The sequence below is a fragment of the Cupriavidus sp. 05N38 genome, from assembly GCF_056397345.1.
In genome coordinates this window covers 57,672-115,342 of the sequence record NZ_JBFTNF010000038.1, presented here as the reverse complement: position 1 = coordinate 115,342, position 57,671 = coordinate 57,672, and the positions used below count along the sequence as shown (strand labels likewise).

General features: G+C 67.3%; 46 protein-coding genes, 1 pseudogene and 2 riboswitches (2 of these 49 cut by a window edge). Of the genes and pseudogenes, 11 read left to right on the top strand and 36 right to left on the bottom strand.

From position 1 onward, the window contains the following. Both AC1DK4_RS25430 and AC1DK4_RS25425 read right to left on the bottom strand, forming a co-directional pair. On the bottom strand, window positions 1–721 hold the 5' portion of the coding sequence (locus AC1DK4_RS25430) for an ATP-binding protein (protein ID WP_441612912.1). The gene continues 458 nt to the left of window position 1, outside the view; only the first 721 of its 1,179 coding nucleotides appear in the window; it begins with the start codon at window positions 719–721; its stop codon lies beyond the left edge, outside the window. Further along, window positions 693–1,433: a response regulator gene (locus AC1DK4_RS25425; RefSeq protein WP_441612911.1), complete on the bottom strand. Its 741-nt coding sequence runs from the start codon at window positions 1,431–1,433 to the stop codon at window positions 693–695. The genes AC1DK4_RS25430 and AC1DK4_RS25425 overlap by 29 nt, the downstream gene beginning before the upstream one ends. 390 nt (window positions 1,434–1,823) lie before the next feature. On the opposite strand from AC1DK4_RS25425, the gene AC1DK4_RS25420 reads away from it, so the two are divergent. Both AC1DK4_RS25420 and AC1DK4_RS25415 read left to right on the top strand, forming a co-directional pair. Continuing rightward, complete coding sequence (locus AC1DK4_RS25420; protein WP_441612910.1) at window positions 1,824–2,477, top strand: hypothetical protein; 654 nt, start codon at window positions 1,824–1,826, stop codon at window positions 2,475–2,477. Between the two features lie 7 nt (window positions 2,478–2,484). Continuing rightward, window positions 2,485–3,243 (top strand): peptidase associated/transthyretin-like domain-containing protein, encoded by a 759-nt coding sequence (locus AC1DK4_RS25415; protein WP_477131851.1) that lies wholly within the window; start codon window positions 2,485–2,487, stop codon window positions 3,241–3,243. A 242-nt stretch (window positions 3,244–3,485) separates the two neighbouring features. Here the strand turns inward: AC1DK4_RS25415 and AC1DK4_RS25410 are convergent, their stop codons facing one another. Beyond that, on the bottom strand, window positions 3,486–5,582 hold the full coding sequence (locus AC1DK4_RS25410; RefSeq protein ID WP_441612908.1) for a UvrD-helicase domain-containing protein: 2,097 nt from the start codon (window positions 5,580–5,582) through the stop codon (window positions 3,486–3,488). A gap of 209 nt (window positions 5,583–5,791) precedes the next feature. Continuing rightward, window positions 5,792–5,879: riboswitch (glycine riboswitch) on the top strand. A 21-nt stretch (window positions 5,880–5,900) separates the two neighbouring features. Next, window positions 5,901–6,033, top strand: a riboswitch (glycine riboswitch). 101 nt (window positions 6,034–6,134) lie between these two features. On the opposite strand from AC1DK4_RS25410, the gene gcvT reads away from it, so the two are divergent. From gcvT to AC1DK4_RS25375, 7 genes are all read left to right on the top strand, one after another. Next, the gene (gene gcvT / locus AC1DK4_RS25405) at window positions 6,135–7,262 is read left to right on the top strand and encodes a glycine cleavage system aminomethyltransferase GcvT (RefSeq protein ID WP_441612907.1); all 1,128 of its coding nucleotides are present in this window, start codon (window positions 6,135–6,137) and stop codon (window positions 7,260–7,262) included. 89 nt (window positions 7,263–7,351) lie between these two features. After that, a complete protein-coding gene (gcvH, locus tag AC1DK4_RS25400) occupies window positions 7,352–7,732 on the top strand; it encodes a glycine cleavage system protein GcvH (RefSeq protein ID WP_441612906.1) in 381 nt (126 codons plus the stop codon). Window positions 7,733–7,846: 114 nt separating this feature from the next. Further along, window positions 7,847–10,768: an aminomethyl-transferring glycine dehydrogenase gene (gene gcvP / locus AC1DK4_RS25395; RefSeq protein WP_441612905.1), complete on the top strand. Its 2,922-nt coding sequence runs from the start codon at window positions 7,847–7,849 to the stop codon at window positions 10,766–10,768. Between the two features lie 115 nt (window positions 10,769–10,883). Beyond that, window positions 10,884–11,426, top strand: coding sequence for a DUF421 domain-containing protein (locus AC1DK4_RS25390; RefSeq protein WP_441612904.1), 543 nt, complete (start codon window positions 10,884–10,886; stop codon window positions 11,424–11,426). Between the two features lie 43 nt (window positions 11,427–11,469). Further along, complete coding sequence (locus tag AC1DK4_RS25385) at window positions 11,470–12,846, top strand: L-serine ammonia-lyase (RefSeq protein ID WP_441612903.1); 1,377 nt, start codon at window positions 11,470–11,472, stop codon at window positions 12,844–12,846. 115 nt (window positions 12,847–12,961) lie between these two features. Beyond that, window positions 12,962–13,285: an EthD family reductase gene (locus tag AC1DK4_RS25380; RefSeq protein WP_441612902.1), complete on the top strand. Its 324-nt coding sequence runs from the start codon at window positions 12,962–12,964 to the stop codon at window positions 13,283–13,285. A 78-nt stretch (window positions 13,286–13,363) separates the two neighbouring features. Further along, on the top strand, window positions 13,364–14,101 hold the full coding sequence (locus tag AC1DK4_RS25375) for an MBL fold metallo-hydrolase (RefSeq protein WP_441613051.1): 738 nt from the start codon (window positions 13,364–13,366) through the stop codon (window positions 14,099–14,101). 60 nt (window positions 14,102–14,161) lie between these two features. On the opposite strand, the gene AC1DK4_RS25370 is transcribed toward AC1DK4_RS25375, so the two are convergent. The 12 genes from AC1DK4_RS25370 to AC1DK4_RS25315 form a co-directional block, all read right to left on the bottom strand. Continuing rightward, entirely contained in the window at window positions 14,162–15,277 is a 1,116-nt protein-coding gene (locus AC1DK4_RS25370; protein WP_441612901.1) for a YbdK family carboxylate-amine ligase, read from the bottom strand. Then, window positions 15,277–16,491, bottom strand: a complete 1,215-nt coding sequence (locus AC1DK4_RS25365) for a cation:proton antiporter (protein ID WP_441612900.1) — start codon at window positions 16,489–16,491, stop codon at window positions 15,277–15,279. Before AC1DK4_RS25365 ends, AC1DK4_RS25370 begins: the two co-directional genes overlap by 1 nt. Window positions 16,492–16,640: 149 nt before the next feature. Then, window positions 16,641–18,554, bottom strand: a complete 1,914-nt coding sequence (locus AC1DK4_RS25360; RefSeq protein ID WP_441612899.1) for a hypothetical protein — start codon at window positions 18,552–18,554, stop codon at window positions 16,641–16,643. Window positions 18,555–18,734: 180 nt separating this feature from the next. Beyond that, window positions 18,735–20,603, bottom strand: a complete 1,869-nt coding sequence (locus AC1DK4_RS25355) for a hypothetical protein (protein WP_441612898.1) — start codon at window positions 20,601–20,603, stop codon at window positions 18,735–18,737. A 48-nt stretch (window positions 20,604–20,651) separates the two neighbouring features. Next, a complete protein-coding gene (locus AC1DK4_RS25350; protein WP_441612897.1) occupies window positions 20,652–22,406 on the bottom strand; it encodes an Hsp70 family protein in 1,755 nt (584 codons plus the stop codon). Window positions 22,407–22,591: 185 nt separating this feature from the next. Next, entirely contained in the window at window positions 22,592–23,743 is a 1,152-nt protein-coding gene (locus AC1DK4_RS25345) for a branched-chain amino acid ABC transporter substrate-binding protein (RefSeq protein ID WP_477131850.1), read from the bottom strand. A gap of 145 nt (window positions 23,744–23,888) precedes the next feature. After that, on the bottom strand, window positions 23,889–27,887 hold the full coding sequence (gene putA, locus AC1DK4_RS25340) for a trifunctional transcriptional regulator/proline dehydrogenase/L-glutamate gamma-semialdehyde dehydrogenase (RefSeq protein ID WP_477131849.1): 3,999 nt from the start codon (window positions 27,885–27,887) through the stop codon (window positions 23,889–23,891). Between the two features lie 174 nt (window positions 27,888–28,061). Beyond that, window positions 28,062–30,368: a primosomal protein N' gene (locus AC1DK4_RS25335; RefSeq protein ID WP_477131848.1), complete on the bottom strand. Its 2,307-nt coding sequence runs from the start codon at window positions 30,366–30,368 to the stop codon at window positions 28,062–28,064. A gap of 571 nt (window positions 30,369–30,939) precedes the next feature. Next, the gene (hemE, locus tag AC1DK4_RS25330; protein ID WP_441612893.1) at window positions 30,940–32,037 is read right to left on the bottom strand and encodes a uroporphyrinogen decarboxylase; all 1,098 of its coding nucleotides are present in this window, start codon (window positions 32,035–32,037) and stop codon (window positions 30,940–30,942) included. 76 nt (window positions 32,038–32,113) lie between these two features. Continuing rightward, window positions 32,114–33,070: an alpha/beta hydrolase gene (locus AC1DK4_RS25325; RefSeq protein WP_441612892.1), complete on the bottom strand. Its 957-nt coding sequence runs from the start codon at window positions 33,068–33,070 to the stop codon at window positions 32,114–32,116. 74 nt (window positions 33,071–33,144) lie between these two features. Next, entirely contained in the window at window positions 33,145–33,567 is a 423-nt protein-coding gene (locus tag AC1DK4_RS25320; RefSeq protein WP_441613050.1) for a CoA-binding protein, read from the bottom strand. Between the two features lie 5 nt (window positions 33,568–33,572). Further along, window positions 33,573–34,541 carry an RsiV family protein gene (locus AC1DK4_RS25315; RefSeq protein WP_477116283.1) on the bottom strand — a complete coding sequence of 323 codons (969 nt, stop codon included), beginning with the start codon at window positions 34,539–34,541 and terminating at the stop codon, window positions 33,573–33,575. 121 nt (window positions 34,542–34,662) lie between these two features. On the opposite strand from AC1DK4_RS25315, the gene AC1DK4_RS25310 reads away from it, so the two are divergent. Continuing rightward, window positions 34,663–34,941, top strand: coding sequence for a hypothetical protein (locus tag AC1DK4_RS25310; RefSeq protein ID WP_441612890.1), 279 nt, complete (start codon window positions 34,663–34,665; stop codon window positions 34,939–34,941). Window positions 34,942–35,326: 385 nt separating this feature from the next. Here the strand turns inward: AC1DK4_RS25310 and AC1DK4_RS25305 are convergent, their stop codons facing one another. The 15 genes and pseudogenes from AC1DK4_RS25305 to AC1DK4_RS25235 all read right to left on the bottom strand — a co-directional run. Further along, window positions 35,327–35,743 (bottom strand): F0F1 ATP synthase subunit epsilon, encoded by a 417-nt coding sequence (locus AC1DK4_RS25305; protein ID WP_441612889.1) that lies wholly within the window; start codon window positions 35,741–35,743, stop codon window positions 35,327–35,329. Between the two features lie 144 nt (window positions 35,744–35,887). Continuing rightward, entirely contained in the window at window positions 35,888–37,291 is a 1,404-nt protein-coding gene (gene atpD / locus AC1DK4_RS25300) for a F0F1 ATP synthase subunit beta (RefSeq protein WP_441612888.1), read from the bottom strand. A 33-nt stretch (window positions 37,292–37,324) separates the two neighbouring features. After that, complete coding sequence (atpG, locus tag AC1DK4_RS25295) at window positions 37,325–38,200, bottom strand: F0F1 ATP synthase subunit gamma (RefSeq protein WP_441612887.1); 876 nt, start codon at window positions 38,198–38,200, stop codon at window positions 37,325–37,327. 74 nt (window positions 38,201–38,274) lie between these two features. Further along, window positions 38,275–39,816, bottom strand: coding sequence for a F0F1 ATP synthase subunit alpha (gene atpA, locus AC1DK4_RS25290; RefSeq protein WP_441612886.1), 1,542 nt, complete (start codon window positions 39,814–39,816; stop codon window positions 38,275–38,277). Window positions 39,817–39,866: 50 nt separating this feature from the next. Further along, entirely contained in the window at window positions 39,867–40,406 is a 540-nt protein-coding gene (locus AC1DK4_RS25285) for a F0F1 ATP synthase subunit delta (RefSeq protein ID WP_441612885.1), read from the bottom strand. 2 nt (window positions 40,407–40,408) lie between these two features. Next, window positions 40,409–40,879, bottom strand: a complete 471-nt coding sequence (locus AC1DK4_RS25280; RefSeq protein WP_441612884.1) for a F0F1 ATP synthase subunit B — start codon at window positions 40,877–40,879, stop codon at window positions 40,409–40,411. A gap of 99 nt (window positions 40,880–40,978) precedes the next feature. Then, the gene (atpE, locus tag AC1DK4_RS25275) at window positions 40,979–41,245 is read right to left on the bottom strand and encodes a F0F1 ATP synthase subunit C (protein ID WP_477131847.1); all 267 of its coding nucleotides are present in this window, start codon (window positions 41,243–41,245) and stop codon (window positions 40,979–40,981) included. 70 nt (window positions 41,246–41,315) lie between these two features. Then, window positions 41,316–42,179 (bottom strand): F0F1 ATP synthase subunit A, encoded by an 864-nt coding sequence (atpB, locus tag AC1DK4_RS25270; protein ID WP_441612883.1) that lies wholly within the window; start codon window positions 42,177–42,179, stop codon window positions 41,316–41,318. A 253-nt stretch (window positions 42,180–42,432) separates the two neighbouring features. Further along, window positions 42,433–42,966: an ATP synthase subunit I gene (locus AC1DK4_RS25265; RefSeq protein ID WP_441613049.1), complete on the bottom strand. Its 534-nt coding sequence runs from the start codon at window positions 42,964–42,966 to the stop codon at window positions 42,433–42,435. A 332-nt stretch (window positions 42,967–43,298) separates the two neighbouring features. Next, window positions 43,299–44,201, bottom strand: a complete 903-nt coding sequence (locus AC1DK4_RS25260) for a ParB/RepB/Spo0J family partition protein (RefSeq protein ID WP_441612882.1) — start codon at window positions 44,199–44,201, stop codon at window positions 43,299–43,301. A gap of 38 nt (window positions 44,202–44,239) precedes the next feature. Beyond that, window positions 44,240–45,013, bottom strand: a complete 774-nt coding sequence (locus tag AC1DK4_RS25255) for a ParA family protein (RefSeq protein ID WP_477131846.1) — start codon at window positions 45,011–45,013, stop codon at window positions 44,240–44,242. Between the two features lie 68 nt (window positions 45,014–45,081). Further along, a complete protein-coding gene (gene rsmG, locus AC1DK4_RS25250; protein ID WP_441612880.1) occupies window positions 45,082–45,789 on the bottom strand; it encodes a 16S rRNA (guanine(527)-N(7))-methyltransferase RsmG in 708 nt (235 codons plus the stop codon). Then, window positions 45,790–47,730, bottom strand: coding sequence for a tRNA uridine-5-carboxymethylaminomethyl(34) synthesis enzyme MnmG (gene mnmG / locus AC1DK4_RS25245; protein WP_441612879.1), 1,941 nt, complete (start codon window positions 47,728–47,730; stop codon window positions 45,790–45,792). It abuts the gene before it with no gap. Window positions 47,731–47,924: 194 nt separating this feature from the next. Then, the gene (locus AC1DK4_RS25240) at window positions 47,925–48,815 is read right to left on the bottom strand and encodes an N-formylglutamate amidohydrolase (protein ID WP_441612878.1); all 891 of its coding nucleotides are present in this window, start codon (window positions 48,813–48,815) and stop codon (window positions 47,925–47,927) included. A 4-nt stretch (window positions 48,816–48,819) separates the two neighbouring features. Then, window positions 48,820–49,584, bottom strand: a pseudogene (locus AC1DK4_RS25235) (tripartite tricarboxylate transporter substrate-binding protein); the annotation flags it as partial. 1 nt (window position 49,585) lies between these two features. Between AC1DK4_RS25235 and AC1DK4_RS25230 the strand changes: the two are divergent. Beyond that, on the top strand, window positions 49,586–50,530 hold the full coding sequence (locus tag AC1DK4_RS25230) for a LysR substrate-binding domain-containing protein (RefSeq protein ID WP_441612876.1): 945 nt from the start codon (window positions 49,586–49,588) through the stop codon (window positions 50,528–50,530). 276 nt (window positions 50,531–50,806) lie between these two features. On the opposite strand, the gene AC1DK4_RS25225 is transcribed toward AC1DK4_RS25230, so the two are convergent. From AC1DK4_RS25225 to AC1DK4_RS25200, 6 genes are all read right to left on the bottom strand, one after another. Continuing rightward, complete coding sequence (locus tag AC1DK4_RS25225) at window positions 50,807–51,550, bottom strand: ABC transporter ATP-binding protein (RefSeq protein ID WP_441612875.1); 744 nt, start codon at window positions 51,548–51,550, stop codon at window positions 50,807–50,809. A gap of 9 nt (window positions 51,551–51,559) precedes the next feature. Beyond that, window positions 51,560–53,446, bottom strand: a complete 1,887-nt coding sequence (locus tag AC1DK4_RS25220; protein ID WP_441612874.1) for a branched-chain amino acid ABC transporter ATP-binding protein/permease — start codon at window positions 53,444–53,446, stop codon at window positions 51,560–51,562. A gap of 10 nt (window positions 53,447–53,456) precedes the next feature. Next, window positions 53,457–54,509, bottom strand: a complete 1,053-nt coding sequence (locus AC1DK4_RS25215) for a branched-chain amino acid ABC transporter permease (RefSeq protein WP_441612873.1) — start codon at window positions 54,507–54,509, stop codon at window positions 53,457–53,459. A 415-nt stretch (window positions 54,510–54,924) separates the two neighbouring features. Next, on the bottom strand, window positions 54,925–56,076 hold the full coding sequence (locus AC1DK4_RS25210) for an ABC transporter substrate-binding protein (RefSeq protein WP_441612872.1): 1,152 nt from the start codon (window positions 56,074–56,076) through the stop codon (window positions 54,925–54,927). Between the two features lie 380 nt (window positions 56,077–56,456). Further along, window positions 56,457–57,215 carry a sulfite exporter TauE/SafE family protein gene (locus tag AC1DK4_RS25205; RefSeq protein ID WP_441612871.1) on the bottom strand — a complete coding sequence of 253 codons (759 nt, stop codon included), beginning with the start codon at window positions 57,213–57,215 and terminating at the stop codon, window positions 56,457–56,459. Window positions 57,216–57,316: 101 nt separating this feature from the next. Further along, on the bottom strand, window positions 57,317–57,671 hold the 3' portion of the coding sequence (locus tag AC1DK4_RS25200) for a hypothetical protein (protein WP_441612870.1). It continues 200 nt past the right edge of the window; the window shows 355 of its 555 coding nt (coding positions 201–555); its start codon lies off the right edge, out of view — the gene reads right to left on this strand; its stop codon occupies window positions 57,317–57,319.

The window sequence follows — 57,671 nt, the reverse complement described above, 5'->3', positions numbered from 1 at the left end:
GCAGGTAATAGAGCGTGGCGTCGATCAGCCCGTTCATTTCCGCCAGGTCCTGGCGCAGGCGATAGCGCACCTGGTTATCGTCCACGCCTTCGATGCGCAGGCTCATGCGCGTAAGCGGCGTGCGCAGGTCGTGCGACACCGCCGCCAGGAACCGCGATTGTTGCGCGAGCTGGGTGCGGATGCGCCGCTGCATGTGATTGAAGGCCTTGGCCGCGGCGCGCGCCTCGGCCGGGCCGCTCTCCTCGTCCAGCGGCGGCGCGTGCACGTCCTGCGCCAGCCGGCCGGCGCTGCTGGCCAGGCGTTGCACGGGGCGCGCCAGCAAGCGCGCGCCGGCCCAGGATGCGGCGATGATGGCGGCAAGCTGGAACAGCAGCCCGAGGCGGGGCGGGCCAAAGCCGCGCGGCCCGCGCGGGTGGCGGTGCCGGGGCGGCGCGCTGTTGGCTTCGGGACCGGCGCCGAAATTCCCGCCCGGGCCGCCGGCGCGCGGTCCCGCGCCGGGTTGCCCCTCGTCGCCCGGCGGCGGAGGCGGCGGTTCGTCGCCCGGCACCAGCGTGAAGCCGCTCGCGCCGGGGCGCGGGAATACGCTTTCGATCACGGTGACGCCCAGCAGGTGAACGGCCAGCATGATGGCCGCCATCACCAGGAACAGGCGCACGAACATCGAGTCATGGCGGGCCAGCCAGCCCGCGCGCTCAGCCTTCGACGGTGCCGGTGAAGACATAGCCCTCGCCTCGAACGGTGCGGATCAGCGCCGGGTCGCGCGGATCGTCGCGCAGTTTCTGGCGCAGGCGCGAGACCAGCAGGTCGATGCTGCGGTCGAATACGTCCAGGTCGCGGCCGCGCGCCTGGTTGATCAGCAGCTCGCGGTCCAGCACCCGGTTGGGATGCTCGATAAATGCCAGCAGCAGGCGGAATTCCGCGTTGGAAAGCGGCACCACCGTTTCCTCGCCGTCCACCAGCTGGCGCAGCGTGGTGTTCAGCCGCCAGTTGCCGAAGCGCACTTCGTGGCCGCCCACCGCCGCCGGGCGCTTCGGGCCGGCGCCGCCGCCGCCGCGCGTGCGTCGCAGCACGGTGTGGATGCGCGCCACCAGTTCGCGCATCTCGAAGGGCTTGGTGACGTAGTCGTCCGCGCCCACCTCGAGGCCGACCACGCGGTCCGCCAGTTCGGTGCGCGCGGTCAGCATGATGACCGGCAGGTCGCCGCGCTCGCGGATCTCGCGGCACAGCGCCAGCCCGTTCTCGCCGGGCAGGGAAAGGTCGAGCACCACGAGGTCGTAGTCGCGCGCGGCCAGCGCGGCGCGCATGGCGGTGCCGCCCTCGGCGCCATCGGCTTCGATGCCGAAGGTGGCGAGATATTCGGCCAGCATGGCGCGGATCTGCGGGTCGTCGTCGACGACCAGCAGGTGCAGGGGCGAGGCGGGAGAAAGGTCCATCGGGATATCGGTATGGCAGGTGGCAGCCGTTGGCTGCGTGGTTTGCGGCGCGCCGGACGGCGGCCGACGCGGGATGCGCGCCGAGGCAGGCGGCGCATTGCCTGCGCCAGGCGAACACTCTACCAGCACGGCGGGGCGTCCTGATGGACACGGTGTGGCGGCTTTGTATCAGTTCCGATACGAAACGCCGGGCCCGGCGGCCAGCGTGTACGCCAATGCTTCGCCATGCTGACCAAGCGCTCAAGCAGATGCCGGCGCGTCTTTTTAAGATGACATGTCGGCAACCCGCCGCTTGTTTGGGCCTGCGCACGCTATGCTGGATGACAGCGGCATGAGGCCGGGGCCAGCGCGCCGGGTTGCTCCTTTCCCATGACGACTCTGGAAACTGCCATGAATCAGACACAAGGATCGCTGCCCCGCCCGCTGCCCCGCCCGCGCGCCTTTGTCGCGCTGGCCCTGCTTTGCGGCGCCTGCGCCACGGCGCTGCCTGCCTACGCACTGCCGGCCGGCGCACCCGAGCGGCCGGTGCCGCCTTCGCTGCGCGAAGACTTGGCGCTGACGCCGGCCCAGACTACCCTTTGGCATGCCGCGCGCGCCGCGCAACGCGAGGCCCGGGCGCACGCGCTGGAGCTGCGCGCCCGCTTTATCCGCGAAGGCGGCGAGATCGGCCCGATGGACCCCATGGACCTGATGGACCCGACCGACCCGACGGACCCGATGGACGAGCCAGGCACGGAGACGCCGCTGCGCGAGCGGGCGGCGCGCGAAGACCGCTTGCGCGATGCGCTGGAGCACGACCGGCGCATCGCGCGCGACCGGAGGATTGCGTTCGAAGACAGCCTGGACGCGGCCCAGCGCAGTCGCCTGCGTGCCCTGGCCGGCACGCCACGCTGGGCAGGGCCGCCGCCGGGAGCGCCAATGGGGGCCTTCCCAGGCCACGCGCATGGCCCGGCGCCCATGCCCTGCGCCATTGCCGGGCCCGGTCCGGCAGGCGTACCCGGTGCTGCGGCACCCTATCGACAGGAAGCCAAAGATGCACGATGAAGCACTCATGCCTGACGATGGCYGGCGCCGCTTTCTGGGCGGCGTACTAGGCACCGGCCTGCTTGGGCTGGCCGGCGAGACCGGCGCGGCCCCGGCCGCCCCGCCACTGCTTTGCCTGCTGACGCCCGAACTGATGGAAGGCCCCTTCTATATAGACCAGGCCCTGGTGCGCAGCGATATCCGCGACCACCGGCCCGGGATTCCGATGCGGCTGCGCCTGCTCGTGGTGGACAGCACGCGCAACTGCGCGCGGGTACCGGGCGCGGTGGCCAGCATCTGGCATTGCGATGCCGGCGGCGAGTACAGCGGATACGACCAGGCCAGCCTCCAGCCGCCCGGTGGGCCGCATGATGGCAATGGTCCTCCGCACGGTGGCGCCGCGGCGCCGGCGGAGCCGGGCGGCATGCATGTCGTGCCCGACAACAAGCTGCGTTTCCTGCGCGGCGTGCAGACCACCAGGGCCGACGGCAGCGCCCAGTTCCTCACCATCTACCCAGGCTGGTACGCGCCGCGCGCGGTGCATATCCACCTGAAGATCCATCTTGGCGAACAGCACGTCCTGACCACCCAGATGTTCTTCGACGACCGGGTCAGCCGGCTGGTGCACATGGGCCATCCGGCCTACCGCGCGCGCGGCGCCTCGCCGGTGTCGACGCGGCAGGACCCGATCGCCGGCGCGCATCCCGGCATCGTGCAGGTCCACCGGTCGGGCGATGCGACCCTGTTGCTGGAAGGCGAATTCGTGGTGGGGATCGCGCGGGCCTGATGCCGGCGGGGCAGAAAAGAACGCCCCCTGGCGCGCGAGCGCGGGGGCGTCGAAACAGGGAAGAAGTCGGGCATGCCGCCCGGCCACGCTCACTCCGAAGGGACGAAGCGGCGCGGCACCCGGACCAGTAAGGCAGTCCGGGCAATCGTGATGTTAGAAGGCCGGCCCGCTGCGATCTTGTCCCGCTTGTAGGCCAATGTATCGACTTTGTACAAAGCCGGCGCGCGTGCCGWGCGTGCGGCTCAGGACGCGGCGGTCTTGCCCGGCGTGCCGAGCAGTGCCTTGAGGCCGGCCAGGCGGTCCTTGGGGCTCATGGCGGGCGTGGCGTCCGCCGGCGCGGGCGCTTCCTCGAGCTTCATCTCGCCGATAAAGCGCGAAGGTTCGCAGGAGTAGGTGTCGCGCGCGCGCTTGCGCTTCTTGCACCAGCTGATGTGCAGGCTGCGCTGGGCGCGCGTGATGCCGACGTACATCAGGCGGCGCTCTTCCTCGATCTTCTCGTCGCCGAGGTCTTCGTCCTCGCGGCAATGCGGCAGGATGCCCTCTTCCACGCCGACCAGGAACACGTGCGGGTACTCCAGCCCCTTGGAGGCGTGCAGCGTGGACAGGCGCACCGCGTCGGGATCTTCCTCGCGGCCTTCGAGCATGCTCATCAGCGCCACGGTCTGGGTCAGCTCCAGCAGGTTCTTGCCTTCGTCGCCGAAGCCGTCGGCGGTGTCGAAGCCGGTGGCCTCGCCGCCCTCGGCGGCCTCGGGCTTGGTGCCCTTGCGCTTGAGCCAGTCGAGGAATTCGAGCGTGTTGGTCCAGCGCGACTGGGCCTGGCGCTCGTCGAACGTGTCGTACAGGTAGGCCTCGTAGTGGATGCCTTCCATCATGTCGTCGAGCACTTCGGTGGCGGGATCGCTGGCGGCGCGGCCGGCCAGGCGCACCATGGCTTCGCAGAACACGCGCAGCGGCTCGAGCTGGCGCGGCTGCAGCTTGCCTTCGATGCCGCCCATCATGGCCGCTTCGAACAGCGAGACCTTGGCCTGCCCGGCGAAGGTGCCCAGCACTTCCAGCGTGGCGTTGCCGACGCCGCGGCGCGGCGTGGTGATGGCGCGGATGAAGGCGGGATCATCGTCCGGATTGGCGATCAGGCGCAGGTAGGCGCAGATGTCCTTGATCTCGGCCTTGTCGAAGAAGCTCTGGCCGCCCGACAGCACATAGGGAATGCGCTCGCGCCGCAGGATCTGCTCGAACAGGCGCGCCTGGTGGTTGCCGCGGTAGAGGATGGCGTAGTCACGGAACTGCGCGCGCCGCTCGAACTTGTGCGCCGAGAGCCGGAACACCACCGACTCGGCTTCGTGCTCCTCGTCGTTCATCGGGTTGATGGCGATGGGGTCGCCCATGCCGTGCTCGCTCCACAGCTTCTTGTCGAACAGCTTCGGATTGTTGGAGATGACGGCGTTGGCGGCCTCCAGGATGCGCACGGTGGAGCGGTAGTTCTGCTCCAGCTTGACCACCTTGAGATCGGGGAAGTCGGTCTGCAGCAGGCGCAGGTTGTCCAGCGTGGCGCCGCGCCAGCCGTAGATGGCCTGGTCGTCGTCGCCCACCGCGGTGAAGGCCGGCGCGCGCAGGTGCGAGCCGCCGGCCAGCAGCTTGAGCAGCTGGTACTGGCAGGCGTTGGTGTCCTGGTATTCATCGACCAGGAAGTAGCGCAGGCGGTTCTGCCACTTCATGCGCACCGCTTCGTCGCGCGCGAACAGCTCGGCCGGCAGGCGGATCAGGTCGTCGAAATCCACCGCCTGGTAGGCGTTGAGCGTGGCCACGTAGTTGCGGTAGACCAGCGCGGCCTGGTGGTCGTCGGCGCTCTCGGCGGTGGCGATGGCGGTCTCTGGATCGACCATGCCGTTCTTCCACAGCGAGATGGTGCTCTGCACGCTGCGGATCAGCTTCTTGTCGGTGGTGGCGAGCTGCTCCTGCACCAGGCCGAAGCAGTCGTCCGAGTCCATGATGGAAAAGCGCGGCTTCAGCCCCACGTGCTCGGCCTCGGCGCGCAGGATCTGCACGCCGAGCGAGTGGAAGGTGCTGACCGTCATCTGCTTGAGCGGAATGCGGCGGCCCTCGCGCGTGGTCTTGCCTTCCATCAGCTTGGCGATACGCTCCTGCATCTCCTTGGCGGCCTTGTTGGTGAAGGTCACCGCGGCGATATGCTTGGGCTCGAACCCCTTGTCCTCGATCAGGTGCGCGATCTTCTGCGTGATCACCCGCGTCTTGCCCGAACCGGCGCCGGCCAGCACCAGGCAGGGGCCGTCGAGATAGCGGACGGCTTCGGATTGGGCGGGATTGAGTCCGTGGGTCATGCGTTTGGCGTGGTGGCGGAAGCGGATGGCGAAATGGCTGGCGAAGACGACGCGGCCAGGGCTGCCTGTGAAGACTGCGGCACCGGGGTGATGTCCCCGCAAGCGACAGCAGCCGCAGATGTTAACACGCCGGGTTGCCGGCCCCGGGGTGCCGGTGCCGTGCCGCGCGCCACGCGTTGACAAGCCACCGGGGCTGCCTGTAGAGTCGCGCCATCCGGCCGGGAGAGCGCGCAGATCTTGCGCCGCCGAAGGGGTATCACCCGAAAACTCTCAGGCACCATGGACTGGTCGGATCGGCTTGCAATATGCACACGATGCACGCCGTACTCTGGAGAGCGGCACCCGCCACGCGCGCAAGCGACGGCGAGCGTGCCCACCGAAGGGGCGCGCAGGGCACAGGTCCACCGGACCGCCTTGTAATCTCTCAGGTATCGAGGACAGAGGGGTCATCCGCCGCGGCGGATCTGGCAGCGCCATGGCGCGCCGGGTCTGGCGGCGGATGACCCTTTTTTCGTTTTCGAACCGAGATTTCCGCCTTCCCCCGAGGACTACATGACGCTCCAGGCCACGCCCCTCAATGCCATCCACCGCGCACTCGGCGCCCGCATGGTCGACTTCGGCGGCTGGGACATGCCGGTCAACTACGGCTCCCAGATCGAAGAACACAATGCCGTGCGCACCGACGCCGGCATGTTCGACGTCTCCCACATGTGCGTGGTCGACCTGGCCGGCGCCAATGTGCGCGCCTTCCTGCGCGGCCTGCTGGCCAACAATGTGGACAAGCTGCAGACGCCGGGCAAGGCACTTTATTCCTGCATGCTCGACGAGAGCGGCGGCGTCATCGACGACCTGATCGTCTACTTCTTCGCCGAGGACCGCTTCCGCCTGGTAGTCAATGCCAGCACCGCGACCGGCGATATCGAATGGATCACCGCGCGCAACGCCGCCACCGGCAGCGGCGTCACCATCACCCCGCGCCGCGGCGACAACGCCCCCGCGGGCGCCGCGCCGCTGGCCATCGTCGCCGTGCAGGGCCCGAACGCCCGCGCCAAGGTGTGGAGCGCCTTCCCCTCCACCCAGCCCAGCGAAGCCCTCAAGCCCTTCAACGCCATCGTGGTGCAGGATCCCGCCCTGGGCGAAGTCATGGTGGCGCGCACCGGCTACACCGGCGAGGATGGTTTCGAACTGGTGGTGCCGGCCGCGAACGTGGCCGGCCTGTGGGAGAAGCTGGTCGCTGCCGGCGTGCGCCCGGCCGGCCTCGGCGCGCGCGACACGCTGCGCCTGGAAGCCGGCATGAACCTGTACGGCCAGGACATGGATATCCACACCTCGCCGCTCAACGCCGGCCTGGCCTGGACCGTGGACCTGCAGAGCGAGCGCGACTTCACCGGCAAGGCGGCGCTCGTCGCCGGCGGCCAGACCCAGCAGTTTGTCGGCCTGATCCTGCGTGAAAAAGGCGGCGTGCTGCGGGCGCACCAGAAGGTGATCACCACTGCCGGCGACGGCGAGATCACCAGCGGCACCTTCAGCCCTTCGCTGTCCCTGTCCATCGCATTTGCCCGCCTGCCGCGCGACGTTGCCCTCGGCGCCGAGGTGCAGGTCGAGATCCGCGACCGCAAACTCGCCGCGACTGTGGTTAAACTGCCGTTTGTGCGCAATGGCAAGGCACTCGTGAGCTGAACGCTCGCACCGGTCACAGCGCGCCCGCCGGCGACGGATTGCCTCCGCCCGGCGGGCGCTGAAAAAACAAATTGAATCTGGAGAATCCCATGAATTTCCCCGCCGACCTGAAATACACCGAGTCCCATGAATGGGTGCGCGTCGAAGCCGACGGCACGCTGACCATCGGCATCACCGACCACGCGCAGGACGCGCTGGGCGACATCGTGTTCCTGGAGCTGCCGGAAGTGGGCAAGTCGGTCGGCGCAGGCGACGCGCTGGCGGTGGTGGAATCGGTCAAGGCCGCTTCCGACATCTACGCGCCGGTGGCCGGCGAAGTGATCGCCGTCAACGAAGCCGCCGTCGCCGCGCCGGAAAGCGTCAATGCCGACGCCTTCGATGCGTGGCTGTTCAAGCTCAAGCCGGCCAACAGCGACGACGTCAACGGCCTGATGTCGGTGGACGCCTACAAGGCCAACGTCGGCGCCTGACGCGACACCCTGCCGCTCCCGCGAGGCTTGCCTGCCACGGGAGCGGCGACTGAAGACTGATGCACGGCGGCGCGGCTGACCACCCGCCGCCCTGCGCCCAACGAGGTTCTTGCCATGAACGCCCCCCTGCCCATGAACGCAGCCAAAGGTGCCCGGCCCACGCTGGCCGAACTGGAGGCGCGCGACGCCTTTGCTTCCCGTCATATCGGCCCCGATGCCGCCGAGCAGCAACACATGCTCAAGGTACTCGGCTACGACAGCCGTGCCGCGCTGATCGACGCCGTCATTCCCGCCGCCATCCGCCGCCGCGACGGCATGCCGCTGGGCGAGTTCACCGAGCCGCTCACCGAGGAAGGCGCCCTGGCCAGGCTGCGCGGCCTGGCCAGCAAGAACCTGGTGCTCAAGAGCTTTATCGGCCAGGGCTACTACAACACGCTGACGCCCGGCGTCATCCTGCGCAATATCTTCGAGAACCCGGCCTGGTACACCGCCTACACGCCGTACCAGCCTGAAATCTCGCAAGGCCGCCTGGAAGCCATGCTGAACTTCCAGCAGATGGTCACCGACCTGACCGGCCTGGATATCGCCAACGCCTCGATGCTCGACGAAGGCACCGCCGCGGCCGAGGCCATGACGCTGCTGCAGCGGGTCAACAAGCACGCTTCCAACACCTTCTACGTGGCCGACGACGTGCTGCCGCAGACGCTGGAAGTGGTACGCACGCGCGCGCTGCCGCTGGGCATCGAAGTCAAGGTCGGCCCCGCGGCCGACGCTGCCGGCGCCCATGCCTTTGGCGTGCTGCTGCAGTACCCGGGCGTCAACGGTGACGTGGCCGACTACCGCGCCATCGCCGACGCCGTGCACGCCGCCGGCGGCCTGGTGGTGGCCGCCGCCGACCTGCTGGCGCTGACCCTGATCGCCGCGCCCGGCGAATGGGGCGCCGACGTGGCGGTGGGCAACTCGCAGCGTTTCGGCGTGCCGCTGGGCTTTGGCGGCCCGCACGCCGGCTACATGGCGGTCAAGGACGCGTTCAAGCGCTCCATGCCCGGCCGCCTGGTCGGCGTGACCATCGACGCGCAGGGCAACAAGGCTTATCGCCTGGCCCTGCAGACGCGCGAGCAGCATATCCGGCGCGAGAAGGCCACTTCCAATATCTGCACGGCGCAGGTGCTGCTGGCGGTGATGGCCTCGATGTACGCCGTGTACCACGGCCCGCAGGGCCTCAAGCGCATCGCCCAGCGCGTGCACCGCCTCGCCGCCACGCTGGCCGCAGGCCTGGAGGTGCTCGGCTACACCCGCACCAACGCGACCTTCTTCGACACGCTCACGCTGGTGACCGGCTTCAACACCGAGGCCATCCACGCGGCCGCCACCGCGCGCGGCATCAACCTGCGCCACGCCGGCGCCAACCGCATCGGCATCTCGCTGGACGAGACCACCTCGCGCGAAGACGTGATCGCGCTGTGGGAAATCTTCGCGCACGGCAAGCCGGTGCCCGGGTTCGACGCACTGGAAGCCGCCGCGCAGGACGCCTTCCCCGCGGCGCTTGCGCGCCAGAGCGCCTACCTGACCCACCCGGTCTTCAATACGCACCACGCCGAGCACGAGATGCTGCGCTACCTGCGCATGCTGGCCGACAAGGACCTGGCGCTGGACCGCACCATGATCCCGCTCGGTTCGTGCACGATGAAGCTCAACGCCACCAGCGAGATGATCCCGGTGACGTGGCCCGAGTTCAGCAAGATCCATCCGTTCGCGCCGCTGGACCAGACCGTGGGCTACCGCGAGATGATCGACCAGCTCGAAGCCATGCTGTGCGCGGCCACCGGCTACGCCGCGGTGAGCCTGCAGCCCAACGCCGGCTCGCAGGGCGAGTACGCGGGCCTGCTGATCATCCACGCGTATCACGCCAGCCGCGGCGAAAGCCATCGCGACATCTGCCTGATCCCCTCCTCCGCGCACGGCACCAACCCGGCCTCGGCGCAGATGGCCGGCATGAAGGTGGTGGTGGTGGCCTGCGACGAAGACGGCAACGTCGACCTCGCCGACCTGGCGAAGAAGGCCGAGCAGCACAGCCGCAACCTCGCCGCCATCATGATCACCTACCCGTCCACGCACGGCGTGTTCGAGCAGGGCGTGCAGCAGATCTGCGACATCGTGCACAAGCACGGCGGCCAGGTCTACGTGGACGGCGCCAACATGAACGCCATGGTCGGCACCGCCGCGCCCGGCCAGTTCGGCGGCGACGTCTCGCACCTGAACCTGCACAAGACCTTCTGCATCCCGCACGGCGGCGGCGGACCCGGCGTGGGCCCGGTGGCGGTCGGCGCGCACCTGGCGGACTTCCTGCCCAACCAGGACAGCGTGGGCTACCGCCGCGACGACAACGGCATCGGCGGCGTGTCCGCCGCGCCGTTCGGCTCGGCCAGCATCCTGCCGATCTCGTGGATGTACGTCGCCATGATGGGCTCGGCCGGCCTCACCGCCGCCACCGAGAACGCCATCCTCGCCGCCAACTACGTGGCGCGCCGCCTGTCGCCGCATTTCCCGGTGCTGTACACGGGCCAGCACGGCCTGGTCGCGCACGAGTGCATCCTGGACCTGCGCCCGCTGCAGAAGACCACCGGCATCTCCAACGAGGACGTGGCCAAGCGCCTGATGGACTACGGCTTCCACGCGCCGACCATGAGCTTCCCGGTGCCGGGCACGCTGATGATCGAGCCGACCGAGAGCGAGGCCCTGCACGAACTGGACCGCTTCATCGACGCCATGATCGCCATCCGCGCCGAGATCGCCCGCGTGGAGGACGGCAGCTTCGACCGCGAGGACAACCCGCTGAAGAACGCGCCGCACACTGCCGCCGTGATCACCGCCGACGCCTGGGAGCACAAGTACACGCGCCAGGAAGCCGCCTACCCGGTGGCCGCGCTGCGCACGCAGAAGTACTGGCCGCCGGTGGGCCGCGCCGACAACGTCTACGGCGACCGCAACCTGTTCTGCGCCTGCGTGCCGATGAGCGAGTACGCCGAAGAGTAAGCTGGCGGGAGCCGGGGCCTGTCCGCCGTTGCGGCAGCCCCCGGCGCTTGCGCCAACGCGCTATGCTCGGTGTGGTTGCCCGGCCACCCGGCCGCGCCCGGCAAACGGAGCACGCATGTGGAACCTCAGCGCCCCATGGTGGGAATTCGTCCTGCGCGGACTGATTGTCTACGGCAGCCTGCTGGTGCTGCTGCGGCTCTCCGGCAAGCGCCAGATCGGCCAGCTGACATCGCTCGACCTGGTGCTGCTGCTGGTGCTGTCCAACGCGGTGCAGAATTCGATGAATGCGGGCGACAACTCCGTCACCGCGGGCCTGATCCTTGCCGTGACGCTGGTCGGCGCCAATCTCGTGCTGGCCTGGCTGAGCTGGCGCAGCCGGCGTTTTGAGAATGTCGTGGAAGGCCGCCCGCAGGTCCTGATCCATGAAGGCCAGGTCTTTGCCGACGTGATGAAGCACGCCTACATCACCCGCGACGACCTGCACAAGGCATTGCGCCATGCCGGCTGCGAGCGCGTTGGCGATGTGCATTTCGCGATTCTCGAGAACGACGGCACCATCAGCGTGATGGTGAGGAAGGACGCCCCGCCCACTCCGCGCGACGCAGCCACCTCGCTGTGGCGCGCCCCCCTCAACAACGATAGCGACGCGCCGGTCTGACGCCGGTGGGTTGCAGATAGCCAAGATCCCCAGGAGCCTTGCCATGGCAGTCAGCGTCTTCGATCTGTTCAAGGTGGGCATCGGCCCTTCCAGTTCSCACACCGTCGGCCCGATGCGCGCCGCGCTGATGTTCGCCCAGGGCCTGGCACGTGATGGCCTGATGCCCCAGGTGGCCAGCGTGCGCGTCGAGCTGTACGGCTCGCTCGGCGCCACCGGCCGCGGCCACGGCACCGACAAGGGGGTCATCCTCGGCCTGCTGGGCGAAGCGCCCGACACCATCGACCCGGACACCATCGAGCTGCGCCTGGCCGCGCTGCGCGCCAGCCGCACGCTGTCGCTGCTGGGCGCGCACCCGGTGCCGTTCGTGGAGAAGGAGCACATCGTCTTCTACCGGCGCGAAGCCATGGCCGAGCATCCCAACGGCATGAAGTTCCATGCCTTCGATGCCGCCGGGCAGCCCTTGCGCGAGGGGCGCTACCTGTCGGTGGGCGGCGGCTTCGTCGTCACGGCGGGCGCGGCCAACACGCAGATCCTCGGTGCCGACCAGCAGTTGCCGCACCCGTTCCGCAGCGGACGCGCGATGCTGGAAATGGCGGCGGCCAGCAAGAAGAGCATCGCGCGCCTGATGATGGAAAACGAATGCGTGTGGCACAGCGAAGCCGATGTCAACGCCGGGCTGCTGCGCATCTGGGCCGTGATGCAGGCCTGCGTGGCGCGCGGCTGCCGCACCGACGGCGAGCTGCCGGGCCCGTTCAAGGTCAGGCGGCGTGCGCCCGAGCTGTTCCGCAACCTCACCGAGCATGCCGAGCGCGCGCTGGCCGATCCGCTCTCGGTGATGGACTGGGTCAACCTGTACGCCATCGCCGTGAACGAGGAGAACGCCGCCGGCGGCCGCGTGGTGACGGCGCCCACCAACGGCGCGGCCGGCATCATCCCGGCCGTGCTGCACTACTACGACCGCTTCGTGCCCGGGGCCAACCCGCAGGGCGTGATCGACTTCCTGCTGACGGCCGGCGCGATCGGCATGCTGTACAAGCTCAACGCCTCCATCTCCGGCGCCGAAGTGGGCTGCCAGGGCGAGGTCGGCGTGGCCTGCTCGATGGCCGCGGGCGCGCTTGCCGCCGTGATGGGCGGCACGCCGGAGCAGGTGGAGAACGCCGCCGAGATCGGCATGGAACATAACCTGGGCCTGACCTGCGACCCGGTCGGCGGGCTGGTGCAGATCCCGTGCATCGAGCGCAATGCAATGGCCTCGGTGAAGGCCGTCAACGCGGCGCGCATGGCGCTGCGCGGCGACGGCGCGCACTACGTGTCGCTCGATTCGGTGATCAAGACGATGCGCGAGACCGGCGCGGACATGAAGACGAAGTACAAGGAAACGGCGCGCGGCGGGCTGGCGGTGAATATCGTGGAGTGCTGAGCCGGCGCGCACCGGGGATCTGCCGCCGGGGCGGCAGGCGTGGCGGGCGGCGCGGTGCCGTCTCCAGTGCTTTCTGCTACGCTTGCCCGGCTTACAACCGAAACGGAGACCCGGCATGATCAAGATCAGCATCCTCTACCCGTACAGCAAGGACGGCAAGTTCGATTTCGACTATTACCGCACGCGCCACATGCCGCGCGCTGTCGAGCTGTACAGCGCGCAGCCGGGCTATCGTGGCGTGGCGGTGGAGCGCGGGCTGGGCGGCGGCGCTCCGGGATCCGATCCGGCCTATGCCGCGATGTGCCACTTCCTGTTCGACTCGCTGCCGGACTTCGTGGCCGCCTCCCGGGCCGCGGGAAAGGAACTGCAACAGGACATCCCCAACTACACTAATGCAGTGCCGGTAGTGCAGATCAGCGAAGTGGTGGACATCGCCTGAACCGGCGGACTGGTGCCGCGCGCGCCGCGGCGCTGTTTCTTGCATTCCCGATCCGACCGTGCCGTCGTGCAGACCGTCATGCAGACCTTCTACCAGCTGTTCGACGAGACCTCGTCAACCTTCACCTACCTGCTGATCGACGCCGCCACGCGCGAAGCCTTGCTGATCGACCCGGTCGACCGGCAGCTCGCGCGCGACATGGCTTGCCTGCAGGCCAGCGGCGCCCGGCTGGCGTGGGTGGTGGAAACACACGCGCACGCCGACCACATCACCTCCGCCGGCCATGTTGCGATGCAAACCGGCGCACACAGCGCGGCGCCGTCGGGCTGCGATATCCGTCCCGCGGAGAAACAGCTGATCGACGGCGACACGCTGCCGTTCGGCACGCAGGTGCTGCGCGCCATCCATACGCCCGGCCACACCGCCGGCAGCATGAGCTACCTGTGGGAAGAGGCCACGCCGGCCGGCCCGGTGCGACGCGTCTTCACCGGCGACGCGCTGCTGATCGACGGCTGCGGCCGCACCGATTTCCAGTCGGGCGACGCCGGCACCTTGTACGACAGCCTCACCCGCAAGCTCTTCACCCTGCCGGACGACACGCTGGTCTATCCCGCGCACGACTACAAGGGCCGCACGGCATCCACCATCGGTCACGAACGCCAGCACAACAGCCGCGTAGCCGGCCATACGCGCATCCAGTTCATCGAGATCATGAAGCAGCTCAACCTGCCCAGGCCGAAGCTGATCGACGTGGCAGTGCCGGCCAACCAGCGCCTGGGCCTGCGTGACGGTGACCACGTGCCGCACGGGGTCTAGGTCTAGCGGGCAATTGGGCAATTGGGCAAGCGGCCAACTGGCCGGAGGCAGCTGCGTGCCTCAGCTCGCCCAGCTGTCGCAGGTCTGCCGCACCGTCTCGCGCAGGCTGCGGGTGTCGGCATCGATCTGGCGCACGCGTTCGGCATCGCCGTTGCGGCTTTGCGCCAGCGCGCGGATATTGGCCAGCGCGTCGAGCGAGCCCAGCGCTTCTGCATGCGGCACCAGCGCGTCGCAGATCGTCACGATGTGATCGGCGATGGGCATGCGCGTCAGTTCGTTGGGATGCACGTACTCGCCTTCAAGGCCGAAGCGGCAGGCCTGGAAGCGATTGAAGGTATAGACCAGGTAATCGTCTTCCTGCGGCATGAACGGGCGCGACAGCAGCAGGTAGCGCGCCAGCGCCTGGATATAGGCGGCAATGTCGCACGCGCGCTGCACGGTCAGCGGCGTATCCATCACGCGGACTTCGATGGTGCCGAATTCCGGCTTGGGACGGATATCCCAGTAGAAATCCTTCATGCTCTCGATCACGCCCGTGGCGTGCATCTTCTCGAAGTAGGCGGTGAAGGCGTCCCAGGTGAGCAGGTGCGGTGCGCGCCCGCTCATGGGGAAGGCCGCCACGGAATTCAGCCGCGCCGAGGCGAAACCGGTATCCACGCCCTGCACGAACGGCGACGAAGCCGCCAGCGCGACGAAGTGCGGCACGTAGCGTCCGATCGCGTGCAGCAGGAACAGCGATTCGTCGGCGCTCGGGCAGCCGATATGCACGTGCTGGCCGAACACCGTGAACTGCTTGGCGAGGTAGCCGTACAGCTCGGAAATGTACTGGTAGCGAGGCGAATCCGAGATGGTGCGGTCGGCCCATTGCTGGAACGGGTGCGTGCCGCCGCCGCAGATGCCGAGGTTGAGCGAGCGCGAAGCGTCCACCATCAGGTCGCGCATGGTGCCGAGTTCATCCAGCGCCTGTGCATAACTGTGGCAGATGCCGGTACTGATCTCGATCATCGAGGGGCTGATCTCGGGCTTGATGTCGCCGGCATGCCGGGCGCCTTTCAGCGCACGCAGCAAGTCGGGCGCGAACGGCGCCAGGTCATAGTCATGACGGTTGACCAGCTGCAGCTCCAGCTCCACGCCAAAGGTCAGCGCTTCGGAGTGCTTGAACGGTTCGAGTGACATCAGCGGCCTCCTCCATTGCTTCTGACTTCGCCGGCGTAGCGAAGTGCCCAGGCGGCCAACGCCGGGCCGAGCAGTTGCTCGAGCGCCAGCGAGCACAGGATGATGGCGGCCAGCGGCTCGCCCGTGGACGGATAAAGGCGCGCCACGTCGCTCATCAGCAAGTAGGCCAGGCCCGACATGGGCGCCAGCGCCACCCCGAGCGCCACGCATTGCCTGAGGCTCAGGCCGGAGAACGAGCCCAGCGAGGCCACGCCGGCCAGCTTGGCCAGGTGGCGCAGCAGCACCAGCACCACCGCGGCGCCGCCGCCGATGGCCCAGTCATGTACGGTCAGCGGCAGGCCGAGCGACACCACCATCACGATGATCAGCAGGCTGCCGGCGCTGCCGAAATGGGCGGGCCATACGCGCGGCTGGCTGTCCTGGTGCTTGAACACCACACCGGCCAGCATCAGCGAGAGCGGCATCGACAGCTTGAGCACGCGCGTGAGGGCCAGCGTGAACAGCACCAGTCCCACCAGCACCAGGAAGCTGTAGTGATCGTCCGATGCCATGCGCGCATAGATGGCGTGGCCCAGCTTGCCCACGCCCCAGGCCAGCAGGCACGAGCCCAGCAGCAAATAGAGCGGGTGCAGCAGCGCGGCGCCCAGGTTGCCGTATTCGGAATGCAGCCACCCGGTGGCGAGCTGCACGATGGTCGCGGCGTAGATGCTGTTGAGCGCCGTCATGGCGAGTAGCCGCTCGGTCACCTGGCCCTCGGCACGCAGCTCGTTCTTGAGCTGGAGCACGATGGTGGGCGAGGTACTGACCGCGATGCCGCCGGCGAGGATGGCCACGGCGGGCGTCACGCCCATCCACTGCAGCGCGGCCGCCACCAGGCCCCATGTCAGCAGGCTCTCGAACGCGCTGGTAAACAGCAGCCAGCGGTTGGCCCGCAGCCAGCTCAGCGACAGCCGGTGCCCGAGCTCGAACAGCGCCAGCGCCAGCGCCATGTCGATCAGGATGCGCGTCTGCGCGATCATGTCCTCGTCCACGATGCCGCGGCCGAGCATGCCGGCGAGCAGGCCGGTGGCCGCATAGCCGACGATGCGCGGCAGCCGCAGGTACATGCGGCACACCTCGCCCGCCAGGCCCGCGCCCACCAGGGCAAGTCCGACCCAGAACAGCCCGCCCGGTGCCAGCGGCAGGCTTGGAAATAGTTGGCTCAATCCATTCATGGACTACATGGTAACGGAGCCACATGACATTCCGTGTCAGAGTTTGTCCGACAGCGCACCTAAGTTGCAGGGAACATGATGCGTACAGGCGTAAAAAAACGCCATCTGGTGCGATGGCGTTTTCTCGTGCCGGTCCGGCGGGTGGCTTGCTAGACGCCCCAGAACTTCCAGGCGGGCCGCGTGGCACGCAGGCCGGATTCCATGCGCGCGTACTGCGCGCGCATCCTGCCCTGGTCGGCGCCGGCGGCGCGGGCTTTCTCGAAATACGCCAGCGCGGTCTCGCGCTGCGCCAGCCCGAGCGCGGCCTCGACCGCGCCAAGATAAGCGTCGCCTTCCCAGCGGTCGCGCGCGGCAAAGGCCGCTTCGAAATCGGCCAGCGCCCCGGCGTACTGCTTTTCGCCGTTGCGGATCAGGCCGCGCTGCACGCGCGGCAGGGCCTGGTCCCACGCATCGCCTTCGGTCAGCGCGATGGCCTGCTCGAACAGCGGCAGCGCGCGCTCGGGCGCGCCCAGGTCACGCCAGATCAGGCCGAATTCGTTGCACAGCCAGGCGTCCTCGATCAGCAGCGCACGCCGTTGCAGCGCCTCGATCTCGGCCAGCGCATCGGTGCGGTCGTGCTGGTCCATGCCCGCGATGCCGTTGCGCAGCAGCCCGGCGAAATGCGCGCGCGCGTGCGCGAGTGCGTGGCCGGTCTGGCTGCGCTCCTCCACCGGCAAGGCATCGGCGCGGGCGTCCATGTGCGCAAGCGCATCGCGCGCCGCCGAGGTCACTTCGCTGCCGCCGATGCCCTTCCATGCATTCACCAGCCGGCTGAACACCCAGCCCACATTGGCCGGGTCGCGCTCGAGCGGGTAGCGGTTGAGCACGTCGCCGGCCACCTCGACCGCCTTCGCATGCTGGCCCGCGGCCACCAGGCAGTCGAGCAGGTCGATCCAGTGCTCGATGAATTCGCTGACCGCGATGCCTTTCTCGTGCAGCGCGATCCGTTCGGCGCGCAGGTCCGCGCCGTCCAGGCGCTGCGCCAGGTTGTGGCACAGCATCGAATAGAGATGCGGATCGGCATCGTCGTAGCCGCCCTCGCCGGTGGCGAAGTATTGCTCGAAGCGCGCCAGGCCGAGCCGGTATGCCGCGACCACGTGGGGCGCCAGCGCGGCCTCGGCTGCCGGCACGGCATCGATGAATTCGGCCAGCGCCACGCCGGCGTTGTAGTAGCCGGCCGCGTCGGTCGCGTTCTGCACGAAGGCAAAGCGCTGCCATGGCTGCTCTTCGCCGGCCTGGTGACGCCATTCCAGCTCGCGCACCTGGGCTTTCGGGTCCGGCACCTGGCGCTGATAAGTGGCGAAATCATCCCAGGCGCCCTCGAGGTCGCCGGCGCGGTAGCGCAGCGGCGCGCGGATGCGGCGGGCGTGGGGATGGTCGGGCTGCGCAGCCAGCACGATGCCCGCCTGCTCGGCGGCAAAGGCGTCGCCGGCGGCTTCGTCGAGTTCGAGCAGGTCGGGATTGTCCAGGCCGGCGCGCGCCAGGCAAAGGCGCAGCATCGGCTCGGCCTGCTCGCCGGCGGCGTTCACGTGGGCCAGCGCCTGGGCCAGGATCTCTTGCACGCCCAGGTCCGGCGCGCGGTACAGCAGGTCGTACCAATAGGCGCCGGCGCCGGCGAAATCACCCAGCCGGCAACGCACRAGTCCCGCGTGCAGCCGGGCGCTCCATTCGCCGGAAGACAGGCCGTTGCGCAGCGCCGCCTCGTCCAGCCAGGGCTGCGCCTCCTGGAAGCGCTCCATGCTCGTGAGCAACATGCCGTAGCGGTGCGCGATCACACCGCGCGATGACCAGCGGTGCGCGGGATGCAGGTTCAGTCCGGGCAGCTTGGCCAGCGCCGCATCGAGCACGGCGAAGGCTTGCTGGGCATCGCCGCGGTCGAAGTGCAGGCGCGCCCGCAGGCAATCGAAATCCACCACCTGCGGCTGCGCCTGCGAGAGCTGGTCGAGAATGACCAGCGCCTCGTCGTAGCGCTCGGCATTGGCTAGCTCGATGGCGTGGTCGTAACTGACTTCCTGCACGGACACGGACTGCTCCTTCTGGGGTGAAATGTGCGAGTGCGGGATTATGCGCCATGCGCAGGTTTCTTGGTCCGCAATGGAAGGGGCGCTTTTCCCGGCATTCGCCGGGCTCGCCCCGCAGCCCTACCCCGGGGCGGCGGACCGGGCAAGGCCCCAGGCGAGGCTCTTTGCCCATGCGCGCGCCAGTCAGGCGCGCCGTCCGGGCGGCCCGGCGCGGCGCCTGTCCTCGCGCAGGTCCGACCACTCGAACAGGCAGGCCAGCAGCAGATAGACGCAGGCCACTGCCTCGGCGCGGAACAGCGGCGTGGTTTCGGCATGCACCGGCATGGCGCCGGCCACGCTGCACAGGACCAGCAGCAAGGCCAGCCACCAGCCCTTGAGGCGGCCGTTAAGGATGGGATCGACGCCGAACACGGCGGCGTTCAGCCACAGCCAGCCGGCCACCGCCAGCCACGGCTCGCTCGCCAGATCCCACTGCATCTGCGCCAGCAGCAGCATGGCGCCGACCGCCAGCGCGGCGCACTGCCCTTGCAGCAGGCGGGCGCGGTGGCGCTGGCGCAGCCAGGCGCGCGCCGGCAGCACCAGCGACAGGTTGGCGCCGGCCAGCAGCAGGCCCAGCGCAAACGCCAGCGTATGCGCGAACGGCGCGAACAGCGGCACCGACAAGACCATGTACATGCCGCCGATGGTCAGCGCGCCGGCCACGCCGATGCGCTGCAGCGCGGGCAGGTAGAGCAGCGCGAAAGCGGCCAGCAGGGCATACAGCTCCACGCCGATGAACCATGCGTAGAGCGACGGCAGCGAGCCGGCGAACATGGCAAAGCCGCCGATCACCACGTAGAGGCCGAACCAGCCCCACTGCACGCCTGGCAGCGACCGCCAGCGCGCCAGCCGCACCGTGACGGATTGCTGCCAGACCCGCACGTACCAGGCCCAGGCCAGCATCGGCGCCACCAGGCTGGCGCCGCACACGGCGAGCGCCAGCCACGGCGCCACGGTATCGTGCCCGGCGCGTTCCTCCTGCCGCACCACGATCATCAGCACCACGCTGGCCAGGATGGCGCCGATCCACAGCGCATGGAACAACTGCCCCCACGACAACAGCGGCCGGGATACCGCCTGCTCCCAGGCCGCCAGCACCGCCTCGTCGAAATGGTAGTGGCGTGTCTGCGGCGTCTTCCAGCGCAGTTGTTCGAGCAGGGCCTGCATGTCCTTGACGAAGCCGCCGCGCATCAGCGCTTGCCGGCGGATGCGCGCGGGCGGCGGCGCCAGAAGCGCCTGCGCCGCCGCCGAGCCCTTGGCGTAGGTGCGGAAGTAGCTGAACTGCCGGTCCGCCAGCGCGCGTGCGACCGCCTGCTGGGTCAGGGCGCGGTCGCGCCGCGCCAGGTGATCGGAAGCATCTTCCCAGCCGAAGCCTTCGAACAGCGCGGTGCGCGCCGCGGGACTGGCATCGTCCCGGGCGCAGTAGCGCAGCGCCAGCCACTCGAAGCGGTCGCGCGCTTCGATGCTGACGAAGGCATCGTCCTGCAGGCAGCGCTGCAGCGCCTCGCCGACCGGCAGCGATTGCGCGGCCAGTTCACCGCGGTCGAGCCCGGGGTAGCGGCCGCCGGCCGGCGCGGGCGGAAAGCTGGCGCGCAGCCGCTCCCACATTGCAAGGGCCAGCTCGCCCGCATCGGGCAAGGCCCGGGCCGTCTGCGGGCGCTGCGGGTCCGCCTGCACGGCGGGCGGCAGCACCTGGCCGATTGCCGGCAGCCTGCCGCGCACGGGCGAGGCGGGCGAAGTCAGCGGCGAAGCGATCGCGGCGGGCCCCGGCTCTCCGGCGGGCGGGGCAGGCGGGGCAGGCGGGGCAGCGGCGCCCGGGTCGGGCACGGCGCCGGCATCTTCGTCCTGCGCATGGTGGCGCGCCCACTCGAGCGCGAATTCATAGGCGGCGCGCAGCGCCTGGAACGCCTGCGCGTCCTCGTCGGGGCGCGTGACCTTGAGGCGCGCGGCATAGGCCGAGCGGATGCGGCGCGTATCCGTGGTCGGCGCCAGTTGCAGGACTTGCCAGTGCATTGTTCGGATCGGGCCGGTAGCGAAGCGTGGAGAGGGGACGAGCCGGGATCAGTCCCAGAGTTGCGTGTCGAGTCCGTCGAGCAGGCGCCGGATGGGCGCGCGCAGCGTGCGGATGCGCTCGGTATCCTGCGCGTCCAGCGCGGCCTGGAATTGCGCCAGCGCGCCGCTGATCTGGTCGCGGTCGCGGCCCAGGCACTGCTGGTAGAGCCGGTCGGCGCGCGCCACCAGTTGCGCGTTCTCGGCCTGGTCGCGCGGATGGATCTTGATCTCGGCAAGCGCCGCCAGGCGCTCGCCCACTTCCTCGTCGCTCAGCACGCCGGGGTTTTCCTGGATCACGATGCGGTGCGTGGCGGCGGTGGCGAGCACGGTGGCCTGCACTTCGAGGATGCCGTTGACGTCATAGGTGAAGCGCACGTCCACGCCCGACTCGGCCGCGCTGATGCGCGGCAGCGGCACGGCGATCTCGCCGAGGAAGACGTTCTCCGCCACCATCCGCCCCTCGCCCTGGAAGACGCGCAGCGCCAGCATCTCCTGCTTGTCGGCCAGCGGATGGATGCGTTCCACGCGGCTGACCGGCACCACCGAGTTGCGGTCGATCACGGGCTGGTAGTGCCCGTGGGAAAACGCCTCCGGGCCGACCCGCTGGCTGGTTTCGATGCCCAGCGAATAGGGTGCGACATCGGTCATGACCACTTCGTCCAGCGCCGCGTCGCGCGCCTTCAGGCCGGCCTGGACGGCCGCGCCGAGCGCCACCACCTCGTCGGGATTCAGCTCGGTCACGGGAAAGCGGCCGAACATGCGGCTCACCAGCCTGCGCACCATCGGCATGCGGGTGGCGCCGCCGGCCAGCACCACGCTGTCCAGCTCGGCCGGCCGGATGCGTGCGTCGCGCATGGCCTGCTCGATGGGCTTGCGCAGCCGCTCCAGCAACGGCGTGCTCAGTTCGGCAAAGACTTCCTGGGTCAGCGACATGGTGAAGGTGCGGTCCTCCCAGGTCACGGCCATGTCCGCGCCGGCGGCGTCGCTGAGCGCGCGCTTGGCACCTTCGGCGGCGTGGCGTACCCGCTCGCGCAACTGCGCCGGCCAGCGCTCGGGCTGCGCCTCGCCTTCCTGCACGCCGCCGGCGCTCAGTCGCGCATCGAGCCCGCTGTCGCGGCTGAAGCGGCGCATCAGCGCCGCGACGAAGTCCTCGCCGCCGAGGAAGTTGTCCCCGGCCGAGGCGCGTACTTCCATCACGTTCTCGAACAGTTCCAGCACAGAGACGTCGAAGGTCCCTCCGCCCAGGTCGAACACCAGGAAGCGGCTTTCCCCGTTCTGCTGCAAGCCGTAGGCCAGCGCGGCGGCGGTCGGCTCGTTGAGCAGGCGCTCCACGCGCAGCCCCGCCAGCTCGCCCGCCACACGCGTGGCGCGGCGCTGGGCGTCGCTGAAATAAGCCGGCACGGTGATCACCGCTTCGCTGACCGGCGCGCCGAGCCAGGCTTCGGCATCGGCCTTCAACGCGCGCAGCAAGAAGGACGAGAGTTCTTCCGGGCGATAGCGCCGCTCGCCCAGCGGGGTCGCGCGGGCGGTGCCCATGTAGCGCTTGAACAGTGCCGCGCTGTGCGCGGGATGGGTCAGCAGGCGGTCGCGCGCGGCCTCCCCGACGACGACCGCGCCGTCGTCCAGCACGCTCACGCACGAGGGCGTCAGGCGCTTGCCGAGAGAGTTGGGAATGATCTGCGCCCGTCCATCGCGCCAGACCGCGACCAGGCTGTTGGTGGTGCCGAGATCGATGCCGATGATGGTGTGCTTGTCGTGGTCCATGTTTCGTTCTGGCTGGTGGCGACGCATCCTTTGCGCAGCAAGCGCAACATTAATCGGCAACGGGGAAAGAATGGGAACGGCGCCGCTTCCTTGTTGCGCCCGCGAGACATCGGCTGCCCCGCTGGCGTGCCGCCAAAAGAAAACGCCACCCGAAGGTGGCGTTTCCGCATGGCGCTGGCGAAGGCTTACTTGCCGCCGACCGTCTCCAGCACGGTCCACTTGCCGCCGACCACCTTGTAGACGGTGATGCCGCCGTCCTTCAGGTCGCCGCGCGCGTCGTAGGCCAGGGCCTTGGTGGTGACGCCCTGCATATTGGTGGCGGCCAGCACCGGCAGGTAGCGCGCCGGATCGGCCGAGCCGGCCTTGACCATGGCGCTCATCATCGCGGTGGCGCCGTCATAGGCGTACGGCGAGTACGTCTGCACCTTGCCGCCGAAGYGCTTCTCGTACTTCTTCTCGTAGGTGGCGCCACCGGGCATCTGCTCCAGCGGCAGGCCGGCCAGCGACACCACGGTGCCATCGGCAGCGGTGCCGGCCAGCTTCAGGAAGTTGTCGGTCTTGGACATTTCGCCCGACACCAGCGGCGACTTCATGCCGAGTTCCTTGACCTGCTTGGCCATCGGCGCGGATTGCGTCTCGGCGCCGCCGTAGAAGATCACGTCCGGGTTGCTGCGCTTGATGTTGGTCAGCACGGCCTTGAAGTCCACCGCCTTGTCGTTGGTGTATTCGCGGCGCACGATCTTGCCGCCGGCGGCGCGGGCGGCCTTCTCGAACTCGTCGGCCAGGCCCTGGCCGTAGGCCGTGCGGTCGTCGACGATGGCGATGTTCTTGGCGCCAAGCTTCTTCACCACGAAGGCGCCGATCACCGAACCCTGCTGGGTGTCGGAGGTCATCATGCGGAAGGTGGTCTTGAAGCCTTGCTTGGTGTATTCCGGCGCGGTCGCCATGGCGATCTGCGGAATGCCGGCGCGGTTGTAGACCATCGAAGCCGGGATGCTGGTGCCGGAGTTGAAGTGGCCGAGCATGCCCTGGATGCCGCCGTCCACCAGCTTCTGCGCCACCACCGAGCCAGTCTTGGGATCGGCCTGGTCATCTTCGGAAAGCAATACGAACTTGACGTCCTTGCCGCCGATCTTGGGCTTGGTGGCGTTCATTTCCTCGATGGCGAGGATCACGCCGTTCTGCATGTCCTTGCCGTATTGCGCCTGGCCGCCGGTCATGGGCGCGGCGAAGCCGAGCTTGATTTCCTGGGCCTGGGCAAAGGCGGCCGAGCTGGCGCACACGCCGGCGATCGACAGGGCAACGGTCAGTGCCGTCTTGTGGAAAGTCGAGTTCATCAGTTCTCCTTGGTGGCTTTTCGATAGCCTTCTTGCTGCGTTTTTGGACGCGTCCGGGTGCGGCGCGAAACGCTTCCCGATTTCACATACGCAAGGCGCGCGGGATCGCCGCTGCCTCGCGTCTCTTCGATCAACGCCCGGCCGGTCAGCCGATCGTCATCAAACTGGCATTGCCGCCCGCCGCCGCCGTATTGACGGAGAGCGAACGCTCGATCAACAAACGCTCGATGGCCACATTCGGTTCACCGTGCGCCAGGCCCTGGACCGAAATGATCGGGCCGGCGCGCGTGGCCAGTTGCTCGCTCACGGCGCGCAGCTGGTCGGAATCCCCGTGGTGCAGCACGGCATCGAATTCGGTGTCGCCCGCGGCCCAGTCGGGCACCAGGCGGACGCGCGATTGTACTGCCTTCGGCAGGCGCGCCGACAGCGTGCGCGCCATCGGGCTGTCCGGCCAGACCGCGCGGCTGCCGGCAGCCAGCACGGCCGCCAGCTGCATGGCCAGGTCGGCCTCCTGCTGGGCCAGGCACAGCACGGCCGCGCGCGGCAGCAGCGTGTACGTGTTGCGCTCGCCGGTGGGGCCGGGCAGCGTCACCGACAGGCCGGCCGGCGAGGCGGCGGCGAAGCGGTCGCACGCCGCGCCCAGCCCGGGCAGCGCGGCGCTCTCGCGCGCGGCCCATTCCTTGAGCATGCCCAGGGCATCGGTCATCGCCGCGCGCACCGGGCCGGGCTCGCCGGCGCCGTTCAGCACGTCCGAGGCGCGCACGGCGCGGGCCACGGCGTCCTGCGGGCAGACCGACAGCAGGCGGTGCAGGTAGAGCGGGCCGCCGGCCTTGGGGCCGGTGCCGGACAATCCTTCGCCGCCGAACGGCTGCACGCCGACCACCGCGCCGACCACATTGCGGTTGACGTAGAGGTTGCCCACTTCGGCGCGCTCGACGATATGCGCGATGGTCTCGTCGATGCGCGTATGGATGCCCATGGTGAGGCCGTAGCCGGTGCCGTTGATCTGGCCGAGCAGCGCGTCCAGGCCGGCGCGCTGGTAGCGCACCACGTGCAGCACCGGGCCGAATACCTCGCGCTGCAGCTCTTCGATGCTGTCGAGCTCGATCAGGGTGGGCGGCACGAAGGTGCCGTGGCGGGTGGCGGCATCCGCGGCTTCGCTGCGCTCGGCCTGGTGGATGCGGCGACCCTTGGCGCGCATGGCTTCGATATGGCGCAGGATGTTGTCGCGCGCTTCTTCGTCGATCACCGGGCCGACGTCGGTGGACAGGCGGTCGGGGTTGCCGATGGCGAGTTCGTTCATGGCGCCCTTGAGCATGGCCAGCACGCGGTCGGCCACTTCCTCCTGCAGGCACAGCACGCGCAGCGCCGAGCAGCGCTGGCCGGCCGAATCGAAGGCGGAGTTGACCACGTCGCCCACCACCTGCTCGGCCAGCGCCGAGGAGTCGACGATCATCGCGTTCTGCCCGCCGGTTTCCGCGATCAGCGGCACCGGGCGGCCGGCGGCGTCCAGGCGCCCGGCCACGCTGCGTTGCAGCAGGCGCGCCACTTCGGTGGAGCCGGTGAACATCACGCCCTTGACGCGTGCGTCGCCCACCAGCGCGGCGCCGACGGTCTCGCCGCGGCCCGGCAGCAGTTGCACGGCGCCGGCCGGCACGCCCGCTTCGCGCAGCAGGCGCACGGCCTGCGCGGCGATCAGCGGGGTCTGCTCGGCGGGCTTGGCCAGCACGGTATTGCCGGCGGCCAGCGCGGCCGCGACCTGGCCGGTGAAGATGGCCAGCGGGAAATTCCACGGGCTGATGCAGACCACGGGGCCGAGCGGGCGGTGCGTGTCGCTGGAGAAGGTCTCGCGCACCTGCGCCGCGTAGTAGCGCAGGAAGTCCACGGCCTCGCGCACTTCGGCGATGGCGTTGGAGAAGGTCTTGCCGGCCTCGCGCATGATGACGCCCATCAGGGACTGCATCTGCGCTTCCATCAGTTCGGCGGCCCGCTCCAGCGCCGCGGCGCGCACGTCGGCCGGCGTGGCCTGCCAGATCGGCGCAGCCTTGACCGCGGCCTGCAGCGCGGCTTCCACTTCGGCCATGCTGGCTTCGGTGACATGCCCGACGACGTCGCGCAGGTCGGCCGGGTTGCGCACCGGCACCGGCTGGTTCGCTTCCGAGCCGGGCGCGGCTTCGCCGCCGAGCAGCGGCGCCGCGGCAACCGCCTCGCTGGTCCCGGCCAGCAGCGCCGACGACAGCGAAGCCAGGCGATGCTCGTTGGACAAATCGATGCCGGCGGAATTGGCGCGCGACTGGCCATACAGCTCGCGCGGCTGCGGGATGCGCGGGTGCGGCAGGCCGAGGCCGCCCTCCTCGGCATGCATGCGCTCGACCACGGTGACCGGATCGGCCACCAGTTCATCCAGCGAAATGGTTTCGTCGGCGATGCGGTTGACGAAGGAGGTATTGGCGCCGTTCTCCAGCAGGCGGCGCACCAGGTAGGCCAGCAGCGTCTCGTGCGTGCCCACCGGGGCGTAGATGCGGCACGGGCGGTTGAACTTGCCGTCGGCCAGCGGCCCGACCACCTGGTCGTACAGCGGCTCGCCCATGCCGTGCAGGCACTGGAACTCGTACTGGCCGGGGTAGTAGTTGTGGCCGGCGATCTGGTAGATCGCCGCCAGCGTATGCGCATTGTGGGTGGCGAATTGGGGGTAGATCACGTCCGGCACCGACAGCAGCTTGCGCGCGCATGCCACGTAGGACACGTCGGTGTAGACCTTGCGCGTGTAGACCGGATAGCCCTCCAGGCCGTCCACCTGGGCGCGCTTGATCTCGCTATCCCAGTAGGCGCCCTTGACCAGGCGGATCATCAGGCGGTGGCGGCTGCGGCGGGCCAGGTCGATCAGGTAGTCGATGACGAACGGGCAGCGCTTCTGGTAGCCCTGCACGACGAAGCCGATGCCGTTCCAGCCGGCCAGCTCGGGCTCGAAGCACAGCCGCTCGAGCAGGTCCAGCGAGATCTCCAGGCGGTCGGCTTCCTCGGCGTCGATATTGATGCCGATGTCGTACTGGCGGGCCAGCAGCGTGAGCGACTTGAGGCGGCCGTACAACTCGCTGACCACGCGCTCGTGCTGGGCACGGCTGTAGCGCGGGTGCAGCGCGGAGAGCTTGATCGAGATGCCGGGGCCTTCGTAGATGCCGCGCCCGCGCGAGGCCTGGCCGATGGCATGGATGGCCTGTTCGTAGGACGCCAGGTAGCGCAGCGCGTCTTCCTCGGTCATGGCGGCTTCGCCGAGCATGTCGTAGGAGTAGCGGAAGCCTTYGKCYTCSWRCTTGCGSGCGTTSGCSAGCGCYTCGGMAATGGTYTCSCCGGTGACGAACTGCTCGCCCATSAGGCGCATCGCCATGTCCACGCCCTTGCGGATCAGCGGCTCGCCGCCCTTGCCGATGATGCGGGTCAGGGCCTTGGACAGGCCGGCTTCGGTGTGGGTGGCAACCAGGCGGCCGGTCAGCAGCAGGCCCCAGGTGGCCGCGTTGACGAACAGCGACGGGCTCTGGCCCAGGTGCGACTGCCAGTTGGCGCCGCTGATCTTGTCGCGGATCAGCGCGTCGCGCGTGGCCTTGTCCGGGATGCGCAGCAGCGCCTCGGCCAGGCACATCAGCGCCACGCCTTCCTGGGACGAGAGCGAGAATTCCTGGATCAGGCCCTGCACCAGTCCTTCGCGGCCGGTGCCGACCTTGCGCTCGCGCAGGCGGGTGGCCAGCGTGCGGGCCATCGCGAGCGCGGCCTCGGCCTGCTGCTGCGGCAGCCGGGCCTGCTCGAGCAGCACGGGCACGCACTCGGTCTCGGGGCGGCGGTAGCCGGCAGTGATCGCAGCGCGCAGCACCGACTGCGGCTGCACGCTCTGGGCGAACTCGAGGAATGGCTGGGGCGCGCCCTCGCCCGCCGCGTCGAAGCCATCCGCGCCGTCCGCCGCGCCATCCGCCGGCGTGCCGGACGCGCCGGCCTCGGCCGGCACATGGCCGCGCTCGACCTGCTCCAGGTACGTGAAGATAGCCTGCTTGATCAGCCAGTGGGGCGTGCGGTCGATCGACTGGGCAACGCGCTTGAGGCGCTCGCGGGATGCGTCGTCCAGCTTGACGCCGAGGGTGGTGGTGGCCATGCGCTTGATTCTCCGAAGGATGCGGATGCAAGGCGCCCGATCTCCCGGATACGCCTGCCGATGGGCGCGATCATACTCCGCGGGAAACCGAAGGTGCAACTAGGTACAACCACTCATTCTGAATCCGGATGCGGGTTGCACCCAACCCGTCGCCGCGCCGGCCGTCAACGGTGCTCAAATACGAAGCGGGTCGATCTCCAGTTGCCACCGCACGCCCTTCGCATCGGCCAGCGCGTCACCGAAAGTTTGCACCCACTCGTCCACAAACCGCTGCAATGCGGCCCTTGAGGTACTTTCCACCAGCATCTGCGCACGCTCGCGGTTGGCCACGCGCACCATCGACATCGGCACCGGGTCGTGGAGTTGCACCTCAGGCGCCAGGCGGCAGGAGTCGGCACGATTGCGGGCGCTCTGCAGGAAGGCCAGCGCGCGCTCCAGCTGGCCGTGCTCGGCCGTGACGAGCACCTGGTACGCGAACGGGGGCAACCCGGCCTGGCGCCGCTCGCGCAACTGCGCGGCAGCGAATCCATCATAGTCATGGCGAACCAGTGCCTGCAATGCCGATGCATCCGGATAGCGGGTCTGGATCAGCACCTCGCCGGCCAGCCCGGCGCGGYCGGCACGGCCGGCCACCTGCATCAGCGAGGCGAACAGGTGCTCGGCCGCGCGGAAGTCGTGGCTGAACATGGCGGCGTCCGGGTGCACGATGCCGACCAGCGTCACACGCTGGAAGTCGTGCCCCTTGGCGACCATCTGCGTACCCACCAGGATGTCCACCTCGCCGGCATGGACCTCGTCGAACATTGCCTGGGCGCTGCCTTTGCGGCGCGTGGAGTCCGCGTCGATGCGCGCGATGCGGGCCTGTGGAAAACGTGCCGCCAAGGCTTCCTCGATCCGCTGCGTGCCGCGCCCGAGCGGCGCAATATCCACATCACCGCAGTCCGGACAATGATGGGGCACGGGCGATTCCAGCCCGCAGTGGTGGCAGCGCAGCCGGCGCTCGGGCCGGTGCAGCACCAGGTAGGCGGAACAACGCGGGCAACCCGACAGCCAGCCGCAACTGCCGCAGGCGAGCACGGGCGCGTAGCCGCGCCGGTTGAGGAACAGCAGGCTCTGCTCGCCACGCGCCAGGCGGGCCTCGATGGCGCTCAGCAGCGGCACCGAGAGCCCTTCGAAGAGCGCGCGCTGGCGCTGGCGCTCCTGGTTCAGGTCGACCAGCCGCACTACCGGCAGCGCCGCGTCGGCCTGGGCGCGCTCGCGCAGCACCAGCTTGCGGTAGGCGCCCTGCTCTGCGCGCCACCAGGTTTCCATCGACGGCGTGGCCGAGCCCAGCACGACGGCGATGCCGAGCTGCTTGGCACGCCAGATGGCCAGGTCCCGCGCGGAGTAGCGCAGGCCCTCCTGCTGCTTGTAGGAGGTGTCGTGCTCCTCGTCCACCACGATCAGGGCGAGATGCGGCAGCGAGGCCATCACCGCCATGCGGGTGCCGAGCACGATGCGGGCCTCGCCCCGGTGCGCGGCCAGCCATTGCAGCGTGCGCTCCTGGTCAGCCAGGCCGCTGTGCAGCACCGCCAGCGGCAACTGCGGGAAGCGCGCGGCGATGCGGCCCTGCAATTGCGGCGTGAGGTTGATTTCGGGCACCAGCATCAGTACCTGCGCCTGCGGGTCGCGCGCCAGGGCTTCGGCCATGGCGTGCAGGTAGACCTCGGTCTTGCCGCTGCCGGTCACGCCGTGCAGCAGGAAGGGCGCGAAGCCCTGCGCCTGGCTGATCGCCTCCACGGCCGCGCGCTGCTCGTCGTGCAACGGTGGCGCGACCGAAGGTTCGCTGTCGGCTGCAATGTCCAGCAGCGGCTGGTCGGCGTGGCTGGCGCTGACCCAGCCGGCCGCCGTCCATTCGGCCAGGCGGGCCGGGGCGGCGCTGCACAAGGCACGCGCCTCGGCCGCGGAAAGTGCCGCACCCGCCCCGGCGGCGGCCACCAGGGCCTGCGCCAGGGCCAGCACGGTGCGGGCACGCGCCGGCACGGCTGCCAGCAGGGCCGGCTCGTGGCCCGGTATCAAGCGGTAATGCTCGCAGCGGGCCCGTAGCGCCAGCCGCGGCCAGCTCTCGGCCTCGCGCAGCCCCGGGGGCAGCGCCGGGAGCATGACCTCGCCGAGACAGCGGTGATAGTAGAGCGAGGAGAACCGGGCCAGCGCGATCCAGTGCGCGCCCAGCGGCGGCAGCCAGTCGAGGCGCTGGGCGACAGGCCGCAGCCGATCGGGCGGCACTTCGGAATGGGCCGAACGGGCCACTGCCACGCCGACCATCAGGCGGCGCCCGAAGGGCACGGTCACCAGGTCGCCAGGCTGGATCTCCGGCGGGGCGAGATAATCGAAGACATCGTCGGCCGGCGTATCGAGCGCCACCCGCACGATGGCAAGCGGCGCGTCATCGGCGGCAGATGACGCTTCCGGGCCGGAGGCGGGGAGTGTCGGGGCGTTCACGCCCTGGCTCCGGCGCGCAGCACTGGGTACGGCCCAGATTGGGGCAAGGCGGCGGGCAAGCTGGCCCAATGCGGGTGCAAGGCAGCGCTGGGCCGCTTTCCAGACAAATTAAGTGTGCGGCGCAGCATCAACTTAAAGTAACGCTTCAAATGTGCCCCTAAGTCGATGATAGATGGCCGCTTTTCCCGCTGGCGCGCAGTGCCTGTGGATAACTTTGTTGAAAACTCGTCCGGCGTTCCCGCCAAGCCCCGTAAATCAAGGCTCCCACTGGCATTCCGGCGTCAGCCTGATCAGATGCAATTCCTTTTAAATCAAGGACTTGCGAGCCTCCCTCAGATGAGTTAAGGACTAACCCGCTCTTGCACTGCGGAAAACCCATTGATGTGCATAAGTCAAGCCTTGACAAGCGCGAACCGGCACCGAAAGAGCGAAAAATTGCAAAATAGTTTACTTGACAGCGCTTCGTGCCAGCCTCCCGCGCCACCCGGCTTCGGGAACGCGCCGCAGGCGTCACGCTCGCTGCGCCGCACAGCCGCCGCCGCCCGGCCGGCGGCGGGGCGTGCACCACGTATCACCCCGCGCTGGCCCGCAGCTGGCGGCTGTAGCGATGCACCTCGTCCACCAGCACCGTGACATTCTCAGGCGGCGTGAACTGGGAGATGCCATGGCCGAGGTTGAACACATGGCCGTCGCTGCCGCCGCCGGCGGCGTAGCTGTCGAGCACGCCGCGCACCTGCGTGCGGATGGCGGATTCCGGCGCGAACAGCACATTGGGGTCGATATTCCCCTGCAGGGCGACCTGGCCGCCGGTACGGCGGCGCGCCTGCTGCAGGTTGACCGTCCAGTCGAGTCCGAGCGCGTCGGCCCCGATGCCGGCCAGTTCTTCCAGCCACAGGCCGCCGCCCTTGGTGAAGACGATCACCGGCACTTGCTGGCCGTCTTGCTCGCGCTTGAGCCCGGCCACCACCTGGCGCATATAGGCCAGCGAGAACGCCTGGTACATGCCGTCGGCCAGCGTGCCGCCCCAGGTATCGAACAGCATCACGGCCTGCGCGCCGGCCTCGATCTGTGCGTTCAGGTAGGCGGATACGGCGCGCGCGTTGATCTCCAGGATGCGGTGCATCAGGTCCGGGCGGCTGTACATCATGCTCTTGACGGTGCGGAAATCCGAAGAGCCGGCGCCTTCGACCATATAGCAGGCCAGCGTCCAGGGGCTGCCCGAAAAGCCGATCAGCGGCACGCGCTGGCGGCCGTCCTGCACGAGCGCACGCCGGATCTCGCTGACCGCGTCGAACACATAGCGCAGCGAGGCCATGTCGGGCACCGCCAGCTTCATCACGTCGGCTTCGGTGCGCAACGGACGGGCAAAGCGCGGCCCCTCGCCCTGCGCGAACGACAGGCCCAGGCCCATGGCGTCAGGCACGGTGAGGATGTCGGAGAAGAGGATGGCCGCGTCGAGCGGGTAGCGCTCGAGCGGCTGCAGCGTCACCTCGGTGGCATAGGCCGGGTCCTTGGCCAGCCCGAGAAAGCTGCCGGCGCGCGCGCGCGTGGCGTTGTACTCGGGCAGGTAGCGGCCGGCCTGTCGCATCAGCCACAGCGGGGTGTACTCGGTAGGCTGCCGGCGCAGTGCGCGCAGGAAGGTATCGTTCTGCAGTGCGGTCATGGTCATCCTCGTAAGACCGCCATTCTACGGGATGCCCGCGCCGCGTTCCTCCCCGCCGTGCGGCGGCGTCGGCGCATTTGCGTCAAATGTCGTCCGCCAGTTCCTTGAAGGCCTGCGCGGCGCGGCGCATCCATTCGCGCGCGCGCGGCACATCGGGCTGCAGGCGGGCGAAACCATGCGTCATGCCACTGGCTTCCAGCGTGATCACGGCTGCGCCGTAGCGCACCAGGTAGTCGGCGTAGGCCAGGCCGTCGTCGCGCAGCACGTCATTGGCCGCCACCACCACCACGCTGGCGGGCGGCAGGTGCCTTGGCGCCGCGCCCATGAGGTGGATGCGCGTGTCTTCGATGGCGGCGCCCGCGGCGAGTTGCTCCGCGCCGATGAACTGGGTCCAGAACCAGGCCATTTCGTCACGCGTGAGGCCAGGGCCGTCGGCAAAGGCGCGATAGCTCTCGGTGGCAAGGGCCGGCGCCGTCACCGGATAGATCAGCAGTTGGGCGTTGACCAGCCCGGGATGTCCGTGCGCGTTCGCCCAGCGCGCCGCCTGCGCCGCCAGGTGGCCACCGGCGCTGTCGCCGGCCACGGCCAGGAAGCGGGTATCGAGGCGCAGCCGCGCGCGTTGCTCGGCGAACCAGAGCAACGACTGCAGCGCGTCGTCGCACGGCGCGGGAAACGGATGCTCCGGGGCGAGCCGGTAGTCGATGCTGGCGACGGCGCAGCCGGTATCGGCAGCCAGCAGCGCCGCCACGGTGTGATGCGTCTCGTGCGAGCCGACCACCCACCCGCCGCCATGGAAGTAGACCATGAGGCGCGGCTCCGTCACGCCCTCCGGGCGGTACAGGCGTGCCGCCAGCGTACGGCCGGGCAGCGCGATCTCCAGATCCGTGACGACGAGGCCTTCGGGGTCCGGCACCAGCGAAGTCGCTGCGATTTCGGCGAAGCGGGCGCGACGGCCCGCGGCATCGGCCGGCGCGGGTTGGCCGGCATAGCGCTCGGCAAGCCGGCGGTAATAGTCGAGGAGCTGGGGATCGATGGCCATGGCTGGGTCGGACGGGTTGATGGGGTCGCGGCGCAAGGCGCCTGCAACCCCGCAGTGTAGCGGCGTTCGCGCCTTCAGGCGTCCGCGTGCATCAGCTCGATCTTGGCGCAACGGTCCTGCACCGCGAGCAGCCCGGCGGCTCGGGCGCGGGCGAAGGCCTCGTCGTTGACGATGCCGAGTTGCAGCCAGACGCCGCGCGCACCGATGGCGATGGCGTCGTCCACCACCGGCGGCACGTCGTCGGCGCGGCGGAAGATGTCCACCCAGTCGATGCGCTGCCCTTCGGCGGCCAGTGCCCGCGCCGCGTCGGCCAGGCTGGCATGGCAGGTCTGCCCCAGGATACGCGCGCCGGCATGGTTGGGATTGACCGGCACGATGCGATAGCCGCGTGCCTGCATGAAGGCGGCCACTTCGTGGCTGGCGCGGGCCGGGTTGTCGGACAGGCCCGCCACGGCGACGGTCTTCATCGCCAGCATGTCCCGGATGGCTGTCTGCATCTCGCTCACGTCTGCGTTTCCTTCGGTTCGGGTTGGGGGGATTCTTCGCGGCTTGTGCCGGGCGGGCGGGCGCAGCCGCCCAGCCGAGCAAACGGCACCGCCACCTGGTAGGCGCCCTGTGCGAACGGTCCCACCGCATAGGGTGCATAGTGCAGCACCAGCCCGCCGCGGTACAGCGTATAGGGAGTGCGGTCATCGCGCAGCGCCTGGTCGTCGAGTGCGCCGCGCTCCGGGTGGGCCGCGCCCTGCTGCGTCAGCGACGCTTGCAGCTCCGCGTTGAGCTTGCGCACGCAGCCTTTGCCTCCCAACAGGTCGGCGAGCCGGATTGGCGCATAGGCGGGCCGGCCGTCCCTGCCGGCATCGTTGCGCCACGTTGCGCCGGCGTAGTCCAGGCTGCCGTGCGCACCGCCGCTGTAGCGCCAGGTGGTACGCAACAGGCTGACCGCATCGGCATCAAGCCTGACGAGTTCCACCGCGCTACGGCATTCCAGCTCGCCCTCGCCGCAGCCGCTGGTACGCAGGGAGGCGATCAGCGCGTCGATGTCCTGCCGACCGGTTTCGGGATAGCGTTCTGCAAGGCGCGCCCCCGCCACCTCCGCCTTGTTCTCGCGATAGACTGCCTTGCGCGTCAGCACGAGCTGGCGCGCGCTGCCATCGGGACTTGTCCACAGCCCGTTGGCGGTGTGCCTGTCGGCAGAGAGCGTGCCCTCGAAACGGGCGCCATCGCTTGCTTCGGCGGAGTCGAGGGAGGGGGGGAAAGCCGCCTGCTCGCGCAGGCTCAGGGCGCCGCCCGATGTCAATTGGCCATCCAGCTGGCGAGGGATGGCCGAGAGCATTGAATCGTAACGAACGGTTCCGTCGACTATATCGGTCCCGGCGCGTGGAAATATCGTCAGCGATACCTGCTCGCCACCGCCGAGATCGCCCTGCCAGAAGGAACCGGCGAGCGTGTGCGGGCTGTCCGCGCGCGCCACGCCGCTTGCCGCCGGCGCGCCAGCGACAAGCCCCGCGAGGCCAAGCTGCACAAGGGCATTTCGTACCTGGGCGCGGGGGCGGCGGGAAACGGGAAAGACAGGAAAGGCGGAAAAGGACGGCATGGCAATCGGCGGCCAGACCGCGAGGCGGATGGCTGGGTCAGCGAAAGCAATGGGACTGGCGTGGTCCGGCGATGTTCCCGCTGCGATGCAGCAAAACGGCCGATATGAGATTAAAGAGGCTTATTTGGCTGACATTTCGGTTACGGCGTTTTCAACTTCTTGCAAACCGATACATTTTGTTACTGCCATCCCCAAAAGTTTCCCCCACAATGCTTTAACACAATCAGTTTTTTGTGAAGGCGTTCCCTCCCCCAAACAGAAAGGGAGGGCGTCGTGAAGAAAGCCTTTAGGAAGCATTCCCACCCAGATTGACCGGATCGCAGGCGACGCCTGCGGTCGGTGTACCAGGTTGAGATTGTTGGCGCGCTCCGTTTCCGGCTGGTTGGATCGTCTGATTGCGATCGGTACCGCCTGACCGGATGCCTGACCACCTTGCCGTATGGAAAGTGGCTGGCGCCTGTTGGATGACCTGGACCTTACCCGTTCCTTCGAATTGACCCCTCGAAGGGCTTTTCCCGTCCGCGCGGAGCCTCCCCGGCCCGCGCGCTTTTTTTTGGTCTGAGCCGACAGAATAGTCGCAGGCTCATGAAAAAGGCAGCCTTGCGGCTGCCTTTTTTCTCGCCACTGCCAAAAAACAACAGGCGGGGCGAGACTGCCTTTTCTCAGCGCTTGCGACGCAGGCGCGCGATGGCTGCCAGTTGCGCAGTAGCCACAGCCAGCTCRCCCTGCGCACGTGCCAGGTCGAGATCGCTGCTCTGGTTCTGCATCAGCTCCTCGGCGGCGCGCTTGGCTTCCTGCGCCTTGGCTTCGTCGAGGTCGCCACCGCGGATCGCGGTGTCCGCCAGCACGGTGACGTGCTTGGGTTGCACTTCGAGGATGCCGCCGGCCACGAACACGAACTCTTCGCTACCGTCTTCCTTCTCGATGCGCACTGCGCCCGGCTGGATACGCGTGATCAGCGGCGTATGGCCCGGCAGGATACCCAGCTCGCCCGACTCGCCCGGCAGTGCCACGAACCTCGCCTGACCGGAGAAGATCGACGATTCGGCGCTGACGACGTCTACAAGAATGGTTGCCATGTGAATTCCTTTGTCCCTGAAAGCTTCGGCTTCCCGTTGCCAGGAAGCAAGTATTCCGCCCTTGGGGCCGAGCGTGACCCGCCTCGGACATTGTGCTGTCCGGGGCGGGCCGCCGCTACGACGCCCGCAGGCGAAAGACGCCGCTTACTGGAGCTTCTTGGCCTTCTCGAAGGCTTCGTCGATCGAACCGACCATGTAGAACGCTTGCTCCGGCAGGTGATCGCACTCGCCGTCCACCAGCATCTTGAAGCCACGGATGGTTTCCTTCAGCGGCACGTACTTGCCCGGCGAACCCGTGAACACTTCCGCGACGTGGAAGGGCTGCGACAGGAAACGCTGGATCTTACGAGCGCGCGACACGGCCTGCTTGTCTTCCGGCGACAGTTCGTCCATGCCCAGAATCGCGATGATGTCGCGCAGTTCCTTGTAGCGCTGCAGCGTTTGCTGCACGCGACGGGCCACGTCGTAGTGCTCCTGACCCACCACTTGCGGGTCGAGCTGACGCGAGGTCGAATCGAGCGGATCGACGGCCGGGTAGATACCCAGCGCGGCGATGTCACGCGACAGCACGACGGTCGAGTCCAGGTGCAGGAAGGTGGTGGCAGGCGACGGGTCGGTCAAGTCATCCGCAGGCACGTACACGGCCTGGATCGACGTGATCGAGCCGGTCTTGGTCGAGGTGATGCGCTCTTGCAGCTTGCCCATTTCCTCGGCCAGCGTCGGCTGGTAACCCACTGCGGAAGGCATACGGCCCAGCAGTGCCGACACTTCGGTACCGGCCAGCGTGTAGCGGTAGATGTTGTCGACGAAGAACAGGATGTCACGGCCTTCGTCGCGGAACTTCTCGGCCATGGTCAGGCCGGACAGTGCCACGCGCAGACGGTTGCCCGGCGGCTCGTTCATCTGGCCGAACACCATGGCCACCTTGTCGAGAACGTTSGAGTCCTTCATTTCGTGGTAGAAGTCGTTCCCTTCACGGGTACGCTCGCCCACGCCGGCGAACACCGACAAACCGCTGTGCTGCTTGGCGATGTTGTTGATGAGCTCCATCATGTTCACGGTCTTGCCGACACCGGCGCCGCCGAACAGACCCACCTTGCCACCCTTTGCGAACGGGCACACCAGGTCGATCACCTTGATGCCGGTTTCCAGCAGGTCCACGGAAGGCGACAGTTCGTCGAACTTCGGGGCCTTCTGGTGGATCGCGCGCAGTTCTTCCGAAGCGATCGGGCCGGCGTCGTCGATCGGACGACCCAGCACGTCCATGATGCGGCCCAGGGTGCCCTGGCCAACCGGCACCGAGATCGGCGCGCCGGTGCTCTTCACTGCCATGCCGCGGCGCAGGCCGTCCGACGAACCCAGGGCAATGGTACGCACCACGCCGTCACCCAGCTGTTGCTGCACTTCGAAGGTCAGGCCCTTCTCGGCGAACGAGGCTTCGTTGCTCTCTTCCAGCACGAGCGCGTCGTACACCTTCGGCAGCGCGTCGCGGGGGAACTCGATGTCCACCACGGCGCCAATACACTGCACAATATTTCCGATACTCATTTCGTATCTCCGATAGCTTGAATACTTGACGCCTTAGACGGCTGCGGCACCGCTGACGATTTCCGACAGTTCCTTGGTGATCGCTGCCTGACGGGTCTTGTTGTAGACCAGTTGCAGTTCGCCGATCACGTTCTTGGCGTTGTCGGATGCCGCCTTCATGGCCACCATGCGCGCCGATTGCTCGGACGCCATGTTCTCGGCCACGGCCTGGTACACCAGCGCTTCGACGTAGCGGACCAACAGTTCTTCCACCACGGTCTGGGCGTCGGGCTCGTAGATGTAATCCCACGAGTAGGCGCGCTTTTCATCTTCGGTCTGGGCAAACTTGTCGGCGGGGAGCGGCAGCAGCTGCTCCACCATCGGCTCCTGTTTCATCGTATTGATGAACTTGGTGTAAGCCAGGTACACGGCATCGACCTCACCATTGGTGAAAGCGTCGAGCTGGACCTTGATCGCGCCGATCAGTTTTTCCAGATGCGGGGTGTCACCGAGCTGCACCACGTGCGAAACCACCTTGGCGCCGACGCGGCCCAGGAACTGCATGCCCTTGGAACCGATGGCGGTGCTTTGCACCTGCACGCCGCGGTTCTGCAGCTCACGCAGCTCATTGGTGACCGCGCGCAGCACGTTCGTGTTCATGCCACCGCACAGACCCTTGTCGGTCGTCACCACGATCATGCCGGCGCGCTTGACTTCGCGTGCCACCATGAAGGGGTGCTTGAACTCGGGGTTGGCCGAAGCCAGGTGCGCCGCGATATTGCGCACTTTCTCGGCATAGGGACGGGCGTTGCGCATCCGTTCCTGCGCCTTGCGCATCTTGGACGCGGCGACCATCTCCATCGCCTTGGTGATCTTGCGCGTGTTTTGCACGCTCTTGATCTTGGTTCGAATTTCTTTCGTTCCGGCCATATCTTCCTCTCCATTCGTGCCGCGCCGGCACCGTCATGGCAACGGTGCCGGCGCAGTTTCGTGGAATTGCGCGGTTAGAACGCGGCGGACTTCTTGAAATCCTCGATCGCTGCACGCAGCGCGGCTTCATCTTCCTTCGACAGATCCTTGGTATCTTCGATGCGGTTGATGAGGTCGGCGTACTTGGTCTTCAGATGGTCGTGCAGGCCCTTCTCGAACGGGAGAATGTCCTTCACTTCCACGTTGTCGAGGAAGCCGTTGTTGGCTGCGTACAGCGACGCGGCCAGCTGCCACACCTGCAGGGGCAGGTACTGCGCCTGCTTGAGCAGTTCGGTCACGCGGCGGCCGCGCTCCAGCTGCTTGCGGGTGGCATCGTCCAGGTCGGAAGCGAACTGCGCGAACGCAGCCAGCTCACGGTACTGGGCCAGGTCGGTACGGATACCGCCGGACAGCTTCTTGACGACCTTGGTCTGGGCGGCACCACCAACGCGCGACACCGAGATACCGGCGTTGATTGCGGGGCGGATACCAGCGTTGAACAGGTCGGTTTCCAGGAAGATCTGGCCGTCGGTGATCGAGATCACGTTGGTCGGCACGAAGGCGGACACGTCGCCAGCCTGCGTTTCGATCACGGGCAGCGCGGTCAGCGAGCCGGTCTTGCCGGTCACGGCACCCTTGGTGAACTTCTCGACGTAGTCGGCGTTCACGCGGGCTGCGCGCTCGAGCAGACGCGAGTGCAGGTAGAACACGTCGCCGGGGTAAGCTTCGCGGCCCGGCGGGCGGCGCAGCAGCAGCGACACCTGGCGGTAGGCCCAGGCTTGCTTGGTCAGGTCGTCATAGACGATCAGCGCGTCTTCGCCGCGGTCGCGGAAGTACTCGCCCATCGTGCAGCCGGCGTAGGCAGCCAGATACTGCATGGCGGCGGAGTCCGAAGCCGTTGCGGCGATGACGATGGTGTATTCCATCGCGCCGAGTTCTTCGAGCTTGCGCACCACGTTGTTCACGGTCGAAGCCTTCTGACCGATTGCCACGTACACGCAGAAGACGCCCTTGCCCTTCTGGTTGATGATGGCGTCGACAGCCACGGCGGTCTTGCCGGTCTGGCGGTCGCCAATGATCAGCTCGCGCTGGCCACGGCCGATAGGCACCATCGCGTCGATCGACTTCAGGCCGGTCTGCACCGGCTGGCTAACCGACTGACGTGCGATCACGCCAGGGGCAACCTTTTCGATAACGTCGAATTCCTTGGCGTTGATCGGGCCCTTGCCGTCGATCGGCTGGCCCAGCGTGTTGACCACGCGGCCGAGCAATTCGCGGCCGACCGGCACTTCCAGAATGCGGCCGGTGCACTTGACCGGGTCGCCTTCCGAAATGTGTTCGTAGTCGCCCAGCACCACGGCGCCGACAGAGTCGCGCTCGAGGTTCAGCGCGAGGCCGAAGGTGTTGCCGGGGAATTCCAGCATCTCGCCCTGCATCACGCCGGACAGGCCGTGCACGCGGCAGATACCATCGGTCACGGAGATAACCGTGCCGGTGTTGCGCACTTCAGCGTCGGCGCCAAGACCCGAGATGCGGGACTTGATCAGCTCGCTGATTTCTGAGGGGTTCAGTTGCATAACAATGCTCCTAATTCTTCAATCCGTCGGCCGGTGAGCGCTTGCGCGCATCAGGCGGTCAGCGCGACTTGCATCGCAGCCAGGCGCGCACGCACGGAGGTGTCGAGGACTTCGTCGCCAACCTTGACGCGCACACCGCCGATCAGCGACGGGTCTACCGCAACCGAGGGCTGCAGCTTGCGGCCGAACTTGCGTTCGAGCGCGGCGACGAGGTCGGTCAGGGTTGCGCCTTCGATGGGGAAGGCACTCGTGATCTCGACATCGGCCGACCCTTCACGGGCGTTCTTGAGCGCATGGAACTGCTCGGCGATTTCCGGCAACACGGCCAGGCGGTGGTTGTCCACCAGCAGGCCGACAAAGCGCTTGGCTTCGTCATTGACCGGAGATTTCAGGGCCGACAGGAACAGTGCAGCCAGCTTGTCGCCGTGCACGTTCGGATCGCCAGCCACCGCCTTCATGTCGGGATTGGCGGCGACTTGCCCCATTTCCGACACCAGCTCGGACCATGCATCCAGATTGCCGCTCGATTCGGTCGCGACGCGGAACAGCGCCTCGGCGTAGGGACGGGCAATGGTTGCGGTTTCAGCCATGATTAGAGCTCAGCCTTGAGTTGATTGAGCAGGTCGGAGTGGACCTGCGCGTTCACTTCGCGCTTGAGGATCTGCTCGGCACCCTTGACGGCCAGCACGGCAACCTGGTCGCGCAGCTGTTCGCGCGCGCGGGTGACTTGCTGGTCCGCTTCGGCCTTGGCCTGGGCAATGATGCGTGCGGCTTCCGCCTGGGCGTTATGCTTGATCTCGTCTGCCGTCAGCTGGGCGCGCTTCTCGGCGTCGGCGACGCGTTGAGCACCTTCGGTGCGGGCTTCGGCCAGGGCCTGGTCCACACGCTTGTTGGCGAGTTCGAGCTCAGCCTTGCCCTTTTCGGCAGCGGCGAGGCCATCGGCGATCTTCTTTGCGCGTTCGTCGAGCGCCTTCACCAGCGGCGGCCAAATGAATTTGGCAACTACCCACCACAGGATGAAGAACACGACCATCTGCGCAAGAAACGTTGCGTTCAGATTCATGGTGTGTTCCTTTCGGTAATCAAACTACAGATAAATGCRCAAGGGCGGCCAGGCTAAGTGGCCCGCGCCGCCCGTCAGCATCATGCAGACCGAAAAGAATTACTTGATGACAGCCAGCAGCGGGTTGGCGAATGCGAACAGCATTGCAACGCCCACGCCGATCAGGAATGCTGCGTCGATCRGGCCAGCCAGCAGGAACATCTTGGTTTGCAGCGGGTTCATCAGCTCGGGCTGACGTGCGCACGCTTCGATGTACTTGCCACCCATCAGGGCGATACCCAGGCAGGCGCCGATTGCGCCCAGACCGATGATGATGCCGATACCAATAGCGGTCAGACCCTGGATGTTGGCGAGATATGCTTGCATGACGACTCCTTTAATTTAGAGAGACTTGGAACTTGAAAAACTGAAAACCAAAAAACCAAAAACCGGAAAATCAGTGGTGATCATGTGCCTGGCCGATGTACACCAGCGTCAGCATCATGAAAATGAAGGCCTGGAGCAGGACGATCAGGATGTGGAAGATCGCCCATACGGTACCGGCCAGCACGTGACCGACGAAGCCCAGCGCGGACAGGTCCGCACCGAACGTCCAGATGGAACCCAGCAGCGCGATCAGCAGGAACACCAGTTCGCCGGCGTACATGTTGCCGAACAACCGCATGCCCAGCGAAACCGCCTTGGCGAGGAATTCGATGAGATTCAGGACCAGGTTGAACGGGGCCAGGTACCACTTGGCGCCGAACGGGGCCGAGAACAGCTCGTGCATGAAGCCGCCGGCGCCCTTGATCTTGAAGCTGTAGTAAATCATCAGCACCAGCACCGAGCACGACATGCCCAGCGTACCGTTCAGGTCGGCCGTGGCAACCGCGCGGTGGTGCGGCAGGTGGATGTGGAAGATGCCCAGCAGGCCGTTCAGGCCGGTGACCCAGTCGACCGGGATCAAGTCGATGGCGTTCATCACGGTGATCCAGCAGAACACCATCAGCGCCAGCGGGGCGATAAAGGAACGGTCGCCATGGATGATGCCCTTGGCCTGGTCGTCGACCATTTCGACGATCATCTCGACGAAGGCCTGGAAGCGGCCCGGCACGCCGGCCGTGGCGCGGCGCGCGGCGGCGTACAGGAAGATCACGGCGATCGCCCCGCACAGGACCGACCAGAACACCGTGTCGTAGTTGAGGACGCTGAAATCGACCACGGAGGCTTGCTTGCCGCCAACCGTGTTCAGGTTCTGCAAGTGTTCGGCGATATAGCCGGAGGGGGTGAGCGCCTGTTCGGCGCCTTGAGCAGCTGACATGTCGAAACGAACCGTAATATTGCGAAACCAGTGGCCGGCATTCTGCCGGTACGCTTCTTGCACCGCCTTCAGCATGAGTCGCTGGTCACCGCGGGCAAGGACGTCTTAACCTTATCTGCGCCGCGCTTCACCGTTGTGACGCGCCACGCCAAAAAACTCTTGATATTCCGTTTTCGTGCCCCAACTCGATGGGATGCACTGTATTCGAACCACCGCGGCCGCCTTGTCTGTGGACAAGTCCGCAGCGACGCGTTCAGCGAATCGCCAGCGCCACCCAGTAGGTCTTCAGCGCCAGCAAAAACGTGACCAGCATCGGCACCCAGCGCAACTCGCGGTACAGCACCACCACCAGCACAAACAGGGCGACGGTGGCAAACACCTTGATGGCCTCGCCGACGACCAGGCCGCCGACCGAGGTACGCTCGCGCGACAGCCACAGGCGCAACGCGAAAAAACCGCTCGGCACGAAACATACGACGCCGCCAAACAGCGCGGACCAGCCAGCCGCCGCGGCATCGCCGCTGGCGAACACTCGCCACGCAATGGCCGACAGAACCGTCACCGCCACCTGCGCCAGCACGACCCTGCCGGGCGTCATGCGCGAAGGGCGCAGCGCACGCGCACCGAGCAGCGTTTCCGCTTCCGCGCGCGACAGCGGCTCGACCGCCTCTTCCTCGCGCTCTGCCTCGTCCTCCCAGGCATCGCGCGCCTGCCAGTCCTTGTCCTGACGGGCATCTCGACGATCAGAAACCACCTGCGTATTGCCTCTGCTGGTTGTTAACTCCATGCTCGGAACTTTCTTGGACCGGCTGGAATTCAAACCGCACGATTTTACGAGGAATGCACCATCAGAGTCAATCTGCTTACAGTCTCCTTGCAACGGTGCGCAATCTCCTTTCGCCCACGAGGCCATACTGCGCGCGAAGCGACGGCGCGCCAATAACGCGGCAGGTAATTGAGACTTTCGGCCCGCGTGGCGCAACATCATCGTTTATTGGCCTTGCGTAAACCTGACAAAGCCTGACAAAGTCCGTCGCGCAGGCGCAACCGCGGCGCCCGCTTCGCGAGCGCCGTGCGTTAATCGCGCACTATTTTAGGAAAATAAAGCTGAGCCTGTCGTCAGGCCGGGGACTGGCTTTCGCCCTGCTCGCGCAGACGCGTGAGCACACCGTCGAGCGCATCGTTGCTGGTGAAGTGAATGGTGAGCTGGCCCTTGCCGCGCACGCCCAGCTTGATCTGCACCGGCAGGCCAAGCACGTCGGACAACTCCTCCTCGAGACGCGCGACATCGCGTGCCGGCGCCACGCCATTCTGCCGCATCGAGCGCAGATCGAGCGGCCTGAGCGTGGATGCGACCAGCTTCTCGGTTTCACGTACCGAGAGGCGTTTGTTGACGATCTGGTTGGCGAGCGTGATCTGGTTGGCGCCGTCCACGGCGAGCAGCGCGCGCGCGTGTCCCATGTCGAGATCGCCCGCCATCAGCATGGTCTGCACCGGCTGGGCCAGGTTGAGCAGGCGCAGCAGATTGGACACCGCGCTGCGCGAGCGCCCCACCGACTCGGCCGCCTGCTCGTGCGTGAAATCGAATTCGCGCACCAGCCGCATGATGCCTTGCGCCTCTTCCAGCGGATTGAGGTCCTCGCGCTGGATGTTCTCGATCAGCGCCATTGCGGCGGCGGCGTCGTCGGCCACATCCTTCACGAGCACCGGCACTTGTTCAAGCCCGGCGATGCGCGACGCGCGGAAGCGGCGCTCGCCGGCGATGATCTCGTAGCGGTCCGGCTCCGCCACCCGGCGCACCAGGATCGGCTGCATCAGGCCCTGCGCGCGGATGCTCGCGGCCAGCTCCTGCAGCGCGCCTTCGTCCATGCGCGTGCGCGGCTGGTACTTGCCGGGCTGCAGCTGATCCAGGCGCAGCACGGAGGGCGCGCCCTCCTGCTTCACGGCATCGACGATTTCGGCGGGGCCGCCAAGCAAGGCTTCCAGTCCGCGGCCCAGGCCCTTTTTCTTTGCAGTGCTCATCTCGTTATCCCGCTTGCTATCTTCTGTACGAAGCCCGCTCAGTCGAGCAACCTGACCCGAGCAATCATCTCTGCGCCAAAGTCCAGGTAGGCCTTCGCGCCCTTGGAGGACGGATCGAAGGCCACGCCCGGCACGCCGTAGGACGGCGCTTCCGCCAGCCGCACATTGCGCGGGATGACGGTCTTGAACACCTTCTCGCCGAAATGCGATTCCAGCTGGGCGGACACTTGCTGCTGCAAGGTCACACGTGGATCAAACATCACACGCAACAAACCGATCACCTTGAGGTCGCGGTTGAGATTGGCGTGTACCTGCTTGATGGTATTGACGAGATCGGACAGCCCTTCGAGCGCGAAGTACTCGCACTGCATCGGCACGATCACGCCGTTGGYGGCGCACAGGCCGTTGAGCGTCAGCAGCGACAGCGACGGCGGGCAGTCGATCAGCACGAAGTCGTACTCGGCATCGACTTCGGCGATGGCATTTTTCAGGCGGCGCTCGCGCTGGTCCAGTTCGACCAGTTCCACTTCGGCACCGGCCAGTTCGCGATTGGCGGGCAGCACGTCGTACTTGCCCGACTCGGAATACTGGCGCGCCTGCGCGATCGACGAAAGGCCCACCAGGACCTGGTAGACGCTATGTTCAAGCGATTGCTTGTCGATGCCCGAGCCCATCGAGGCATTGCCCTGCGGATCGAGGTCGACCAGCAGCACGCGCTGCTGCTGGGCCGCCAGTCCGGCGGCAAGATTCACCGTGGTGGTGGTCTTGCCGACGCCGCCCTTCTGGTTTGCGATCACGAATACCTTGGCCATAAGCTCTTAGCTGCTCCTGCTTGATTTCAACCTGCCGGGGTGGACGCCGGCGACAACCACCGGCCGGGTCAGCGGCGCGACAGCACCACCAGGTGACGTTCTGCATCCAGTTCCGGCACGGTCAGGCGCGGCACCGCCTCGACCTGCCACTCCTCCATCATCCCCGCCGCTTCCATGCGGTCGATTTCGGGCTGCGGATAAACGCCCTTCATCGCGATCAGCTTGCCTTGCGGCGCGAGCAGGTGGCCGGCGAGCGAGACGAAGTCGCTCAGCTCGGCAAACGCACGCGAGGTGATGACGGCGTAGCCCCTGGCATCGTCCAGCTTCTCCACTGGTCCCCAGTGGGCGGCGGCATTCGACAGGCCAAGCTGCGCCCGGCACTGCGTCAGGAATGCCGTCTTCTTCTGCACGATGTCGACCATCAGCACGGACAGGTCCGGGCAGGTAATGGCCAGCGGCAGGCCGGGCATGCCGCCGCCGGAACCGACGTCGAGCACGCGGGCGCGCGCGCCCTCCTCCACCGCAACGCTGCGCGCGGCCTCCGCCAGCGCCGGGACGGCGGCCAGCGAGTCGAGCATATGGTGCGTCAGCATCTCGTCGGGATGGCGGATGGCGGTCAGGTTGTAGATTGCATTCCACTTGCGCAGCAGCGCCAGGTACGCGAAGAGCTGGTCGATCTGTGCCGCGCCAGGTGCAAGCCCGATGGCGGACAGCCCGGCTTCCAGGCGGCGGCGCTGGTCGGCGTCATCCACGGCGGGGTAGCGTTGGCCCCGCACTCAGGCTGCCTCTTGGCCGGAGCCGGACTTGGTACGGCCCATGCCCCGCTTCTTCAGGTGAACCAACAGCAGCGAGATCGCGGCCGGCGTCACACCCGAGATACGCGAAGCCTGGCCGAGCGTCTCGGGTCGGTGCTGGTTCAGTTTCTGGCTGACCTCGAAACCGAGGCCGCGCACTTCGGTGTAGTCGAAGCCGTCCGGCAGGCGCGTGGTTTCATTCGCCTCCAGCTTGACGACCTCGGCGGCCTGGCGTGCGATATAGCCGTGGTACTTGATGCCGATCTCGATCTGCTCGCGGATCTGTCCGGTCAGCAAGGGATCGGCGTCGAGCGGCTGCTTGGGTGCGTACTTCCCATCCTGCAACGCCATCAATGCGTCGTACGCCACGGCGGGGCGGCGCAGCAAGTCGGCGAGGTTGTACTCGCGCTCGATGGCCTTGCCGAGCAAGGGCACGGCATCGGCCTCCGGCAGCAGGGCCGGATTGACCCAGGTGGTCTTCAAACGCTCTGTTTCACGTGAAACGGCGTCGCGTTTACGGTTGAATGCATCCCAGCGCACATCGTCGACCACGCCGAGCTCCCGACCAGCCTCTGTCAGACGCATATCGGCATTATCTTCCCGCAGGCTCAAACGGAATTCTGCGCGGCTGGTGAACATCCGGTACGGTTCCGACACCCCGCGGGTGATCAGGTCATCGACCAGAACCCCAAGATAGGCCTGGTCCCGGCGCGGCGTCCAGGCTGCGCGCTCGCGTACGAAGCATCCCGCGTTGATGCCGGCCAGCAGGCCCTGGGCGGCGGCTTCTTCGTAGCCGGTGGTGCCGTTGATCTGCCCTGCGAAGAACAGGCCCTGGATTGCCTTCGATTCCAGCGACGCCTTCAGCGCACGCGGATCGAAGTAGTCGTACTCGATGGCATAGCCAGGGCGCAGGATATGCGCGTTCTCCATGCCGCGGATCGAATGCACCAGTTCGAGCTGCACATCGAACGGCAGGCTGGTGGAGATGCCGTTGGGATAGAACTCGTTGGTGGTCAGCCCTTCGGGTTCGAGGAAGATCTGGTGGCTGTCCTTGCTGGCAAAGCGATGGATCTTGTCCTCGATGCTCGGGCAGTAGCGCGGCCCCACCCCTTCGATCACGCCCGTGTACATCGGCGAGCGGTCGAGGCCGCCGCGAATGATGTCGTGGGTGCGGGTGTTGGTATGGGTGATCCAGCAAGGCAGTTGCTGCGGATGCTGCTCGGCGCGCCCCAGGAAGGAGAACACCGGCACCGGGTCGAGATCGCCGGGCTGCTCCTCCATCACCGAGAAATCGATGGTCCGGCCATCGATACGCGGCGGCGTGCCCGTCTTGAGGCGGCCCTGCGGCAGCTTCAGTTCTTTCAGGCGCGCGGACAAGGAAACCGATGCCGGATCGCCAGCGCGTCCACCGGTGTAGTTGTCCAGGCCCACGTGGATCTTGCCATCCAGGAAGGTACCGGCGGTCAGCACCACCGCGCGGGCGCGAAAGGCGATACCGACCTGGGTCACGGCCCCGACTACGCGATCCCCTTCCACCATCAGGTCGTCCACTGCCTGCTGGAACAGCATCAGGTTGGGCTGGTTCTCCAGCCGTGTCCGGATTGCCTTGCGGTACAGCACGCGGTCCGCCTGGGCGCGCGTGGCACGCACAGCCGGGCCCTTGCTGGAGTTGAGGATACGGAACTGGATGCCCGACTCATCCGTGGCCGCGGCCATGGCGCCACCCATTGCATCCACCTCTTTGACGAGATGGCCCTTGCCGATGCCGCCGATCGACGGATTGCAGCTCATCTGGCCGAGCGTTTCGATGTTATGGCTCAGCAGCAGCGTCTGGCAGCCCATACGTGCAGCGGCGAGCGCGGCTTCGGTGCCGGCGTGGCCACCACCGACGACAATGACATCGAATTCTTTTGGGTAAAGCATGGACGGGACCTCCTCCGGGAGGCTGACGGGAATCATTCGGGATGCCGAATTATAGCGGCAATCGCTGCTGCTTTTTTGCGCAGCAACACGTTTCACGTGAAACATGCCGCATAGAAGACTCGAGTGTGTTCCACGTGAAACAAAAAAGCCGGGCACCAGGCCCGGCCTTCCGTCACGCCACGATTGCGGTGGCGCTATGCGCCGCCCTGCTCCCGGACATAGGCGGCAATGCGTTCTACCAGCCTGCCCAGGTCGGCTTGCACCCGGGCAAATCCGGCATTGCGCTCGCGCGTCGCCTCATCCATATACAGCGGCCGCCGGATCTCGATCTGCAGGCTGTTGCGCCGCTCCGCCGGGCGACCGATCTGCGCAATCAGCTGCACCCCTTTGTACGGATCATTGCAGGCCACCGTATAGCCCATCGCCCGCAACTCGGAAGCTACCAGCCCGACGAAGGCCGGCTCGCAGGTACTGCCATCCCGGTCGCCGAGCACGAAGTCGGCCAATGCATGCGCGCTCTGTATCTTGAGCCGCTCATAAGCATTGTTCGGCATCGAGTGCAGGTTCAGGTGCCAGAGCGCGCCGAAGCGGCCGTAGGCCTCCTCCACCGCCGCGGACAGCGCCTGGTGATACGGCAGGTAGTAGCGGTCTATCCGGTTGCGTACCTCTTGCAGCGAGAGCTTGCGGTCGTAGATCGGCGTGGACGCATCCAGGTTGCGCCAGATCAGGCCATAGCCCAGGCGTGTCTTCTCGCCTGGCGCCAGTGGCTCGGGCCAGGTACCGTCGAGCAGGCCCGGATCCAGGTCGTCGAGGGTACGGTTGGGATCGATATAGACGCGCGGGAAATTCGCCGCGATCAGCGTCCCGCCATGCCGCGGCACCGCTTCCCACAGGGCCTCGACATGGGTATCCTCGCCGCCGCGCAGCGGCTGTCCGGAGATGGCGGCGCCAAAATCCCGTGGATACCGCGTGCCGCTATGCGGTGAATCACACACCAGCGGCAACGGCTGGCCCTGCGGCGCGAAGTAGGCGAACGGCGCGAATTCGGCGGCGGACTGCGCCAGGTTCTCAGGCTTGCAGCTCATGCGATCAGTCCAGCTTGATGTTGGCTGCCTTGGCCACGCGTGCGTAGCGTGCCATGGCTTGCTGGATCTGCACCTTGAATCCGTCCGGCGTGGTCGGCACCAGGGTGCCACCCGACTCCTCCACCTTGCGCTTGAACTCCGGATTCAGCATGGCCTTGTGGACAGCGCGGTTGAGCTTGTCGACGATCGCCGGCGGCGTTCCTGCCGGCGCCACGATGCCGAACCAGCCGCCATCGCCCATCTCCTTGTAGCCCAGTTCGGCGTAGGTCGGCACATCGGGCAGCTGCGGCGAGCGGGTCGCGCCCAGCACGGCCAGCGCGCGCAGGCGCCCCGATTTCACGTGGGGAAGCGTGGATGAGAGGTTGTCCGTGATGGCGTTCACCTGCCCTGCCACCGCATCGTTGAGCGCCAGCCCCGCGCCCTTGTAAGGCACGTGCAGCAGATCGATCTTGGCCAGCATCATGAAGTTCTCGATATTGGCGTGACCGAGCGAGCCGGCCCCCGGGGAAGCAAAGCTGTACTTGCCCGGGTTGGCACGCGYCAGCGCGATGAACTCCTGCATGGTCCTGGCAGGTACGCTGGGATGCACGGCAAAGACGCTCGGGATCGCCACGACATTGGTCACCGGCGCGAAATCCTTGAGCGGATCGTAGTTCAGCTTGGCGAACACCGCCGGATTGGAGCCGTGCGTGCTGACCGTCGCCATGCCGATGGTGTAGCCGTCCGGGGCCGCGCGCGCGACCTGCTCCATGCCCAGCGAACCGCCCCCCATGCGGCTGCGCTCACCGTCGATGTCCGAACTGCATGCCTTTGCCGCGGCCGCCCGGCTGGGGAGCTTCACGCGGGCGGCAGAGGATCTGTGTGTGACGCAGGGTGCCATCAGCCGCGCCATTGCCCGGCTCGAGGCGCATTTCGGCATTTCCCTGCTCCAGCGCAACGCCCACCGCCTGACCCTGACGGACGCTGGCCGGCAGCTGCTGGAGTCGGTGGCCGGTCCGCTGGCGGCGATCGAAAGCGCCAGCGCAGCCCTGCTCTCGCGCGACCGCCGGCATCACCTCACCCTTTCCGCCGTACCCACCCTGGCCAGCGTCTGGCTGGTACCGCGGCTGCCGGCGTTCCACCGCCGCCATCCCGACATCCGCCTCGATTTCGTGCCCTACCGTCGCGACGAGGACTTCTCCGGGCCGGCCCCCGACGCCGCCATCCTGCCCGGCACCGCTGACCACTGGCCAGGCCTGCAATGCGACTACGTGATCGGCAGCGAGGTCGTGCCCATCTGCCATCCCGACCGCGCCCGCGCGCGCCGCGAAGCCGGGCGCTGGTCCAGCCCCGCCGCACTGCTGGACGAACCCCTGCTGTTCCACACCACCGCACCGGCCAACTGGCAGCACTGGCTGGAGGCTGCGGGCGTACCCAGTGCTGCGCCCGCGCTCGCCACGGGCTTCGACCAGGTCTCGATCCTGGTGCAGGCGGTCAAGGCGGATATGGGCGTGGCAGTGCTGCAGCGCTGCCTGGTGCGCGAGGAGATCGAATCCGGGCGCGTGGTAGCGCCGTTCGACCTGCCGATCCGGCTGACGCGCGGCTACTTCCTGTGCACGCCGCGCGAGCGGCATTCGTACCCGGCGCTGGCGTGCTTCAGGGAGTGGTTGCTCGAGACGGCAGCCCAGGACCCCGATGTGAAGGGTGTCCAGGCTCAATATTCGCCGGATAGATGATTATCTTTTAATTTTGATGTCTCAAAGTCGTACTGCGAATGAAATCGGTATCGTCAACACTTCGTTGTCATTGCGACGAATTTCAATGCAGCAATTCTGAGCAAGTACATTCATCCAGTGAATATTTAGCGTACCAATCGCTGCGCTCTCGCCGGGGCCGAGCCCTTCCGCCCAATGCCACCGACCTTCCCGGAGTCGAATCCGCCGCACAAATAAATAACGACGAGCTTGGCCCGCCGTTATTCATCCCGGGAATTTTAGACGCCGATTGAAGGCTCAGGCCGCCTTTTTCGCCAGTCCCAGGTACGTCTCGATCACCTTCGGATTCGCTGCCAGTTCCTCCGCCGGTCCTTCCATGGCCATGTCCCCGGTTTCGATGACATAGCCGTAGTCGGCCACCTGCAGCGCTGCCCGCGCGTTCTGCTCGATCAGCAGCGTCGCCACGCCGGTTCTGCGCAGATCGTTGATGATGTGGAAAATCTCCTTCACGATCAGCGGCGCCAGCCCGAGGCTGGGCTCGTCCAGCATCAACAGCTGCGGCTTGGCCATCAGCGCGCGGCCCACCGCCAGCATCTGGCGCTCGCCGCCGGAGAGCGTGCCCGCATCCTGCCGGGCGCGCTCCTTCAGCCGTGGGAACAGGCCATAGACGACCTCCATCTGATCGAGGAAGTTCTTCTCGCCGGCACGCTTGCGGCGGTATGCGCCAAGCACCAGGTTGTCTGCCACGCTCATCGAGGCAAACAGCTCGCGCTTCTCCGGGACCAGGCACATGCCGCGCGCGACCCGCCCTTCCACGGGCAGGCCGGCCATGTCGTGGCCGAGGTAGCTGACCGTGCCGGACGACGAGCCGCTGACCGGCAGCGCGCCCATGATGGCGTTGAGCATGGTGGACTTGCCCGCGCCGTTGGGACCGATCACCGTGACAATCTGGCCGGCCTCCACCTTGAGGCCGGCGCCGTGCACGGCCTCCACCTTGCCATAGCGCACATGGAGGTCTTTCACTTCGAGGATCAGGCTCATCTCTTTTCCTTACTCCACGCCACCGAGATAGGCTTCGAGAACCGCGGGGTTCTTCTGCACGTCCTCGGGCACGCCTTCCGCGATGCGCGTACCAAATTCCATCACCACCAGGCGGTCGGTGAGGTTCATGACGAAGTCCATGTCGTGCTCGACCAGCAGCACGCTCATGCCTTCGCCCTTGAGCTTCTTCAGCAACTCGGCCAGTGCCTGCTTTTCCTTGTAGCGCAGGCCCGCGGCGGGCTCGTCGAGCAGCAGCAGCGCGGGATCGCAACACAGCGCGCGGGCGATCTCGAGGATGCGCTGCTGGCCCAGTGCCAGGCTGCCGGCTTCCATGTACATGCAGTCGGCCAGGCCCACGCGCTCGAGCTGCCGCGCGGCTTCATGCAGCAGCTTGTCTTCCTCGCCGCGGTTCATGCGCAGGATGGCAGCCGTGACGCCGCCCTGCGCAGCGAAGTCGCCGCGCAGGTGCGCGCCGATTGCCACGTTCTCGAGCACCGTCATGGTCGGCAGCAGATGCACGTGCTGGAAGGTGCGGCCGATGCCGCGCTTGACGATTTCGCGCGACGGCAGCCCGGAGATCGCCTCGCCGCGGTAGCGCACTTCGCCGCGCGTCACGGGCAGCACGCCGGTGACGAGATTGAAGGTAGTGGACTTGCCCGCGCCATTGGGGCCGATCAGCCCTACGATCTCGCCGGCGCGCACCTGGAAGCTGACATCGTTGACCGCCACCAGCCCGCCGAACTCCTTGCGCGCGGCCTGCAAGTCGAGGATCAGCTCGCCTGCCTGCGGCTTCGCGCGCAGCGGCAGCGGCTCCGCCTGCGCGGGCGCCAGCACCGGCGGCCCGCCGGGCACCAGCTTGCGGATAAAAGGCCAGATGCCATCGCGTGCGTACTGCAGCAGCAGCACCATCAGCACGCCGAACACGATCGTCTCGAAGTTGCCGTTGGCGCCGAGCAGCTTGGGCAGCACGCCTTGCAGGACGTCCTTCAGGATGGTGAGGATGCCGGCGCCGAGCACCGCGCCCCACACATGCCCCACGCCGCCCACCACGGCCATGAACAGGTACTCGATGCCGTAGTTCAGGCCGAACGGCGTCGGGTTCACCGCGCGCTGCAGGTGCGCGTAGAGGAAGCCCGAGATGCAGGCCAGCACGGCGGCCACCACGAAGATCACTACCTTCATCCACGCCGTGTTCACGCCCATTGCCTCGGCCATGGTGCCGCCGCCCTTGAGCGCGCGGATGGCGCGGCCCGGACGCGAGTTGAGCAGGTTCTGCATGGCGATCACCGCCAGCAGCACCACGGCCCAGATCAGGTAGAACATCGAGCGGCCCGAAGCCAGCTCGATGCCAAGCACGTGCAGCACGGGGATGCCGTTCAGACCATCGTACTTGCCGAGGAACTCCAGGTTGCCGAACAGGAAGAACAGCGACAAGCCCCATGCGATGGTGGCCAGCGGCAGATAGTGCCCGGACATGCGCATGGTGATCAGCCCGATCACATAGGCCGACCCCATCGTGATCGCCAGTCCCACCAGCAGGCCAAGCCACGGAGACAGCCCGAACTGCGTGGTGAGGTACGCCGTGCTGTACGCGCCGAGGCCGACGAACGCAGCCTGCCCGAACGACGTCATGCCGCCCACGCCGGTGAGCAGCACCAGCCCGATGGCGACGATGCTGTACAGGCCGATGTAGTTGCCCAGCGTGATCCAGAATTCAGGCGTGGGCAGCACCGGCAGCAGCGCCAGCACCACCGCGAAGGCCAGCAGGAAAAGCCGGTTGCGTCCGGCGGAGTTTGTCCGGCGGGTCCTGTTGCCGGTCGCGCCCGCGCTGCCCGCCGCGCCGGTGCCGGCCACGGCGCTCTTGCCATTCGCATTCTTGGCGTTTGCATTACTCATGGCCTGCTCCTTATTCTTCGTCTTCCACATGCTTGCTGTTCAGCGAGCGCCACAGCAGCACGGGCAGGATCAGGGTGAACACGATGACCTCCTTGAAGGCACTGGCCCAGAAGGAGGAATAGGATTCGAGCAGGCCCACGAGAATGGCACCCGCGGCAGCCACGGGATAGCTCACCAGGCCGCCCACGATGGCGCCGACGAAGCCCTTCAGGCCGATCAGGAAGCCGGATTCGTAGTAGACCGTGGTCAGCGGTGCGATCAGGATCCCGCACAGCGCGCCCATCGCCGCGGCCAGCGTGAACGACAGGCGCCCGGCCTGCGTGGTGCCGATGCCGACCAGGCGCGCGCCGAGCCGGTTGACCGCGGTGGCGCGCAGCGCCTTGCCCGCGATGGTGCGCTCGAAGTAGAAATACAGTGCGGCGATCAGCAAGCCGGAGACGCCCACCACCCACAGGCTCTGTCCCGATACCGTCAGGCTGCCCACGTCGAAGCGCATCTCCGAGAACGCCGTGGTGCGCGAGCCCTCGGCCCCGAACATCACCAGGCCGAGGCCCACCAGCGCGAAGTGCACGCCCACCGAGACGATCAACAGGACCAGCGTGCTGGCCTCGGCCAGCGGCTGGTAGGCCAGGCGGTACAGCATTGGCCCCAGCGGCACCACGATCAGCAAGGTCAGTGCAATCTGCGCTGCCATCGGCATCGGTTGCGCGGCATATTGTTGTGCCAGCACATGCACCGCGAGCGGGAACACCAGGTACTTGCCCGCCAGCACCGCGAACCGTGTGCCCGCGGTTCGGCGCAGTTCGGCGCTGCGCAGCACGGTGACGGCCTCGTAGAGAAAGGTGAGCACGCCCATGGCAAGCAGCAGCCAGCTGCTCTGCGGCGCATGGCCGGCCTGGATCGCCGCCAGCGTGAGCGCGCCATAGGCGACGAATTCACCCTGCGGAATGAAGATGACGCGGGTCACCGAGAACACCAGCACCAGGGCCAGCGCCAGCAGCGCGTAGATGGCGCCCGAGGTGATCCCGTCCTGCGCCAGGATGGCGGCGATCGAGAGGTCCATTGTCTCCCCGTATTTTGTTGGTGCGTCCGGCCGGCGAGGAATGCCGGCTGGCGCGAATCACGGATTACGAAATAGTAAACAAATTACGCATAGCACAAATCCCGACCAACCCTAGCTTGCGCGGTGCGGCAAGCCCAGGGTCGGCTCCGAGCGCCGATCCGCATACACGGTTCGGGCAGCGTATTCGCAGCGCAGCACGGCCGCCATGCACCTTTGCGGCTTTGCGGCTTTGCGGCTTTGCGGTTTCCCGGCGTGGCGCAGCAATTCATTAACACGTTAAAGATCGTGCATGACGGAAACGGTGTCAAGTACGGGATTGCCTGTAGACCGCGCCACGCGTCCCGCGCTCGCGGCACAAACAAAAAGGGCGCATGGCTGAGCATGCGCCCTTTTTGCGGCTACCCCCGAAGCCAACCTACTTGGTCTGCAGCTTCCACTTGCCGTCCGTGATCAGCACCATCACGCGCGAGCGCTGGTCCAGCCCGAGGTGGTCGGTCGGCGTCATGTTCATGATGCCGTGGGAGATCGGCAGTTCCTTGGTCTGCTCCATGGCATCGCGCAGCGCCTTGCGGAATTCCTTGGTGCCAGGCTGGCCCTTCTTCAGTGCCTCGGGAATGGCCCGCTGCAGCAGCAACCCCGCGTCCCAGGCGTGGCCGCCGAAGGTGGAAACCTGGCCGCCAAAGGCCTTCTCGTAGGCCGTCTTGTAGGCCATGGCGGGCTTCTTCACCGGGTTGCTGTCCGGCAGCTGCTCGGCCACCAGCAGCGGGCCGGCAGGCAGGAAGGTGCCTTCGCAATCCTTGCCGCAGACACGCAGGAAGTCCGCATTGGCAACACCGTGGGTCTGGTAGATCTTGCCCTTCCAGCCGCGCTCCTTGAGCGCCTTGGCCGGCAGTGCGGCGGGCGTACCCGAACCAGCGATCAGCACCGCGTCGGGATTGGCGGCCATCATCTTCAGTACCTGGCCGGTGACCGATGTATCGGTGCGCGCAAAGCGTTCGTTGGCCACCACCTTGATCTTGCGCATCTCGCCGACCTTGGCGAATTCCTGCGCCCAGCTGTCGCCATAGGCATCCGCGAAGCCGATGAAGGCCACCGTCTTCACGTTGTTGTTGGTCATGTGCTCGGCAATGGCGGTCGCCATGTGCGAGTCGTTCTGCGGCGTCTTGAAGACCCAGGCGCGCTTGGCGTCCATCGGCTCGATGATGCGCGCCGAGGCGGCCAGCGTGATCATCGGCGTCTCGTTCTCGGCCACCACGTCCACCATCGCCAGCGAATTCGGCGTCACGGTCGAACCCACCACCACATCGACCTTGTCCTCGCTGATCAGCTTGCGCGTGTTCTTGACGGCGGTAGTGGTATCGGAGGCATCGTCGAGCACGATGTACTCGATCTTCTTGCCGGCGATTTCCTTCGGCAGCAGCGAGATCGTGTTCTTTTCCGGGATGCCCAGCGAAGCCGCCGGTCCCGTGGCCGAAACCGTCACCCCCACCTTGACCTGAGCGTTGGCGGTGCCCGCGCACAAGGCGGCGGCGGCGAGAGCCAACAGGCTGGCGCGCTTGAATGTCATCGTGTCTCCTTCCATAGCGGCAAACGGAAAAGGCATCCGTGCCGGCTTCCGGCCGGTCGGATGCCTCAATCTGGTCTTCTTGTCTTTGTATGCTTGCGGTGTCCTTGCGGACCCGTGTCCAGGCGCAACGCCGGCGCCTGCCTGCTGCCCGGTGCGCGCGGAACCAGTCCGCACCACACCGCGATCTCCCGTCCTGCGCGTTTCCCCGGCGGCGCGCTGCGCCACCCGGTGCCGCTCATTCACCGACCGCACGGTCGAAAATGCGTAGCGAGTCTAACAATAGCGATATGGGCCGGAAAGCCGGATTAACCCGGAGCGCCGCCAGGGTGCGGCACGCCACGCGACACGCCACGAGAATCCGGCGGCCGCGCCCTGCCCGCTCAGTGCCCGAAGGCATCCCATGCGGTCTTCACGATCAGCGCCGCCACCACCACGATGAAGACGCGGCGCACGAAGCCGCTGCCATGCTTGAGCGCGAGGCGGCTGCCCAGCTGGCTGCCGGCGACGTTCGCCACCGCCATCACCAGGCCGAGCTGCCACCATACGTGGCCCTTGGCCGCCAGCAGCAGCAAGGCCGCCAGGTTGGTGGCAAGGTTGACCACCTTGGTCGATGCCGACGCATGCAGGAAGTCATAGCCGAACACCCGTACGAACACGATCATCAGGAAGCTGCCAGTGCCGGGTCCGAACACGCCATCGTAGAAGCCGATTGCCGCCCCCGCGAGCAGCGCTGCCGCGCGCTCCTTGCTGCCCGAAAGCGTGGGCGCATGCTCGGTGCCCAGGTTCTTCTTGGCCACCGTGTACACCAGCAGGATCACCAGCACGAACGGCAGCGACTTGCGCAGCGGCCCGGCGGGAATCAGCGTCAGCGCGTAGGCACCGGCCATCGAAAAGACAAAGGCCGACAGCATCGCCGGCATGGTCGCGCCCCAGTAGATGCGCACGCTGCGCCCGTAGCGCACCGCGGCGTTGGCCGTGCCCGCCAGCGAAGCCACCTTGTTGGTACCGATCAGGGTGGCCGGCGACATATCGGGATAGGCGGAGAACAGGGCGGGGATCTGCACCAGGCCGCCGCCACCGGCGACGGCATCGATCATGCCGGCCAGAAAAGCCGCGACCGCGAGAAACACGAAATCCATGGAACGCTCGGAAGACCAGGGAGGAGAAGAAGGGAAGGAAGGAGAGGCAACGCAGGAAGGCGACACGCCGGGACTGGCCTGCGGCAAGCCCCCGCCGCGTGTCAGCCGAGGTCTTTGTGCGCCGGTGCCAGATTGCAGTGCCACAAGCCGGCACACGGCACGAAGCCCGCTGCCTCGGCCTGCCGCACCGTCAGCAAGGCAGGCGACAGCAGCAAGTGCCGTACACCATGCGCGCGGCACCAGTCGGCCAGCAGGTCGCAGCACCCCTGGAAAAGCGCCGCATTCGCCACAGCCGCCGTACCCGTCTCTGCAACTGGCCGGGCCCACCATTCCGCCACGAACGCCGCGAGCCCGGCGAGCCCGAGATGCGGCACCAGCGTGACGGGCAAGCAGCCCAGCACTTGCTGCCCCGCTGCTTCCGCCACCACGCAAGCCCCGCGCTCCGGCCTGGCCAGC

Bases quoted from the DNA above. Each gene is read 5' to 3' on its own strand.
- AC1DK4_RS25375 (WP_441613051.1), top strand. From the start codon at position 13,364: ATGCAGACCTTCTACCAGCTGTTCGACGAGACCTCGTCAACCTTCACC.
- atpA (WP_441612886.1), bottom strand. From the start codon at position 39,816: ATGCAACTGAACCCCTCAGAAATCAGCGAGCTGATCAAGTCCCGCATC.
- AC1DK4_RS25230 (WP_441612876.1), top strand. From the start codon at position 49,586: ATGCGGCTGCGCTCACCGTCGATGTCCGAACTGCATGCCTTTGCCGCG.
- AC1DK4_RS25420 (WP_441612910.1), top strand. From the start codon at position 1,824: ATGAATCAGACACAAGGATCGCTGCCCCGCCCGCTGCCCCGCCCGCGC.
- AC1DK4_RS25205 (WP_441612871.1), bottom strand. From the start codon at position 57,215: ATGGATTTCGTGTTTCTCGCGGTCGCGGCTTTTCTGGCCGGCATGATC.
- atpB (WP_441612883.1), bottom strand. From the start codon at position 42,179: ATGTCAGCTGCTCAAGGCGCCGAACAGGCGCTCACCCCCTCCGGCTAT.
- AC1DK4_RS25310 (WP_441612890.1), top strand. From the start codon at position 34,663: ATGGCAATCGGCGGCCAGACCGCGAGGCGGATGGCTGGGTCAGCGAAA.
- AC1DK4_RS25280 (WP_441612884.1), bottom strand. From the start codon at position 40,879: ATGAATCTGAACGCAACGTTTCTTGCGCAGATGGTCGTGTTCTTCATC.
- AC1DK4_RS25265 (WP_441613049.1), bottom strand. From the start codon at position 42,966: ATGGAGTTAACAACCAGCAGAGGCAATACGCAGGTGGTTTCTGATCGT.
- mnmG (WP_441612879.1), bottom strand. From the start codon at position 47,730: ATGCTTTACCCAAAAGAATTCGATGTCATTGTCGTCGGTGGTGGCCAC.
- atpG (WP_441612887.1), bottom strand. From the start codon at position 38,200: ATGGCCGGAACGAAAGAAATTCGAACCAAGATCAAGAGCGTGCAAAAC.
- AC1DK4_RS25350 (WP_441612897.1), bottom strand. From the start codon at position 22,406: ATGGACCACGACAAGCACACCATCATCGGCATCGATCTCGGCACCACC.
- AC1DK4_RS25285 (WP_441612885.1), bottom strand. From the start codon at position 40,406: ATGGCTGAAACCGCAACCATTGCCCGTCCCTACGCCGAGGCGCTGTTC.
- AC1DK4_RS25260 (WP_441612882.1), bottom strand. From the start codon at position 44,201: ATGAGCACTGCAAAGAAAAAGGGCCTGGGCCGCGGACTGGAAGCCTTG.
- AC1DK4_RS25355 (WP_441612898.1), bottom strand. From the start codon at position 20,603: ATGCACTGGCAAGTCCTGCAACTGGCGCCGACCACGGATACGCGCCGC.
- AC1DK4_RS25320 (WP_441613050.1), bottom strand. From the start codon at position 33,567: ATGCAGACAGCCATCCGGGACATGCTGGCGATGAAGACCGTCGCCGTG.
- AC1DK4_RS25390 (WP_441612904.1), top strand. From the start codon at position 10,884: ATGTGGAACCTCAGCGCCCCATGGTGGGAATTCGTCCTGCGCGGACTG.
- gcvT (WP_441612907.1), top strand. From the start codon at position 6,135: ATGACGCTCCAGGCCACGCCCCTCAATGCCATCCACCGCGCACTCGGC.
- AC1DK4_RS25380 (WP_441612902.1), top strand. From the start codon at position 12,962: ATGATCAAGATCAGCATCCTCTACCCGTACAGCAAGGACGGCAAGTTC.
- gcvH (WP_441612906.1), top strand. From the start codon at position 7,352: ATGAATTTCCCCGCCGACCTGAAATACACCGAGTCCCATGAATGGGTG.
- AC1DK4_RS25410 (WP_441612908.1), bottom strand. From the start codon at position 5,582: ATGACCCACGGACTCAATCCCGCCCAATCCGAAGCCGTCCGCTATCTC.
- AC1DK4_RS25425 (WP_441612911.1), bottom strand. From the start codon at position 1,433: ATGGACCTTTCTCCCGCCTCGCCCCTGCACCTGCTGGTCGTCGACGAC.
- AC1DK4_RS25210 (WP_441612872.1), bottom strand. From the start codon at position 56,076: ATGACATTCAAGCGCGCCAGCCTGTTGGCTCTCGCCGCCGCCGCCTTG.
- AC1DK4_RS25370 (WP_441612901.1), bottom strand. From the start codon at position 15,277: ATGTCACTCGAACCGTTCAAGCACTCCGAAGCGCTGACCTTTGGCGTG.
- hemE (WP_441612893.1), bottom strand. From the start codon at position 32,037: ATGACCATGACCGCACTGCAGAACGATACCTTCCTGCGCGCACTGCGC.
- AC1DK4_RS25215 (WP_441612873.1), bottom strand. From the start codon at position 54,509: ATGGACCTCTCGATCGCCGCCATCCTGGCGCAGGACGGGATCACCTCG.
- AC1DK4_RS25365 (WP_441612900.1), bottom strand. From the start codon at position 16,491: ATGAATGGATTGAGCCAACTATTTCCAAGCCTGCCGCTGGCACCGGGC.
- AC1DK4_RS25225 (WP_441612875.1), bottom strand. From the start codon at position 51,550: ATGAGCCTGATCCTCGAAGTGAAAGACCTCCATGTGCGCTATGGCAAG.
- AC1DK4_RS25220 (WP_441612874.1), bottom strand. From the start codon at position 53,446: ATGAGTAATGCAAACGCCAAGAATGCGAATGGCAAGAGCGCCGTGGCC.
- AC1DK4_RS25240 (WP_441612878.1), bottom strand. From the start codon at position 48,815: ATGAGCTGCAAGCCTGAGAACCTGGCGCAGTCCGCCGCCGAATTCGCG.
- AC1DK4_RS25325 (WP_441612892.1), bottom strand. From the start codon at position 33,070: ATGGCCATCGATCCCCAGCTCCTCGACTATTACCGCCGGCTTGCCGAG.
- gcvP (WP_441612905.1), top strand. From the start codon at position 7,847: ATGAACGCCCCCCTGCCCATGAACGCAGCCAAAGGTGCCCGGCCCACG.